49 protein-coding genes, 4 tRNA genes and 2 pseudogenes (1 of these 55 running past the window's edge) are annotated in these 57,671 nt (G+C 46.3%); 34 read left to right on the forward strand and 21 right to left on the reverse strand.

From position 1 onward, the window contains the following. Both BHV73_RS14690 and BHV73_RS04210 read right to left on the reverse strand, forming a co-directional pair. Nucleotides 1-108: HNH endonuclease (locus BHV73_RS14690; protein WP_353681441.1), on the reverse strand; the 108-nt coding region annotated here is incomplete at its 3' end. A gap of 194 nt (nt 109-302) precedes the next feature. After that, a pseudogene (locus BHV73_RS04210) lies at nt 303-535 on the reverse strand (DUF4138 domain-containing protein); the annotation flags it as partial. Nucleotides 536-1,470: 935 nt separating this feature from the next. Here BHV73_RS04210 and BHV73_RS04215 point away from each other — a divergent pair. Next, complete coding sequence (locus tag BHV73_RS04215) at nt 1,471-1,695, forward strand: winged helix-turn-helix domain-containing protein (RefSeq protein WP_022217587.1); 225 nt, start codon at nt 1,471-1,473, stop codon at nt 1,693-1,695. 80 nt (nt 1,696-1,775) lie between these two features. On the opposite strand, the gene BHV73_RS04220 is transcribed toward BHV73_RS04215, so the two are convergent. From BHV73_RS04220 to BHV73_RS04230, 3 genes are read right to left on the reverse strand one after another with little or no spacing between them, the layout of a single operon-like run. Beyond that, nucleotides 1,776-2,627, reverse strand: coding sequence for a glycine betaine ABC transporter substrate-binding protein (locus tag BHV73_RS04220; protein ID WP_087426848.1), 852 nt, complete (start codon nt 2,625-2,627; stop codon nt 1,776-1,778). Between the two features lie 21 nt (nt 2,628-2,648). Further along, on the reverse strand, nt 2,649-3,476 hold the full coding sequence (locus BHV73_RS04225) for an ABC transporter permease (protein ID WP_196053361.1): 828 nt from the start codon (nt 3,474-3,476) through the stop codon (nt 2,649-2,651). Continuing rightward, nucleotides 3,473-4,699 carry a quaternary amine ABC transporter ATP-binding protein gene (locus BHV73_RS04230; protein ID WP_087412502.1) on the reverse strand — a complete coding sequence of 409 codons (1,227 nt, stop codon included), beginning with the start codon at nt 4,697-4,699 and terminating at the stop codon, nt 3,473-3,475. The genes BHV73_RS04225 and BHV73_RS04230 overlap by 4 nt, the downstream gene beginning before the upstream one ends. Nucleotides 4,700-5,264: 565 nt before the next feature. Between BHV73_RS04230 and BHV73_RS04235 the strand changes: the two genes are divergently transcribed. Further along, nucleotides 5,265-5,352 (forward strand) — tRNA-Ser (locus BHV73_RS04235). On the opposite strand, the gene BHV73_RS04240 is transcribed toward BHV73_RS04235, so the two are convergent. Together BHV73_RS04240 and BHV73_RS04245 are read right to left on the reverse strand one after the other, a co-directional pair. Beyond that, entirely contained in the window at nt 5,353-6,750 is a 1,398-nt protein-coding gene (locus BHV73_RS04240) for an HsdM family class I SAM-dependent methyltransferase (RefSeq protein WP_286736863.1), read from the reverse strand. 56 nt (nt 6,751-6,806) lie between these two features. After that, nucleotides 6,807-7,280 carry a hypothetical protein gene (locus BHV73_RS04245; protein WP_022219613.1) on the reverse strand — a complete coding sequence of 158 codons (474 nt, stop codon included), beginning with the start codon at nt 7,278-7,280 and terminating at the stop codon, nt 6,807-6,809. A gap of 72 nt (nt 7,281-7,352) precedes the next feature. On the opposite strand from BHV73_RS04245, the gene BHV73_RS04250 reads away from it, so the two are divergent. From BHV73_RS04250 to BHV73_RS04360, 23 genes are all read left to right on the forward strand, one after another. Further along, entirely contained in the window at nt 7,353-7,538 is a 186-nt protein-coding gene (locus BHV73_RS04250) for a hypothetical protein (protein ID WP_286736864.1), read from the forward strand. Between the two features lie 129 nt (nt 7,539-7,667). Beyond that, nucleotides 7,668-8,630, forward strand: coding sequence for a tyrosine-type recombinase/integrase (locus BHV73_RS04255; protein WP_286736867.1), 963 nt, complete (start codon nt 7,668-7,670; stop codon nt 8,628-8,630). 373 nt (nt 8,631-9,003) lie between these two features. After that, nucleotides 9,004-9,414 carry a hypothetical protein gene (locus BHV73_RS04260; RefSeq protein ID WP_022219615.1) on the forward strand — a complete coding sequence of 137 codons (411 nt, stop codon included), beginning with the start codon at nt 9,004-9,006 and terminating at the stop codon, nt 9,412-9,414. A 12-nt stretch (nt 9,415-9,426) separates the two neighbouring features. Further along, a complete protein-coding gene (locus BHV73_RS04265) occupies nt 9,427-10,011 on the forward strand; it encodes a DUF3575 domain-containing protein (protein ID WP_286736871.1) in 585 nt (194 codons plus the stop codon). A 30-nt stretch (nt 10,012-10,041) separates the two neighbouring features. After that, nucleotides 10,042-11,013: a DUF3868 domain-containing protein gene (locus BHV73_RS04270; protein ID WP_087426842.1), complete on the forward strand. Its 972-nt coding sequence runs from the start codon at nt 10,042-10,044 to the stop codon at nt 11,011-11,013. Nucleotides 11,014-11,062: 49 nt separating this feature from the next. After that, nucleotides 11,063-12,280 carry a fimbrial protein gene (locus tag BHV73_RS04275; protein ID WP_286736875.1) on the forward strand — a complete coding sequence of 406 codons (1,218 nt, stop codon included), beginning with the start codon at nt 11,063-11,065 and terminating at the stop codon, nt 12,278-12,280. A gap of 12 nt (nt 12,281-12,292) precedes the next feature. Beyond that, on the forward strand, nt 12,293-12,472 hold the full coding sequence (locus tag BHV73_RS04280; RefSeq protein WP_286736877.1) for a hypothetical protein: 180 nt from the start codon (nt 12,293-12,295) through the stop codon (nt 12,470-12,472). 40 nt (nt 12,473-12,512) lie between these two features. Then, nucleotides 12,513-14,015, forward strand: coding sequence for a DUF3575 domain-containing protein (locus BHV73_RS04285; protein WP_286736878.1), 1,503 nt, complete (start codon nt 12,513-12,515; stop codon nt 14,013-14,015). 22 nt (nt 14,016-14,037) lie between these two features. Beyond that, nucleotides 14,038-14,973 (forward strand): DUF5119 domain-containing protein, encoded by a 936-nt coding sequence (locus BHV73_RS04290; RefSeq protein ID WP_286736880.1) that lies wholly within the window; start codon nt 14,038-14,040, stop codon nt 14,971-14,973. A 24-nt stretch (nt 14,974-14,997) separates the two neighbouring features. After that, entirely contained in the window at nt 14,998-15,990 is a 993-nt protein-coding gene (locus BHV73_RS04295; RefSeq protein WP_283127690.1) for a fimbrillin family protein, read from the forward strand. 31 nt (nt 15,991-16,021) lie between these two features. Next, on the forward strand, nt 16,022-17,035 hold the full coding sequence (locus BHV73_RS04300) for a fimbrillin family protein (protein WP_087426837.1): 1,014 nt from the start codon (nt 16,022-16,024) through the stop codon (nt 17,033-17,035). A 22-nt stretch (nt 17,036-17,057) separates the two neighbouring features. Beyond that, nucleotides 17,058-18,071, forward strand: coding sequence for a fimbrillin family protein (locus BHV73_RS04305; protein WP_286736884.1), 1,014 nt, complete (start codon nt 17,058-17,060; stop codon nt 18,069-18,071). Between the two features lie 35 nt (nt 18,072-18,106). Continuing rightward, nucleotides 18,107-19,333 (forward strand): BF2992 family fimbrillin-A clan protein, encoded by a 1,227-nt coding sequence (locus BHV73_RS04310; RefSeq protein ID WP_286736886.1) that lies wholly within the window; start codon nt 18,107-18,109, stop codon nt 19,331-19,333. Between the two features lie 29 nt (nt 19,334-19,362). Then, nucleotides 19,363-21,786, forward strand: coding sequence for a DUF4906 domain-containing protein (locus BHV73_RS04315; RefSeq protein WP_286736888.1), 2,424 nt, complete (start codon nt 19,363-19,365; stop codon nt 21,784-21,786). A 785-nt stretch (nt 21,787-22,571) separates the two neighbouring features. Beyond that, nucleotides 22,572-23,111: a hypothetical protein gene (locus BHV73_RS04320; RefSeq protein WP_286736890.1), complete on the forward strand. Its 540-nt coding sequence runs from the start codon at nt 22,572-22,574 to the stop codon at nt 23,109-23,111. 21 nt (nt 23,112-23,132) lie between these two features. Continuing rightward, nucleotides 23,133-23,492, forward strand: coding sequence for a four helix bundle protein (locus BHV73_RS04325; protein ID WP_196053347.1), 360 nt, complete (start codon nt 23,133-23,135; stop codon nt 23,490-23,492). Then, entirely contained in the window at nt 23,467-24,693 is a 1,227-nt protein-coding gene (locus BHV73_RS04330; RefSeq protein WP_286736895.1) for an RNA-directed DNA polymerase, read from the forward strand. The genes BHV73_RS04325 and BHV73_RS04330 overlap by 26 nt, the downstream gene beginning before the upstream one ends. A gap of 268 nt (nt 24,694-24,961) precedes the next feature. After that, nucleotides 24,962-25,456 carry an HU family DNA-binding protein gene (locus BHV73_RS04335; RefSeq protein WP_022219633.1) on the forward strand — a complete coding sequence of 165 codons (495 nt, stop codon included), beginning with the start codon at nt 24,962-24,964 and terminating at the stop codon, nt 25,454-25,456. Nucleotides 25,457-25,549: 93 nt separating this feature from the next. Then, nucleotides 25,550-25,648: a smalltalk protein gene (locus tag BHV73_RS04340; protein WP_162614324.1), complete on the forward strand. Its 99-nt coding sequence runs from the start codon at nt 25,550-25,552 to the stop codon at nt 25,646-25,648. A 318-nt stretch (nt 25,649-25,966) separates the two neighbouring features. Next, on the forward strand, nt 25,967-28,546 hold the full coding sequence (locus BHV73_RS04345; protein WP_286736901.1) for a sensor histidine kinase: 2,580 nt from the start codon (nt 25,967-25,969) through the stop codon (nt 28,544-28,546). Between the two features lie 10 nt (nt 28,547-28,556). Continuing rightward, on the forward strand, nt 28,557-29,207 hold the full coding sequence (locus BHV73_RS04350; protein WP_286736904.1) for a DNA-binding transcriptional response regulator: 651 nt from the start codon (nt 28,557-28,559) through the stop codon (nt 29,205-29,207). 149 nt (nt 29,208-29,356) lie between these two features. After that, nucleotides 29,357-29,758 carry an HNH endonuclease domain-containing protein gene (locus BHV73_RS04355; RefSeq protein ID WP_286736905.1) on the forward strand — a complete coding sequence of 134 codons (402 nt, stop codon included), beginning with the start codon at nt 29,357-29,359 and terminating at the stop codon, nt 29,756-29,758. A 95-nt stretch (nt 29,759-29,853) separates the two neighbouring features. After that, complete coding sequence (locus BHV73_RS04360; protein ID WP_286736907.1) at nt 29,854-31,608, forward strand: Eco57I restriction-modification methylase domain-containing protein; 1,755 nt, start codon at nt 29,854-29,856, stop codon at nt 31,606-31,608. Between the two features lie 215 nt (nt 31,609-31,823). Here BHV73_RS04360 and BHV73_RS04365 read toward each other — a convergent pair whose 3' ends face one another. Next, nucleotides 31,824-32,735, reverse strand: a complete 912-nt coding sequence (locus BHV73_RS04365) for a DMT family transporter (protein ID WP_286736909.1) — start codon at nt 32,733-32,735, stop codon at nt 31,824-31,826. A gap of 112 nt (nt 32,736-32,847) precedes the next feature. After that, nucleotides 32,848-33,552, reverse strand: coding sequence for a NigD1/NigD2 family lipoprotein (locus BHV73_RS04370; protein ID WP_286736910.1), 705 nt, complete (start codon nt 33,550-33,552; stop codon nt 32,848-32,850). A 175-nt stretch (nt 33,553-33,727) separates the two neighbouring features. Between BHV73_RS04370 and BHV73_RS04375 the strand changes: the two genes are divergently transcribed. Together BHV73_RS04375 and BHV73_RS04380 are read left to right on the forward strand one after the other, a co-directional pair. Continuing rightward, nucleotides 33,728-34,276, forward strand: a complete 549-nt coding sequence (locus BHV73_RS04375) for an RNA polymerase sigma factor (RefSeq protein WP_009120788.1) — start codon at nt 33,728-33,730, stop codon at nt 34,274-34,276. Next, nucleotides 34,277-35,602, forward strand: a complete 1,326-nt coding sequence (locus BHV73_RS04380; RefSeq protein ID WP_286736912.1) for a porin family protein — start codon at nt 34,277-34,279, stop codon at nt 35,600-35,602. Nucleotides 35,603-35,730: 128 nt separating this feature from the next. On the opposite strand, the gene pflA is transcribed toward BHV73_RS04380, so the two are convergent. Both pflA and pflB read right to left on the reverse strand, forming a co-directional pair. Continuing rightward, on the reverse strand, nt 35,731-36,456 hold the full coding sequence (pflA, locus tag BHV73_RS04385) for a pyruvate formate-lyase-activating protein (RefSeq protein ID WP_286736915.1): 726 nt from the start codon (nt 36,454-36,456) through the stop codon (nt 35,731-35,733). 128 nt (nt 36,457-36,584) lie between these two features. Further along, nucleotides 36,585-38,813, reverse strand: coding sequence for a formate C-acetyltransferase (gene pflB / locus BHV73_RS04390; RefSeq protein ID WP_286736917.1), 2,229 nt, complete (start codon nt 38,811-38,813; stop codon nt 36,585-36,587). 469 nt (nt 38,814-39,282) lie between these two features. Here pflB and BHV73_RS04395 point away from each other — a divergent pair. Next, nucleotides 39,283-39,367: transfer RNA gene (locus tag BHV73_RS04395), tRNA-Ser, on the forward strand. A 133-nt stretch (nt 39,368-39,500) separates the two neighbouring features. Here BHV73_RS04395 and BHV73_RS04400 read toward each other — a convergent pair. Further along, on the reverse strand, nt 39,501-41,141 hold the full coding sequence (locus BHV73_RS04400) for a B12-binding domain-containing radical SAM protein (protein WP_286736919.1): 1,641 nt from the start codon (nt 41,139-41,141) through the stop codon (nt 39,501-39,503). A 106-nt stretch (nt 41,142-41,247) separates the two neighbouring features. On the opposite strand from BHV73_RS04400, the gene BHV73_RS04405 reads away from it, so the two are divergent. Next, on the forward strand, nt 41,248-42,966 hold the full coding sequence (locus tag BHV73_RS04405) for a helix-turn-helix domain-containing protein (RefSeq protein ID WP_286736922.1): 1,719 nt from the start codon (nt 41,248-41,250) through the stop codon (nt 42,964-42,966). 120 nt (nt 42,967-43,086) lie between these two features. Further along, nucleotides 43,087-43,423, forward strand: a pseudogene (locus BHV73_RS04410) (ATP-binding protein); the annotation flags it as partial. 267 nt (nt 43,424-43,690) lie between these two features. Here the strand turns inward: BHV73_RS04410 and BHV73_RS04415 are convergent. From BHV73_RS04415 to rho, 5 genes are all read right to left on the reverse strand, one after another. Further along, nucleotides 43,691-43,764: transfer RNA gene (locus BHV73_RS04415), tRNA-His, on the reverse strand. Between the two features lie 90 nt (nt 43,765-43,854). After that, nucleotides 43,855-44,997: a CapA family protein gene (locus tag BHV73_RS04420; protein WP_286736984.1), complete on the reverse strand. Its 1,143-nt coding sequence runs from the start codon at nt 44,995-44,997 to the stop codon at nt 43,855-43,857. An 8-nt stretch (nt 44,998-45,005) separates the two neighbouring features. Continuing rightward, the gene (gene folD / locus BHV73_RS04425) at nt 45,006-45,887 is read right to left on the reverse strand and encodes a bifunctional methylenetetrahydrofolate dehydrogenase/methenyltetrahydrofolate cyclohydrolase FolD (protein WP_009121550.1); all 882 of its coding nucleotides are present in this window, start codon (nt 45,885-45,887) and stop codon (nt 45,006-45,008) included. Between the two features lie 136 nt (nt 45,888-46,023). Next, entirely contained in the window at nt 46,024-47,346 is a 1,323-nt protein-coding gene (gene ffh / locus BHV73_RS04430) for a signal recognition particle protein (protein WP_009121551.1), read from the reverse strand. 306 nt (nt 47,347-47,652) lie between these two features. Further along, nucleotides 47,653-49,638, reverse strand: a complete 1,986-nt coding sequence (gene rho, locus BHV73_RS04435) for a transcription termination factor Rho (protein ID WP_118467233.1) — start codon at nt 49,636-49,638, stop codon at nt 47,653-47,655. Between the two features lie 236 nt (nt 49,639-49,874). Between rho and BHV73_RS04440 the strand changes: the two genes are divergently transcribed. After that, nucleotides 49,875-50,708 carry a 4Fe-4S binding protein gene (locus BHV73_RS04440; protein ID WP_118047666.1) on the forward strand — a complete coding sequence of 278 codons (834 nt, stop codon included), beginning with the start codon at nt 49,875-49,877 and terminating at the stop codon, nt 50,706-50,708. Between the two features lie 38 nt (nt 50,709-50,746). Here BHV73_RS04440 and tilS read toward each other — a convergent pair whose 3' ends face one another. Further along, nucleotides 50,747-52,018: a tRNA lysidine(34) synthetase TilS gene (gene tilS, locus BHV73_RS04445; protein WP_286736931.1), complete on the reverse strand. Its 1,272-nt coding sequence runs from the start codon at nt 52,016-52,018 to the stop codon at nt 50,747-50,749. A 156-nt stretch (nt 52,019-52,174) separates the two neighbouring features. On the opposite strand from tilS, the gene feoB reads away from it, so the two are divergent. The 3 genes from feoB to BHV73_RS04460 all read left to right on the forward strand — a co-directional run bounded on the left by feoB (nt 52,175) and on the right by BHV73_RS04460 (nt 54,981). After that, nucleotides 52,175-54,646 (forward strand): ferrous iron transport protein B, encoded by a 2,472-nt coding sequence (gene feoB / locus BHV73_RS04450; RefSeq protein WP_039950594.1) that lies wholly within the window; start codon nt 52,175-52,177, stop codon nt 54,644-54,646. Beyond that, a complete protein-coding gene (locus BHV73_RS04455; RefSeq protein ID WP_009121556.1) occupies nt 54,643-54,858 on the forward strand; it encodes a hypothetical protein in 216 nt (71 codons plus the stop codon). Before feoB ends, BHV73_RS04455 begins: the two co-directional genes overlap by 4 nt. Before the next feature lie 51 nt (nt 54,859-54,909). Then, a tRNA-Cys gene (locus BHV73_RS04460) sits at nt 54,910-54,981 on the forward strand. Nucleotides 54,982-55,084: 103 nt separating this feature from the next. On the opposite strand, the gene BHV73_RS04465 is transcribed toward BHV73_RS04460, so the two are convergent. The 3 genes in view from BHV73_RS04465 to BHV73_RS04475 are tightly spaced (at most 44 nt apart) and all read right to left on the reverse strand, a layout consistent with a single transcriptional unit that may run on beyond the window. After that, entirely contained in the window at nt 55,085-56,269 is a 1,185-nt protein-coding gene (locus tag BHV73_RS04465; RefSeq protein WP_118467451.1) for a porin, read from the reverse strand. A gap of 15 nt (nt 56,270-56,284) precedes the next feature. Continuing rightward, nucleotides 56,285-57,346, reverse strand: a complete 1,062-nt coding sequence (ansB, locus tag BHV73_RS04470; RefSeq protein WP_009121558.1) for an L-asparaginase 2 — start codon at nt 57,344-57,346, stop codon at nt 56,285-56,287. Nucleotides 57,347-57,390: 44 nt separating this feature from the next. Beyond that, nucleotides 57,391-57,671 carry the 3' end of an anaerobic C4-dicarboxylate transporter family protein gene (locus BHV73_RS04475; protein ID WP_009121559.1) on the reverse strand. 1,030 nt of this gene lie beyond the right edge of the window, so only the last 281 of its 1,311 coding nucleotides appear in the window; its start codon lies beyond the right edge, outside the window; the stop codon is at nt 57,391-57,393.

Genomic DNA, 57,671 nt, shown 5'->3' on the forward strand with positions numbered 1-57,671 from the left:
AACATTATAAATATGATAATATCCACCTATGGCTTCTGGTATCACATGTTCATCTGATAATTCTTGATTATCTTGATGACAAATTATACAATATCCTTTTTTACACATATCTTTTTCAATTTAATAATTTATATATAATAAATATTATAAGAAGAACAAAAAAACAAATATAATAAATATTATTTTTTCTCCTTTTCATTATTGTCATTATTAAATGAGAACGAAACATGCTGCATCTGCTGAAGCTGTCGATGAGATTGGTGCCAATCGTCCGCTGGTTGATGCCGATGTGTAGTAGAGCCGGAACGTTTCTTTGTCTGCGTATGCACATAAAGCATTCTATTATAGGTTTTAATCCCCTTTATTAAGAAAAATATGCCGAAACACTTGCTGTCCAAGTAGCGCACTTTATGGTCATTGCTCTTGTAGATGACCTGCATTATCAGTTCCACCAGTAGCGTTTTTTATACCCTAATTCCTAGAAATAGTTGTTAATGCGGATATACGAACTGTTACTTGTGGCTTCTTCTAAAAAGTAATGAAAAAGCGGTTTTCAGAAGTGATTATAGAATAAAGTAAAAACATAAGATGAGACTATGATTTGGAACTATGAGCAAAAAAATGTACCTTTGTAATGTAATGATAAAGCTTAGACAAGCGAAAGTCTATGAGTGACACAAAAAGACAGTTTTCAGTTACTAAATCGTTACATTTGAAAAATTGAACTGAATTAAAATGTTGATTCATAAGGATTTTGGAGAGAAAGGTTCATAATCCTGTCTCTCCGCCGGAAAGGGGTATAAATCAAGTGTTCACGAGATTTATGCCCCTTTTGTTGTATCCTCAAAAGTCTATTGCGTGTTTATCATGGAATATAGTCATGCGTCCTGTCAACGGTAGGACATTCCCCGCTAATATCTTCTGAAAAAAGATGATGTACCCCCTTGCTGTTTGTCCTAACTATGTCACATTTATATTGTACCATTCCAACTCACAATTCCCGTAAATATCGGATATACATGGAAATACTACGATGTATTTGTAATAATAATGTCCTAAATATCTGTTTTTATCGTTACTCATAAAGATAAACAGTTGATTGTGCTTGTATTTTTAAAATTATTTGTATGTTTGTATAGTCGCAATCGAGTGGCAGTGTTTTTTGCATTTTAGGAAAAAAGCGTTTAGCCGAACTTCTGTATAAAGGGATATCAAGACTTTGTGCTCTATAAGAAGCTAATGCCCTTACGCTTTTTATGTTAATTGGTTTGCACATAAGGGCACAAGCCATAAATGTTTTGCAATATGATAAACACGTGTGTCGCTGTTCCTGTTTTCTTCCCGGAAAGTCTTTTCGGGATTTGAACCTCTCTGATACGGTATTCTCTTTACAATAGAGTGGCAGTTACCTGTTATGAATATACTTAAACTAACCATTATTACTACTAACCGTTTTTATTAATAACCTTTATGGACAAGAAAATTGTAGGTGTCAATGCCGGAAAAGTTTGGCAGGCACTAAATGAAGTAACTGAGATTTCAATCGTTGAGCTTGCCGAGAAGCTGAATTTAAGCGTGGAGAGCACAGCATTGGCAGCAGGTTGGCTGGCAAGAGAAGACCAGATCAGCATAGAGCGAAAGAATGGAACTATCGAGTTGCAGCGAAAGAACGCTTATACGTTTAATTTCGGCTAAGAGCAGCTCCGACCATAGCATAATGTTCCCTATACTTCCGGTGATGAAAATTCGTCGGACGTATAGGGAATTTGTATCTTTTATTGTGCCGGAATCCAACTGTCTACCAATGCTTGATGTTCTTTCATCCACTGACGGGCGGCATAGGTTTCCGTTTTCCGTGTTTCTTCCACAGCGGTCATCAGCGAACTGATTTGTTCGTCATTCAGCCGGATATTTCGTAAAAGTTCGGTAACAAACGGCTCCTTCTCACTAAAGCCTTTCCAAGTTACAGTGTGGATGGATTCCGCTTTGCCATATATCTGTTTGGGGTCGTCCAGTACTTTCAGTTTATAACGTCCGAACATCCAGTGCGGAGTCCAGCCGGTTACTACCACCCATTCTTTCTTCTGAATAGCCTTTCCCAGCGATGTGGTCATGGCGGGAGCGCTTGCGGTCATCAGTTTGTAGTCCAGCCCGTAGCCGTCCAGTGCCTTTTCGGTTGTTTTCATAATTCCGGCTCCTGCGTCGATGCCGATAATTTTTCCGGAGAATTTATCCTTATACCCGTTCAATTCTTCGATAGATTGGATAGTGACGTATTCCGGGACTACCAGTCCGATGCGTGCATTGTCGTATACATCGCTGATGATTTCCAGTTTGTCGCCGTATTGCTCCATATAATCATGCATGGTTACCGGCATCCATACGTCCATAAATACGTCCGCTTTTTTACGCGATAATGAAGCGAAGATAGGGGCTAAATCTGCGTTCAGCATTCGTACGTCGTAGCCGTGTTCTTCCAGTATCACTTTGGCCAGATGAGACATTGCGATACCTTCCGACCAGTTGGCGTAGGCTATGCTGATTTTCTTATCGTTGTTGAGGTTGCCGCAGGCTGTTGCCAGCAAAGCTGCCAGTAACAGTACGGCTGTTGTTTTCAGTCTGTTCATATTCCTTATTCCTTTCCTGTTCTATTGTTTTTTCTTTTTGCCTTGCGCCATACCCTGCGTGATGCGGTCCAGTACGATAGCCAGTATGACAACGGCTATACCGCCTTCAAAGCCAAGTCCTATTTTCATCTGGGTGATTCCTTTCAGGACGACTTCTCCCAGGCCGCCGGCCGAAATCATTGCGGCAATCACTACCATGGACAGAGACATCATGATTGTTTGGTTTATTCCCGTCATTATGGTTGGCAATGCCAGCGGTAGCTGTACTTTATAGAGTAACTGCCAAGGGGTGGCACCGAAAGAGCGGGACGCTTCCACTACATTTTTCGGAACCTGACGGATACCGAGCCCGGTCAGTCGTACTACCGGTGGCATGGCAAAAATGACGGTTGCAAATGCTCCCGGTACAGTGCCCAGTCCGAAGAACAGTACTGCCGGAATCAGATACACAAAGGCTGGCATGGTTTGCATGAAGTCCAATATCGGACGCATGATTTTATTGCATCGGTTGCTGTTGGCAGTCCAGATACCCAGCGGCACTCCCAGCAGCAGTGCGAGACAGGTGGACGATAGTACGAGCGCTAAAGTCTGCATGGTCTCTTCCCAGAAGCCCATTCCGTAAATCAGCAGCAGTCCCAGCACGGTAAATACTGCCGTACCCTTACCCGATTTCATCCAGGCAAGAATTGCCAGTACGGCAATGGTGATATAAAAGGGAATCCCGTACAGCACATGCTGAAAGCTGTCTATAAAGCCGCCGATACCGATGCTCAGAGTGTCAAAGAATGTAGCGAAGTTATTTGTAAGCCAGTTGATGGCCGTTTCTATATATTGTCCTATATTTATCATAATTCTATTGCGTTTTGAATGATTTCATTGATTTCTTCCTTGTTCTTTCCGGTTACTTCGATGATAAGTGATGATAGTGGAACCACTCCCTGGAATTCCCGGTTCTCGTTCACTACCCAGATAGGTGAGTTGGTGCGCGTCATCAGCGGCAGGATATCCTCAAGTATGGCATCGCTCAGTACGGAGTGCACTTCATGGCGCACAACGGTGTCTATCGAGCGGATTTGCTCCTTTCGCAGTTTTATCAGGTCGTTCAGTCTGACCTCGCCAATCAGGATATTGCCGGCATCTACCACAGGCAGTACGGTCAGATTGCGTTCACGCATTTTACGAATCAACACTTCCGGCCCTTCTTTCTTCAGTCGCGCTACGAGCGGTTTGTCTACCATGATAGAGCTTGCGGTGATAATCTTGGAACGGTCTACATTTTCTACGAAACGCTCCACATAAGCATTGGCGGGTTCGGTCAATATCTCTTCCGAAGTGCCTGTCTGTACGATTTCGCCGTCTTTCATAATGGCGATGCGGTCACCCAGCTTGATGGCCTCATTCAGGTCGTGGGTGATAAAGACAATTGTCTTTTTCATTTTCGACTGTAAAGTCAGCAGTTCATCCTGCATCTGTACGCGTATCAGCGGGTCGAGGGCGGAAAAAGCTTCGTCCATCAGCAATACTTCCGGGTTATTGGCAAGGGCGCGTGCCAGTCCCACACGTTGCTGCATACCGCCGGAAAGTTGTCCTACCATTTGGTTTTCATAGCCTTTCAGCCCTACCTGTTGCATACATTCCATAGCTTTCTTCTCACGTTCTCCCTTTTTCACTCCTTGCAGTTCCAGCCCGAAAGCGATGTTGTGCAGTACGGAGCGGTGGGGCAGCAATCCGAAATGTTGGAATACCATAGCGAGCTCTTTTCTGCGTATTTGCAGTAACTCCTGTTTGGAAGCCTTTGAGATGTCTGTTTCGTTGATTATGATTTCTCCTGAGGTAGGGCGTATCAGGCGGTTTATACAGCGTAGTAAAGTTGATTTCCCGCTGCCGGACAGTCCCATGATTACGAATATTTCACCTTCGTTGATAGAGAGATTGGCATCCTTTACGGCGACGGTACATCCGGTTGCCTTTAATATTTCCTCTTTGGTTTTGCCCTCTTTCAGCATTTTCTCCGCTTTATGTTTTTCTTTTCCGAAAATTAGGTATAGGTTTCTGATTTCTATTTTACTCATAATAATATTGTTTATTTTAACTAATGGTTCAGGTTTACGTTTCATTTTCAGACCGGGGCGGTTTATTTAACTCGGTTTGCCCTGGGCAGGACAAGCAAATATGGAATTAAGAATGAGGGATATTTGTCGTTTTCTGTTATATAAACGGGCTGTCGGTGCGCTTTGTTCAGGGGCGGTTAAAAAAATCCCGTCCTGCTTTCACAAGTAAGACGGGAAAACGACAAAATTTATAATAGCCTTTTAAGAGGGCTATACAAGTATCTAAAAAAAGATAAATGCATAATAAGAAAGGGAACTAAAAAAGCCCCCGACTTGTTAATATTGACACCACTCATGTACTAACAATAAATGCGATAAACGCACCGTCGAGGGCTTAATGCCTTCCCGTTGCGTATATCGCATTTATCGTACATAAGTGGTACTGCAAAAGTAATAATTAAATTTGATTATCGAAGTTTTTTTCGCTTTTTACTTGAGTTTGGTCGAATATAATATATTTCGGCTGATTATTTATGCCAAACATTTGGTAAATTCGAAAACTTCCTCTACTTTTGCGCCCCGAAAAGGAGAGGTGCTCGAGTGGTTGAAGAGGCACGCCTGGAAAGCGTGTATACCCCAAAAGGGTATCCGGGGTTCGAATCCCCGTCTCTCCGCTATTTCTGTCTATTATAATCCCACTTTCCGGATTGTACCCCCCTCATTTGAGCATCTATATATCCGCTTTCTGCCCTGCCTATATCGTATGTTTCATAAACTACATCATTTAACGACTCCACGGCTTCAAACCATTCATCACTCATATATCGGGTCTGTTCAAGTAGCTTTACGATGCTTACTATCTTATTAAAAGTACGGCTGTTAATAATGAACGGCAACTTTTTAAGATATTTGGCATCGGTATGCATGGTGAGTTTTGAATTGTTGTAGCAGAATTTCAATAGGAAATAGTTGCATAGTCTGGAATGTAAAATGCCCAGAATGTACCGGCACATGTTTTCGTCGCGGTCTGTAATTACAGTGACGGTTTCAGAGGCCTCTAAATTTCCTGCAAAGCTGGCGATGATACCCGCCTCGGCGCTGTAAATATTCTGAATAAACACCCGGTCACCTTTCTGGGGGACGGGGGCATTCTTTAGGGAGAACTTCCGGATGTCCTTTCCTGTGACGGCGGATGGAGATTTGGATTTGCCCCTGCCCACATAGCCTGTACAGATATCGCCTAACTTCTTATACGAGGATTCTAACCGCTTATATATGCGGAAATCCGTTTCATTCTCAAATAATAGAATCTCGTTGTCGTAAAAGCTCTGCGGAACTTCCAGACGCTTGATGAATTCATTGTTGCCGTATCCGTAGATGCGGATATTGTGGTTGGGGATGTGGCTGTTTTTTAGGGTGATGATTATTTGTTCCCCCCTTACGCTTTTAAAATACACGCCGATGTCGATAATCGACAATATGGTCTTTTCACTCAATATCAGCTTCCTCAGCTTGCTGTATGAGGCAACATGCAGGAAATTTTTGGGGATGATATATGAAATCACGCCGTTCGGACAGGCCAGTTCAAAAGCCCTGTATATGGCGGCAATAAATAAGTTACTGCCCGATTCTTTTACGCTTTTCAGGAACGGTCGGTCGGGAGTGTCTATGGTGATGTCCTTGTTGATAGGCACATAAGGCGGATTTCCTATCACATAATCTACGGGAGATTTTAAATGCAGCTCTCGTAGGATATCCTTGCCGTTGTTCGCTAAAGTATCCAGCACGGTGATGTTCTTTATGCCGCTTTTCCTTTGGCAGAGAGCTATCGCGTTTGCGTCGATGTCGGAACCATACACATTTTCATGGCCTGAGCTCCGTGCCGATACGATAAAGTTTCCCGTTCCGCAACAAGGGTCCAGTATATAGGCGCCGCAAGGAATCTCCAGGAATTTGATGATTCTTGAAGACAGTTCCATGTCGGTGTAATAAATACCCTTCCCTTTCTTATATGATGCGTCGAGGGAGTTTTCGTATTCTTTGCTTTCTGTTGAATAGGTGTCTGTTGCCATACCACTGCTATGATGTGGCAAAGATAGGCATTTTATCATGAAATCCGGCGGTATGCCTATATTCCCCTTTCTTTTTTTCTTTCCAGTTTCTCCTTCTTTCGCCACAGTTGGAAATGTTTCATCAGGGTATCTTCGTTGACTAACTCGTCCATGTCATAATCGGTGATGAAGCGGATGAGGGAATGTTTGTACATGATGCCGTGTTCAAATTTCTCGTTGAGCATATATTCTATCATTTCCCGTCTCATCTGGCGGTTTATCTTCACGGAAAGCAGGCGGATGCTTTCGCCGCTCAGGTAGTTGTAGGTACGCGGATCTTTGCCGATGTCGGGTACGGGTAGGGCAAAAGTGAGGTTTCCGATGTCGCGCCAAGAAATATTTTGAGGTCGGGGAGCGGTAAGTTCGAGTAAAATGTGATAAAGATTGGTTCGGTGGCTTAACTTTATGGCGCCTTCACGAATACAGTTGGCGTAGCGGGCGTACATGTAGTGTGCCAGATACGGTTCTACATTCACACAGATGGTCATCATTGGTTTTCAATGTTTTAATTTTTTAATAGTGATTTTTATGTTTGCGCTCCTGTGAAAGGAGTCCGAAACCGTATGCGGTTGAAGTTCATTCTGAACGGTTCCGGTAAAACATTGAATGGTAGCCGGTTAATGGCTTTCGATGATAGGTCGGTGTCCGATGGTTCGTTCCTCACCGAAGAACAGGGGGCTTTCCACCGAGGAACCGCCCGTTCCTCACCGAGGAAAAAAGAACCTTTAATACTTCGGGTGCAAAAGTAGGACAAATTAATAGTTTATATCATAATTATAAAGATATGTAATTAGCTATATATGTAATGAAACATTGTCTAAGATTTGTTGTTGACTGAGGGTCAATAAACTAATTATAATGTAAAAATAAACAGAACTATGGACAAAGGTGAATTTTATGATTTTATGTTATCCGTGATAACGGATATGGAACGGCAGGGACGTTACAGTACTGCCCATGTGTATTATTGTGCATTGCAGTCGGCGATGGGATATGGCGGATACTCTTTGCGCATTGAAGAATTGAACCCTGTTTGGTTGGGACACTATCAGGAGCACTTGCTGAGGCAGGCATTGATGTGGAACACGATTTCCACGTATATGCGTATGCTTCGGGCGGTATACAACCGGGCGGTGGATATGGGGCTGGCCCCCTATATCCCCCGACAGTTTAAAAATGTGTTTACCGGGCGGCATACCAATCATCAGAGGGCTTTGAAGAAAGAGGAAATACGGTTGGCGCTGCTGGAAAGAGTTGATACAGAGAATGATAATCTTCCGTCCGAAAGCGAAACTGCTGCACCCTGTACTTTACGCGACCTCGACTGGGCACGTGCCTGCCTGGAGCTGATGCTGCGTTTTCATGGCATACCTTTCGTCGATTTGGCACACTTGCGTAAGGTAGATTTGCGGAACGGCTATCTCACGATTCGTCGTCATAAAACGGGGATGCCGCTTTCGATAGCAGTCGATGCGGCGGCCATGAAACTCTTACGGCGTTATGCCAGCGATGATCCGTCTTCGCCTTATTTATTGAATATCCTGAATGGCAGGCTTTCCGGTAAAGAGGCGTATAAAGATTATCAACAGGCGTTGCGCATGCTGAACTTACAGCTATACCGGCTCTCACGAGCCTGTCGGTTGGGAAAGAGATTATCTTCCTACACCGCGCGTCACAGCTGGGCTACTATCGCGAAATCTCGCGGAATATCTGTGGAAGTGATTTCAGAGGCATTGGGGCATGCCTCAATCTCTACTACGGAAGGTTACTTGAAGCAGTTCGATAATGACGAAATCGAAAAGGCTAACAGAGTAATAATAAATTATATATTTAAGAAATAGCAAACAAAGCAAACAAACAAATTACGACTGATAATCAATACTATATAGCTTAGTTACTTCATAAGTAATGGAATCATAGATGCCCGCAAAATTATACATAATACTTAAAAAACCAAAGAAAATCTTATATTTTTTCACTTTTTGCTATGTATTTTGAGTGATAAGCCAGAACTCAGCTTTTATCTTTCTTAACTATGGAGATTATGGCACATAGCATCCCCGCACTTTTCTTAGGCTGAAAAGTGAACGGAGACAGTGTAGATAACACCCTATTATGTACACATAAATAACTATGTCTTTTTGTGTTTAGACATGACAATATAAATATTGTTATGTATCTATCTGTTACTTATGAAGTAACGGTATATCTTTTATGATAAATGAAATAAAAATGTTGACAGACAAAACACAGAAAGCAATAGGTATACTCCATGAGATAGCGTACTACGATACTCGCTCTTACTCGGACAAGGGGGCTGAACATGCTTGTAATCCTTCGTGTACAGCTATTTTGGGACAGTTGCGGAATGCCGGTTTCATACGTCTGTTACCCGAAGAACAACCGGATGCGGTTCAATCATATAGATTATGCAAGGAATTATCGGAAATATCTCTGTTTCAACTACTGATAGCTATCGGTGAAGGAATTAACCCGGTTGTTCCCAGCGCCGATGAAGACCGTATCTATAAGCATTTTCATTACGGCATGGGAGCGTCAAAGCTGGGTGTTATTAACCAGATGCTGTGCACCATGCTGCGCGATGTGAACCTACTGGATTTATAAAGATTGGAGCAAATGAGTAAAAACCTATACATACTGATAATATCCGGAATGTTGAGCATCCTGTCCGCTTCCGGAGCATTTGCGCAACGTCTGGCAGTGAAAAGCAATCTCTTAGCCGATGCTCTGGCTTCCCCGAATATAGAAGCGGAACTTCTTGTTTCTACCCGGTGGACACTGGACTTTGCGGCACATTATCAGCCGTTTGCTCCCCGTGATAACCGTCGTTGGAAACACTGGATTTTGCAACCCGAAGCCCGTCGCTGGCTGTGTACTCCTTTTGCAGGTCATTTTCTGGGTGTCCATGCTTTGGGCGGACGTTTCAATGTAGGCGGAGTGCATCTGCCTTTCCATATTCTGAAAGGAGCGCGCGAGGCGCGTTACGAAGGTTGGTTTTTGGGCGCAGGCATTTCGTATGGATATCATTGGGTGCTTTCTCCGCATTGGGGCATGGAAGCCGCTTTGGGAGTAGGGGCAGCCTTTCTCCGCAGCGACCGCTATCGTTGCGGCCATTGCGGCAGCAAGCAGCGGGATGTGAAAAACAAGGGATATTACGGCCCTACAAAGGCTGCCGTATCCATCGTATATATGATTAAGTAAAAACGTAAGTCACAATTAATAATTGAATAGATGAATCGAAAAACATTTTGCAGCGTATTGCTGCTGTTGTTGCCCTTGCTCACCTTATGCGGTCAAGAGGCTTATATGGGGCAGATACAGATAACCCGTCGGAGTTTCTCCCTTTCGGGCAATCAGTTGCATATACAGATGGATGTCAACTATGAAGGTTTGCAAATGCCTTCGGATGAATCGCTTACGCTGACACCTTTTTTGCTGGCGGGAGAGCAGTCGTTCGATTTGCCGTCTATTCTTATTAACGGTGCGGAAAAACAGAAAGTGTACGAGCGTACCCGTGTATTGGGTGGAGCGTCCGAAACGCGCAACGGTAAGAATCCCGTTCCCTCGGTGGTACTGAAAAACGACCGTAAGGCATCCCGCCGTTTCACATATAAAGTGGCTATTCCGTTCAGGGAGTGGATGGTGCAGGCAGACCTCATGCTGCACACCGAAGAATGCGGATGCAACGGTAAGGAAGCGGGAGTGTACGACGATAGGATTGCTTCGGGCATCCTGCTGCCCGAGGTGGAAGTTCCGGGTTTGGAGAAAAACGTGGATGTGCGCTGCCTGTCATGGGTCAATTTTATACCCGCTTCCCTTGAAAGCGCCGAGTTCCGCCTGCCGGCCAACGGTGACGGATGTATCACGCCGGAATGCCTGTTCGCCCTTGCCAACAGCTATACCCCAGGTTCCGCCGAGTTCAACGATATTTACGACCTTGCCGCCCGCCTGTTTCCCGATTGTCCGGAAACCAACATCAACGCCGCTGCCGTGGCTTTGAGCAAGCGCGATACGCGTAAGGCGCGCAGGTATCTTTCACGTTTTTCCACCCGTCCGTCCGCTTTCAACAATATGGGCGTGCTCTGTATGCTCGAAGGCAACCGCGAGAAAGCGGAACTTTATCTGGAAATGGCCGTAGCGGCAGGGGTAGAGCGCGCAAGCGAAGTTCTGGAAGAACTGAGGAGCAGGAGAAACCTGTATTGAACCGAAAAGGCAAGATGAACATACATCCGTTACTTTAATATATAAATATATGTCAGGAATCATGGTTTTGAAGTATAAGAAAACTTTAAGGATTGTAGGTATATGTATTATCTGCTGGCTGTATGCCTTGGCATTCGCCGTATTGGCTTCCTCGTGCGGCGGCGAGGCCGAAAGCATAGGCGGGAATACGGCAAAGACAGCTTTGCTCCGCTTGAGCATATCCGGTACGAACGCCGCAAAGACTCGCGCCACTGCCGCCGCCCTGCCCGAAAATGAGGCTACCGTTCATCGGCTGACGATAGGACTGTTTTATGCCGACGGGTCGGTGAACACCATTGCAGAGCCCGCTATCGAAGCCGACGGCACTACCGGGACGCTTGCGGTAGAGGGTATCTTGTGCTCACCCGGCACTTGCGACGTGATTGTGGTGGCAAACGCCCCCGAAGGAACGTTTGCCGGCGTACAGACCAAAAACGAATTTGTAGGGAAAAATGTCAGTCTGGTGCAGACTGTGCGCAACGGACAGCAGGCATCCGACCTCTTGCCCATGTCCGGCATCAGCGAGCGTCCGGTGGTGCTGGAAACCGGGAAGTCGGTTTCCGTGTCCGTCAATCTGTCCCGTCTGGTGGCGCGTATCTCCATTGCGAGCATCCGCAGCGCATTCAGCCTGAACTATGCCGATGCCACATTTACATTAGACCGCATTTTTCTGTGCAATGCGCTGGAAGCTTCCCGCGTTTCGCCCGGCGACATAACCCAAACCATGCCTGCCAAGCCTACGTGGCTGCATGGCGGTACGACGAGCGAGCAGCCCGACGGCTCTTTCCTGTGGACTGAGGGGGCGGGCTTTCTGCTGAATGATGTTACCCCTTCCGAAGGGATTCCGATAACCTCGGATGAATATACCGTACCCTATTGGTTCTATGCCTTTGCCAACAACGATGCCGCCAATCGTACCAAACTGGTGCTTTCCGGCTATTTCGACCCGGACGGCAGTACGGGGCCTAAAGCTCCGGTATATGTGTATTATCCTATCGTGGTGAACCGCTCGCAGACAGGTACGGTTATCACCCCTTCGGGCTCGGCCGTGCAAAACGGGGTGGGCGACGGCACTATCGTACGCAACCGCGACTATCGCATCAAAGCGGTTATCAAGGGCGACGGAGAACCCACGCCCGGTACGGAAGTAGTGCCTTCCAGTCTTGAACTGACGGTGAGCGTGGACGACTGGACGCTGAAAATTGTGCAGGAAGTGGAACTGAACTAAAACAGGAAGAATATGGGAACACTGAAAAAAACAGTTGTACTCTGCGTATTGGCAGGACTGCTTGGAGGATGTATTTCCGACAGTCCGGACGATTGTCCGCCCAAGCCCGATAAAGGGGGCAACAACGTGGATATAACGGTAGATATGGATACGAATGTGGATATGGGCGAGCAGGAAACGGAAATGCCGTAACCGGAACAGACCGTAATGAATACTTGAAAAACAAGACTATATGAAGATAAAAACGATACTGCTGCTGCTTTTTACATGTATCCTTCCGGATTGCTTGTACGCAGAGGTGATTTTGCCCCCCGACACGTTGGGCCCCGATAAACTCTATCGGGACTCGACGTACAGGCGCGTTATCAAAGAAGGGACGGCCGGCCTGAACTGCTATTTCTCTTATCCGCAAGGGGGATGGCAGATACGGAAAGACTACGGCGGCAATGCAGGAGAACTGGAGAAGCTGGATAAATTCATGCGCTCCTCGTTTGCCGATACGCTGATTTACGTCCGGCGGATTACCCTGACCGGCTATTGCTCCATAGAAGGCAGTTATGCTGCCAACGAGAAGCTGGCGCACGACCGTGCCAACGGGTTCAGAAACTATCTGAACAGCGTGTACGGGCTGGCGAGACGCTATCCGGTGGAAGTGCATTATGTAGGTGAGGACTGGGAGAGGCTGCGCGAACTGGTGGAGGCTTCCACATTGCCCGGACGTACGGAAGTGCTGGCTGTCATCGATAATACGGACATCTTCAAAGGACGCGAAAAGAAGCTGATGGACTTGCAGGGCGGAGTGCCTTACAACCTTATGCTGGCGGAGCTTTTTCCATTGCTCCGGCGGGTTGAAATCAGGGTGGAATACGACCTGCACCGCATCATCGAGGAACGTTACCGGCGGAAGTTGACGGATGCGGAATTTCAGGAAATACTTGCAGGCGAACGGGCTGCCGCCGAGGCCGACGAACTTCGTCTGGTGGAACTCAGGAGACTGGAAGCGGAAAAACGACAGCGGGCCGAGCAAATACGTATGGAAGAAGAACGTGCCGGACAGGCACGCCGGGAAGAGGAACAACTCCGCCGGGAAGAAGCGGAACGGCTGAAAGAGCAACGTTTCCGTGAGAAATGGCTGGCCGAACGGCAGGCACAGCGCACTGCACGCAAACAGCGCAATATGCTGTTGCCGTTGGTTTCCGTAAAAACGAACTTATATACCTGGGCGGGTATGACGCCCGATTTCGATTATACCGCATTTACTCCCAATCTGTCGGCGGAGTTCTTCTTCGCGCGCCGCTGGTCGGCAGTGGCTTCCGCCGCTTATGCGGATTGGGACTACGATGGCGGTAAATGCCATTGGGGAATATCGGGATACAGCCTCGAGCCCCGTTTCTGGTTGAACGGTGACGGCCGTTATCGCTGGTGCTACGTGGGCGTTTACGGACAAATGGGCGATTTTGATAACCGTAGCGCCGACAGCAGCCGTATAGCCGGAAGCACTGCCAACTGTACGGGCACTTATTGGGAAGGCGGGTTGTCCGTCGGATGCTACATCCTGCTCGATGCGCATTGGGGCTTCGAAGCCGGTTTGCGCGGCGGATACCGCACTTCGGACGTCAATGCCTATGACGTGGAAATGCCTTACTATTATTTCAACCGTAACTTCCGTGAGAATCATTTCGGAGTGACGGGAGTGGATATAAGTATCAGTTACCGGTTCGGCAGCCGGAAGTAAAAACGGGGAAAGGAGTTCGGACATGAAGATAAAAACGCTTGGTTGGCTGATTATTCCGGCCATTGCTTTTCCGTCATGTACGGAGAGGGCATTGGACTATCGCAGCGATGAAGGAACGGTGACGATTGCGCCCGAGTGGAGCGATTTTGCCTGTCCGTCTTCTGCCTGCTACCGTTTTTATACGACGGATGGCAAAGCCGTTGCCGGAGACGGTGCGGATGTCGCCGCTTCTGCCGGACAATTTTCGATAACGCTTCCCGTGGGCGGTTACCGCCTGCTTGCCTACAATACGGATGCGCGCGGAGTTGCTTTTACAGGGCTGGAGAACAGGCATTCCGCCGAAATCCGCCTGACTTCGGATGCGCAGCCCGGCAATGTATATAGCTGGAATGTGGATGATGTGAACGTTCCCTTGCGGGGTACGGTGCAATATGCGCCTGTTCCGCGCCGCCTGGTGAAGCAAATGGTGTTTCACTTCCAGGTGACGGGTATGGAAGAGGCAAAAGTGCTGAACGGCAAAATGAACGGGGTGTATCCCGCCCTTTTCCTGCTTTCCGGCGAACCGTCGGCGGAAAGCGTGGCGGCCGCTCCCGACACACGGACGGAATTTACCGTCACGCTGACAAGGGCGAAAGCGCAAGCCGGAAATACCGACCCGGCTTATAGGGCTTCGGCGGACATACGTTTGCTGGGATTGCTCTGTCCGGACGGCGGAACATCTTATGACTGCCGTCTGCAGTTGCAGGTGCGCAATTCCGTCGGCGAGGCATATAGCGCTTCGGTGGATATGAACGAAACGCTGACGGACATCATCAATCTGTATGCAGGCGAACTGCCGGCAGATGAAACGATAGAAGTAAACATCGGCGTCGACTTGATGAATACGGTTCTTACCGCTGTGGTAAAGGGATGGACGGAAGGAAGCGGTGAGGGCTGGGTAGGAGCCCGGAAGCGATGAACGGTGCATTAAAAAGGATGGCCTATGAACGGAGTATATAAAAATATTGCAGGAATGGCGGTGTGTCTGCTGCTGTGCGCTTGCGCGGAGCGGGAGTCATTGTTGCCGGACGGCCTTATCAGGCTGGGAACCCGTGCGGACAAATCTACGGATGTCCGTACCCGCGCTTCGGTGAACGACCTTGCCGGACTGGTTGCCGTGGGCGACCGTGTGGGCGTATACGGCGTGGTGACCGACCGTGCGGACGCTTCGTATGCCGCCTTGACCGCCGAATGGGATACCGCTCCCCTGATGAACAACGTGCGTACCACGAAAATAGACGCAACATCGGGCATGCTTTTCTGGGACGGCGATTATAGCTATCCGCCGGAAGAGAATAAGCGGGTGAAGTTCTGTGTATATCATCCCTATGCGCCTGTGGGTACGGGCGGAGATAATTATGTGGAAGCTGTGGCCGGACATTCTCCCGTTCTGCACTTCAAGCTGACGGGAGCGGAAGATGTGATGTGGGCGCATCCGGTCACAGGTTCACGCAGGCAGGTTCCTTCCGCATTGATTTTTGAGCATAAACTGACGCAACTCCGTTTCCGGCTGATTGATGACGAGGGAGAGTTTGCGGGGGTAAAAGTTACCGGGCTGCTCTTGACCGGAGTAAGTACGGCCGCCACCCTCGATTTGGAAACGGGGGAACCGGGCGGTTGGTCTGCCGCATCGGATGCGGTGCGGTTTCCTTTGAAAGCTTCCGTTGCCATAACCGGAACAACGGACGCGCCGCAAATTCTGGCGGGCGAGGTGATGCTGCAACCGGAGCAGTCCGTGTTCCGCCTTACGCTGAAAACAGACGGCAGGGGCGACTGCTCCGGCATAGAGATACGTCCGTCGGGCGGCGAAACGGTTTTTAGGGCGGGACGCTCCTATATGGTGACACTGAAATTCCGCGACCATACGGCGGTTGCCCTTTCGGCAAAGGTTACGCCGTGGGTGATGGACGGCTACGGTGAGGGAATGGTAGAGTAAATTATCAGTATTCATTTAACATAAAACAGTTATGAAAAAAAGTATCTTTTCGCTTCTTGCCGTAGTAACTATGGCAGGTTGTACACAGGGTGATGTAGTTGAATTGGTTCCGAACGAGAATGTGGAAATCAAGCTGACATCTTCCGCCATCGCGGCGGAGACAATGACACGTGCGCCGTACGAGGGTACGATAGGCGTAAACGGCTCGCTGACAGCCAGAGTGCTGGTGTCCGAAACGAGCGGCAGCTATACGACGACCTATGCCAATGACAAAATGACTTTTACGGACAACGGCACTACGGCGGTGGGTTTCGATACGCCTAAATATTATCCGGCAGACAACCGCGCTTTGTATATCTGCGGCTTGTATCCGTTTGAGGATTGGGGCACTCCGGCCAATGACGAATGCAAGTTTACATTCAATGGCAGCCAGGATGTGATGGCGGCCGGCCAGAAATCTTCCACAAAGAATACGTCGAAAGACGGCACTTATCCCCAGCTAACATTCAACCACCTGCTTACACAGTTGGTAATCAAAGCGGTGGCCGAGGATGATGCGGCCATTACGGCATGGGGAAATCTGACAGACCTCACCCTGACAAAAGTAGGCGCGGACAATCCGGCAAGTGCGGTAACGGTGACTTTATCGACCGGAGTTGCCGATGAAGGTACGGCATTTGCCACACTGTTGCCTGCGGGTATGTCTTTCTGGGTGAAAGGAGCTGCTCCGGAAACCGCTTTCACGTCGCAAACCAAAGCGCTGACTACCGACGGTGAAGAAGTTGCCTACTCGATGGTGGCTCCTCTGAAAAACGCAACCGGCACGGCAGACTATACGCTGGCCGTAAAAACCGCCAATTCGGGCTCTACGCCTGTAACCGTGCCTGTCAATTTAAGAACGACCGGCAGTAATGCCGACTATACCGCATCGACGCAGGGTAAGAAGTTCGTGGTGCTCCTTACGTTCAAAGCTACCGAAATCAAAGCGTCGGCTACCGTGGAAGACTGGAAAGAGGACGGCGGAAGCAGCGAGGATATACAATAATCAACCGATATACAGTATGCTTATGAAACGGAATAAATGGATTTTATATATCAACGGCGTTTTACTGTCGGTGTTTGCGGCCTGTTCCGCAGATTCGCCCATGGAAATGGTACAAGACGACGGACGGGTGGAAATACGCATTAACAGCAATATAGCGTCTTCGGTAGAAGCGGCTACGAGGGCGGTACTGGACGGAATGATTAATTCCGGTTTCGGTACGGATTTGGATGTGGCGTTTGCACGTGCCGATGCCGACAATAGCGGTACGTATACCGCATATGGAACCGATGCGCCGGCGGGAAGCATAGCGGCTTCTTCAAAGGAGCTCTCTTTCGCCCCTGCCCAATATTATCGGGCAAACGGAAACAAAACCAAGCTGATAGGCTGGTATCCGCGACGTACAGGAGTATCCTTTACACAGGCGACAGGCGTGGTGGATTTCGGCACGATTGACGGTAAGACGGATATTATGGCCACCCCGTTGAAGGAGGGAAAGAAAGACGCGCCGATACAGTCGTTGGCTTTCAGCCACCTGCTTACCCAAATCAGTGTAAAGGTGTATGCTCCCGATGCGGCCACACAGGCTTTGTGGGGCAAGGTGAAATCAATCAAGGTTACCGGGAAAAAGCAAGGGTGCACGTTCAAGGTACCGGCCGTAACATCGGCGGACGGAACAACCATAACCGACCTTTCCTTTACGGGTACGGACAATTTGGATCTAGTTTCCGCAGACCCGGTTACGCCTTCAAGTACGATTGCCTATCCGCTGGAAATGGGCGTAGGCGCTACTGCCGACGACGCTGTTATGGCGGGATATGCCATGTTTGCCCCGCAGACGGCCGATGCCATCGAATTGCAGGTCGATTTGGTTGCCGGCGGTTTGCAGAAACCTAAGATTTCCGTTCCTGCCGACGGCGGTTTCAAGGCGGGCACTTCGTATGCCATTACTTTGAAGTTTACGTCTGCCGGGATAAATCCCACGGTGTCCGTTACCGACTGGGTAAGCGGAGACGCGATTGAGGATGTGGAAATATAATAAGATAACCCATCGGATTTATGAACTATAAAGGGATGATAAAATACTTGCCGGCAGTATTGTTGCTCTGCGCGTGTACGGAGAACGAACTGCTGTTGAGGGAACGGGAACAGCAGTTTGCCGTACGGTTTTCCGCATCGGGCGTCTGTACCGAGGTGGCTACAAGGACGGCTTCACTGCTGGCGGACGGCACAATGCTGCGTATTCTCGCTTTCCGGCGCGTAGGTGAGTCTCCCGATTTGTCAACGGATAAATACATGGGAGAGGGCACGTACAAAGCCATAAACGGCGACGGTACTTTAGCGGCTGTCAGCTCTTTGTTGCTGCGTACGGGCACGTACGATTTCTACGCCCTGACCCCGGATTTGGCGGTGGCCGATGCCGGCCGCAGCGGAGCCGGCGTGACGTGCGCCGTTTCTGTGGGGCACGGCGTGGACTATGCCACTTCGCTGACGCCGGGACAAACGGTGAGCGAGGCAAGTCCGGCCGTTGCACTCCACGACTTGAACAGGCATTGCACGAAGCTCATATTCGCATTGCAGCCGAAAGCGGGCAATATCACTTCGGTAAGTGTCGAGTCTGCCGGACTGACCAATATGACGCAGGCGCCTGTAACGGCGTCCCTGCACTCCGCGTTACCCGTTGCGGGAGTTGCGCAGACCGATGTCCTTACGATAGCGGGGGATAAATTTTCCACGCCGGACGCGGACAAAAAAACGTCGGCTTCCGCGGTGACATTACCGCGTGAGGCGGGCGAATTCCGGTTCAAGATGAAAGCGGCGTTCAATGGGAAAGCGGCCGCGGAGTTTGTTGCGGATATGCCGGAAACGCTTGCTTTTGCAGCGGGCACGCAATACACATTCACCCTGAAAATGAAAGGCGGTTCCGTCCGGTTGATTCTGGAGGTGCTTCCCTGGGGCGAGAGCGTAATGTCCGGACAGGACAACATAGGCGCGTTTACTCCGGTGACTATTCATATAGGCACGTGGGAGCATGTGGAGATACCGGGTGAAACGGGTGGCGGCAATACCGTCGTCGGTACAGGCCAATGGGTTCCTAATCCGGAACTGGACGCCGAAATAGGCGCGTTCGGGCTGACATCGGTAGGCGGTGAGGACTTGCCCTGGGCTTCGGAACAAGGGGTTCCGGGCGAAACCGGAGGCGGTAATACGGAAGTCGGTTCCGGCGATGTCTGGGGAACGGAAGACGTACCTGCCGATACCGGAGACGGCAAGACAAACCCGAATCCGGATGTAGTATAAGAAACAAGAAATATGAAAAAGAAATAAGTATGAAAGTAACAAAATTTTTCGGACTCTGGATGTTATCCGCGCTTTGCCTCTTTTCCTGTACGGACGAGGAGCAGACGCAGGGAAATATCGCTCCTGATGTTGCGACGACACCTGTGAGGCTTTCGCTCGGTATGGCGCCTATGCGGGAAACCGGAAGTGTGACGCGTGCCCGTGGCGACCATTCCTTGGACTTGGTGCTGGGTGAGGAGGCCGGGAAGCCGGCAGATGATGCCGTAACCCGTGCCGGTACGCTGACCGACGCTCAGGAGAATGCGGTAAACGATATTTGTGTGTTCCAGTTCGGCAATGCCGACGGCAAGCTGAAATACAGCGAATATGCTTCGCTGACGGACGGCGGGCTGACGGCGGATATTTCACTGGCCGCGGGGATGGGCACGTGTACGGTGTATGTGCTGGCAAACGTGGGCGACCTGACGCAAAAGGTGGCGTATGGGAGCGCTTTGGCCGACTTCAAGAAGTTTGCGGCGGAAGTGTCCTCGGGCAAGGGAACGGGACAAAACCTGCCGATGTGCGGTTGCAAGACCGACTTTAACTCGGAAACGGACAATGCATCCCTTACCGTCTCGCTGACCCGTGCGGTAGCCAAAGTCAGTCTGAACCTGACAACTCCGAATGCCGGTGACGCTTTTACGGTGGCTTCCGTGAAGTTGATGAACGTGGCGAAGAAACTTTATTATGTAGAGTCGGCGGCAACCGCTCCGGCTGCGGAGGAGCTTACAGCCTATACGAGCGACAATTCCAAGACTGTCGCCTGGTATATTCCTGAAAACAAGGCGGGAAGCAATTCGCTGACGGACTGGAAAGACCGCTATGAGGGAAATGTGCCTGCTACGGCCACCTATATTCTGATAGAAGGAAGCTATAAGCCGCAAGGCGGTAGCGCCCGTGATGTGTCGTACGCCATCTATCTGGGCGCAGGCGACAATGCAGCCGATTTTAATGTGGCGCGCAACACGAAATACACGGTGAACGCCGCTATTAAAGGTACGAACATGAACGACGGCCGTGTGCTGGTGGGCAGGGATTTGAGCGCAGCCGGAACCCGGACTGCCAATTGCTATGTGGTCAGGACTTCCGATGCCAATAAATGGTATCGCTTTAAGGCTACCGTGCGTGGCAACGGTGCGGAAACTCCGGCGCAGATTTCCTATACGGGTGCGGTGATACCGGCCAACGACAAGATTCAGCCTACCAATGCCGCCCTCGTGTGGGAAACCCGCGAAGGGGGGACGGTTTCCACCCTGGACTATGTGGGGTATTCCAGAAACGGCTATGTCGTGTTCAAAGTGGGCGGAGCCACCGAAGGAAATGCGGTGGTTGCCGCCAAAAACGGAGTTACCACTCTTTGGAGCTGGCATATATGGACTACGGCGGCATTCGACGGAAACGGCATTAAGGTGCAGACATACGAAACACGTCCGCGCGACGAACTTGCCGCCTATGCCGATATCGCCAAGCGGAAGTTTGAGATGATGGACCGAAATCTGGGTTCTGCCGGCGGAAAGGCTACGAAAGTGGCGGAAGAGGCTGTGAAAACGTATGGCGTATATTTCCAGTTCGGCCGTAAAGACCCGTTTCCTGCGGCAGGGGTAATGACAAGAACGAATGATGCGGACATTGTGCCTGTGTACGATGGAAGCGGAAACAGGATTCTGAAGAATTCCAACCAGATAACGAACAGTGTGCTCACGAAGGCTTTTGACCTGAATGCCGTGAAAGTTCAGCTTGCTTATGCGGTGGAGAATCCGCTGATGTTCATTCTGCGTAATGATGAGGATAAAGCCGTCACCTATGGCGGTGACGGTACGAATCCCTCTTATAACTGGATTTTTGCGGCGCATCCGGCAAAGGGCGGCGCGGAAGGTTCCGTGCCGTGGAAAGCATCCAATAAGCTGTGGGGAAGCGGTTTGCAAGATGAGAAAGCCGGCCTGATGCTGGGAACGGTTGCGGATGTGAAGAAAACCATCTACGACCCGTGTCCCTATGGCTATCATATGCCGCCGCAGGATGCATGGACTAACTTTACGACCGTTACAACGGCTTATAATACGAGTAACGTGACCGAATACAATGTGGTTGAGGCGGATAAGTATAATCAGACTACCGATGGTATCGGCTTTACGGATGAAAAATTCGAGGTGTGGGGACGTAGATTCTTCACTACCGGGGAAGCGGAAACAGCGGATGCGGGCAATGTGGCGTTCTACCCGGCGGCCGGCTATCGCGACGGGTTTGACGGCCATGTCAACAGCGTTGGGTGGGGGTGCTACGCTTGGTCGGCCTCTCCGTACTCTGCCACGTCGCAGAACGGGGGCTTCCTGAGCACGGGCTCAGGCTGGGTGGACCCGGTGAGCAACACCGGCCGTTCGAATGCGTTCCCTGTGCGTTGCGTCCGAGATTGATAGCGGTACGAAGTGACGCTATTCGATTTGTTTTTTGATTTATTCTTGGGGGCATTTAAAGCCCCCAAGACCTAAAACCGCCGTAAGGCGGTCGAAAAAAAAAGTTCTTTGAAAGAAAACAAGTTCCGGTTATATATCGAGAGTATTGCAAGTCCCGGTGCTTGCGGTAGGGTGATATGTAAATTCAGCAATCCACTGGCGGAGTAATTTGCGTATAAGGACTACGTGTTGTGCGGTTACGGCCGCCTACACCCCGAGCTACGTTTCCGTTAGTTATCCACACCAGTCTGTATGGGGACCGGGCGGCGTATTCCGTTTGACAGGGATATATCCGCTTCTTTCCGGTACATTCATTTCAGTGATTGCTTTTTCCGGCGGCCGGCTATCGCAACGGGTTTGACGGCCATGTCAACAACGTTGGGTGGGGGTGCTACGCTTGGTCGGCCTCTCCGTACTCTGCCACGTCGCAGAACGGGGGCTTCCTGAACACGAACTCAGGCTGGGTGAACCCGGTGAACAACACCAACCGTTCGAATGCGTTCCCTGTGCGTTGCGTCCGAGAACTTACAGGCCTGAACTTTGTTTGTATGAGACACCGAAGATTTTTTAAGGGGGATGACCTTCTTCTTGCCCCCGGCGCAATCTTCGGTTTTTGTAGCCGGATGAGGATGTGAATCACCGTCCGTGCCTATTTGTTTGTTTGAAAGTTTTCCCCTTCCAGGCGTGGAAGGGGGAACTTATTTTTATCGTAACGTATCATCAGTTATTTACCATAAAAAAACAGTATGACCGTAAAGGAAATTATTCAGATAGAGAACGGCAACCGGAATACCATCATCCTGTTGCGTGAGGGAATATTCTGGCGTGCCTATGAGAAGTCGGCGTATGCCTTCTCCATGCAGGTGCATCCCTATAAGCCTACCCGCAAATGGGTGATAGCCGTAAAACAGGATGTCGTTTCGTTGGGCTTTCCTGTATCGGCAGCCGAAAATGTACTGAACGGTTGCAAGGTGCTGATGCGGCAGGAAGCCCGTTTGGTACTGGCCGCCTCGCCCATAGATCCCGACGGGTTTGAGGTTTGGAAACAGACTGTACCCAGGTCGTTGCCGCCTGCTGTTGCCGCTCCTGAGCCTGCCGCCGCTTCGCCGGTTATGGAGCCGGCCGCTTCATCTGCCGCTTCATCCGTTGTTTCACCCGCCGTTTCTGCCGTCGGACAGTGTTGCGACGGGCTTGCGGACTGCATCCGCCGTTTTAACATCGAAAGCAAAACTCCCGTGGACTGCATGTTGTTCCTTATGGAACTGAAGCGTAAACTGGCGGAATAATCATAGAATATCACAGAAGGAATGGCTACTTATAATCAACTTCCCGTATATAAGGCTACTTACGACCTGCTGCTGTATGTCTATCAGACCGGAAAAGACGTGCAACGTGACTATCGCTATACGCTGGGCGAAACGTTGAAGAGAGATTTGATAACGATATTGACTCTTATCTACCGCGCCAATGCCAACCGGCAGAAGGTGGAAATCATTGTCGAGGCAAGGGAGAAACTGGTTGCCGTGAAATTGCAACTGCGCCTGCTGCACGACCTGAAACAACTGTCGCTGAAAAACTACGCCAACGCTTCGCTAATGACCGAATCCATATCCAAACAATTGTCTGCATGGCAAAAGAGTTATGAAGGAAGAACCCCTGTTACTTGATGTGTTCCGTGCCTACTACGATGCCCGGAAGCACAAAAGAAATACGCGCAGCCAGCTTGAGTTTGAGTTTGAGTTCAATCTGGAGGAGAATCTCGTAAAACTGTACGAAGAACTGCGTGACCGTACCTATAAAGTGGGCAGGAGCGTTTGTTTCATTACCGGAAATTCGGTGAAAAGAGAGGTGTTTGCCGCCCACTTCCGCGACCGTGTGGTGCATCATCTGCTCTACAACTACACCGCCCCGATTTTTGAACGCACCTTCATCGCGGACAGCTACTCGTGCCGCAAAGGTATGGGAACGCTCTACGGCGTGCAGCGTTTTGAACATCATCTGCGTGCCTGCTCGGACAACTGGAAACGTAGCTGCTATGTGCTGAAACTGGATATAAGGGGGTACTTCATGCACATCGTCAGGCAGAAACTTTACGACCAGGTGATGGGAACCTTATGGCGCTATGCCGGACGGAAAAACAGCATGGGGCGGTACTGGGCGGATGCGCTGGATTACAGTCTGCTGGAGTATCTGATGCAGGAGATTATCTTCAACGACCCCACCTTTGACTGCGAAATGCGGGGAACAAGCAAGGACTGGGAGGGATTGCCTTACGACAAGAGCCTGTTTCATGTGCCCGAAGGACGCGGCCTGCCTATCGGCAACCTTACCTCGCAGCTTTTCAGCAATGTCTACCTGAACGTGCTCGACCAGTTTGTGAAGCGCACTTTGGGCGAGAGGTATTACGGGCGCTATGTGGATGATTTCTTTATCGTGGGCACTGACAGGAAGCGTCTGTCGCAACTCATCCCGCAATTGCGCGGCTTTCTGGAAAAGGAACTGGAGCTGACGCTGCATCCCGACAAGGTGTTTCTGCAACAGGTATATAAAGGAAGTGCCTTTCTCGGCATTTTCGTGAAGCCCCACCGCCGCTATCTGCCGCGAAAGATAAAATCGCGCATCAGCGAGCGCATGGCGAAGATGAACCGCCATTTGTCGGACAGGAAAGTAGACAGGAACAGGCTGCTGTATATCTCCTGCGTAGCGAACTCTTATATGGGCTATATGCGGCACATGGCCTGCCACCGTTTCAAACACCTGCTTGTGGAGCGTAACGCCTCTTTCTGCAAAATGGGTGACTTTCGAGGGGAAAAGCTGGTGTTTGTGCCGTTTATTGCGGGAAGGGGCGTTATGAACCAGGGGAAGTGATATTTCGACCGGGTTTGTCCGGCTGTATCTTCTCTTTTTAGGGCTTACTTACCGATTATTTTCTCTTTTTTCCTTATGAATCGCGTTCGGATCGGAGTGTTAGTTGGGGCGAGAGAGGATAGAGGGCATATAGCGTCTGTGTTTTATTGATGTTTGGGGTTGGAAAAATGTTCTTTTGGTTGTCGGCGGGATTGCCGCATCTTTGTAACGTTAACGTTGACAAAGAGATAATTAAGACAAAGTATTCATTTAAAAACAAAAGAACATTATGACAATTTTGTATCGTAAGCATTATCGCCTGACTGACTTGTCGGACAAAAATTCTGCAAAGAAAGCATTTCCTACCATTACGTACGAGTATGGACAAGCCGCTACACTGACGGAAGTGGCTAAAGAAATAAGCGGCAATTCCGGTGTAAGCGAGGGTGAGACAATCAGTGTACTGAAAGACTTCCGCACATTACTGAGAAAACTATTGCTTTCCGGCCGCTCGGTCAATATAGACGGACTGGGATTTTTTTACCTCTCTGCCAAAAGCAAAGGTACGGAAAAAGCGGAAGATTTTACAGCCAATGACATCACAGGTCTGCGCATCTGCTTCCGTGCCAACAGCGATATCCGTTTAGTAGCCACAGGAGCTACACGTTCCGACGGTTTGAGCTTCAAGGATGTAGACCGTATTCAAAACGGCTCTGCCGATGGCGGTAACGGTGGTAATGGCGGCTCTTCGGATGGCGGCGAGGAGGAGAATCCTCTTGGATAAGCTTGTGTCGGTAACTGTCTTCTGTAACTGCCCTCTGTTACTATCCGATAACATGAACCGTAATCAGGTAAAGGCGGAAAGGAGGTGTGGAAAATGGCAAAGAAAAACCTCTGGAGCAAGATATTAAAGGCATTGATAGCTGCGGCTACGGCCGTACTGGGTGTATTGGGCGGCACGAATGTGCTGAAATAATTCCTTAGGGAATAATAGAAGAGAAGCTACCTCGGAATGGGGCAGCTTCTGTTTTTATATTATTGTTCATCTTAATATTAAGTAGTTAAGTATAATAAATGTATTTTGACACCCTCAAGAAGTCATCTGAAAGTATGAGGAATATAGTGATTTATGAATTGTTCGATATTGAAGGAATTCAGTCAAAACTAAGGTACAAATTCAAAATTTACGTTTTTTATGAACTTTTCTGAGGGAAAATAAGTAATTTTGTGTGTACTATGGGGTGATAGTATTATTACATCTAAGGTGTGTTGGAAATTTAACTAACAAAATGCAATGAAAATACCATTTAAAGTTTCGTCAAGAACTGCCAGACTTATTGGACGAGAGAATGTAGCTACTGCTAAGGGAGCTATCATAGAACTCGTTAAGAATGGTTATGATGCAGATAGTCGGTATAGCATTGTTTATATTGACAATGAACTGTCATTCTTTAAAGACAAACTTTCTGTGGAAGAATATGATAAGTTGTGTACCAAAGGAATTGACAACAATCTATTACAGTCGATATATCACTTGATGGATGATGAATATGTGCTTAATGATGGGGTTGACTCTTCGCTCATTCAAACGCTGTCCGACCAACTGAAACAGTTTGCCAGTTTGTATGTTATTGATTGTGGAGAGGGCATGACACATGAAATCATTAAGGATTATTGGATGATCATCGGTACGGATAATAAGTCAACTAATTTTTATACAAAGAAAGGTAGGATAAAGGCTGGTGCCAAGGGTATAGGTCGCTTTGCAATGGATAAGTTGGGTGCAAATTGCGAGATGACTACTATTTATGACAAGGATGTGCATCATGATTATGATGAGAATGGTAAAGAATCTCCTTTTTGCGGATATCAATGGATTGTTGCATGGGATGACTTTGAGGGAACAAACAAGACCTTGGATTCGGTGAATGCAGACCTTGAAGGCTTGAAAGATGTTTCTTTCATTGATTGTGTGAGGAGGATGAATTTACCGGAAAGTATCAATGCCGTGTTGAGAGAGGATACTTTCGAGCATGGTACGATTCTCAAGATTACAAATCTAAGAGATGTATGGGATGATGAATCCGTCAAACTGCTATTTGAGGATTTAGGTGTTCTTGTACCGCCATCTGAGAATAAGGACTATTCCATCATATTGAGATCATCTTCTTTACCTGCTGAGTATGGTGAAGTGGAAAGCTCTGTTTGTGATGATTTTGACTTCAAAATAGAGGCTCATGCTGATTCAAAGCAGACTGTGCATATCAAAATTATACGAAAAGAAAACTTGGTGGAGGCATTGCCACCTTCATTTTTTGCTCGTCCCAATCAGCAGAAAGCAAACTATACGAAAGCAGACTTTGAAAGAGGGTATTGGGAAACGATAAGGACATTTGCTCAACTGTTACCAGGTTTTAATGTTACTGATTATGCACAGGTGTTCAGCCGTATCGGCTCTTTTGATTTTGTGTTCTATTTTATGAAACGTTCTGCTACGAAAAAGGATGAAGCACGTTTCTTCTATCGGCCTTGTGCATATAATTTGCGTGCTGACTGGTTGCAGAAGTTTGGTGGAATAAAACTTTTTAGAGATGGCTTCCGTGTGCGCCCTTATGGAGAACGTAACGATTCTGCTTTTGACTGGTTAGGATTAGGTGCCCGCAAACAAAAGAGTCCGGCTGGTATTGCCAAGCCAGAAGGTGGCTATAAGGTAGAGGTTGAGAATGTGGCCGGTTCTATTTGTATATCACGACTGACGAATGTGGAATTTGAGGATAAGTCGAGCCGGGAAGGTTTGCAAGAAAATAGTGCATTTCAAGTTTTCAAGAGGCTGATTCAAGGTATTATTGCTATATTTGAAGAGGACAGAGCTTTGATAGCCCGCGAACTGGCTGCTGACGATGAATACCGAAACGGTGAAGCCCGAGATATGCGTCAAGCAGAAGAACTTGCAAAAAAGATTCTTGCCAAGCAACGTGAGAGAAAGGAGAATAACCAGAAAGAGTCTGGGCGGCAAGAAAAAGGTGAGCGGTATTCAATGGAGTTGCTGGCTGCATTGAATGAAAAGAAAACTTTGGAAATCGAACAGCTCAGGGAAGAACAAAAAGTTTTGAGAGCATTGGCGAGCAGTGGGTTGATGTTAGCATCGTTCAGCCATGATTTGAGCAAGATTCATGATTCGTTGAATGATAGGTATGACAAAATACAACAAAATTTGTTGCCATTTGCCTCAGAAGAAATGTATGTTGACAGGGAAGACCGCAAGAATCCCTACCGGCTGATGGATAAGGCTCGTAATACGGACCAAAAGATGCAAAACTGGTTGAGGTTCTCGACAGGTATCATTAAAAAAGATAAACGCAGACAAAAGCTCGTTGATATTAAAACATACACCGAGAGCTTGTTGCAGACGTGGACCGGTATATTTGAACAAAGAGCTATAACTGTAGAATACACGATTGCTCCGAAACTTAAAATGAGAGCCTTTGAAATAGATTTTGACAGTATCTTTTATAATCTATTCTCCAACTCGATAGAAGCATTCAACATGATGAGAGTAAACAGACCGAGAAAGATTGAAATTTTATGGATGTCTACCGATAAGGAAATCATCTGTGAATATAAGGATAACGGTACGGGATTAAGCTCGGATATCGTTACACCGGAAGATATCTTTAAGCCTTTGTTTACAACAAAACGTAATAATACCACAGGTGAAGAGATAGGGACAGGTTTGGGGATGTGGATAGTAAAACTGATAGCAGAGGATAATGATGCAAGAATAAACTTGCTGAATTTGAACTTTGGTTTTGGTATCAGATTCGTATATCCTCAAAAGTATGTACAGTCAGTAAATGAATTAATAAATGAATAACTTTAGGAATATGAAATACAAGATATTGTTTATAGATGAGGAAAAAGATCAGCATGATAATTTTCTCGATTATATGGATAAGATAGAAGATAAGGTGGAGGTGAAATGTCTGTATCCGGAGGAGAACATAGAGGCGATGATTCAGGTATTTGAAGATGAACATCCGGATGCGATTGTTACTGATCATCAATTGAACGAAATAAAGACGGAGATACAGTACAACGTATCGTATAATGGAGCAGAGCTTGTCAATGCTTATAGGGATATACGTCCGAACTTCCCTTGCTTTGTCATTACATCATATGATAACGATGCCATTTCTACATCGAAAGATGTGAATTTGGTCTATGTTAAGATCCTTATGAATGGAGGAGAGGAAGGAGCCAAAGCAAAGTTTCATGACAAGATGGTAGAACAAATTGACAAATACAAGAAATCGATTGATGAAGCTCAAAGCGAACTGACCAGTTTGGTTCAAAAGAAACAGGACAAAGGATTGACTTTGCATGAAGAAGACAGACTGGTGGAACTTGATTCGTTTTTGGAGAAATCATTGGATTCATATGCCACATTACCTGCCGACATAAAGAGATCAAAAAGTCTTGAACAGCTTTCTGAAGTGATTGATAAAGTGGATGAAATACTGGCAAAATTGGATTAACCATGAAACAGTATCTTTTTAGAGAACAGCACCCACAAAGAACTTACAAAGGCCATTATAGCGACTATCATAGGTACAAGGAATATTTGGCATCTGACTTTAATCACCATTGTGGCTATACTCATTGTACGGACCGGTGGTTTGGAGGAATGAGAACGTTTCAAATTGACCATTTTAAACCTCATTCTAAATATCCCAACTTGAAAACGGAGTATAGTAATTTGGTGTATTGTTGTTCCTATGTGAACAGGTTGAAATCGGATGATGACAATGCAAAACACCTTGATCCTTGTGACGAAGACTACAATATACATTTCGAACGAAATTATGACGGAAGAATATCCGGCAAAACAGACTGTGGTAAGTTTATGGCTCGGAAACTTTCGTTGAATCTTTGCCGTTATGCTATTGTCTGGAATATTGAACGTTTGGAGAAACGTATAAAGCTTTTGCGAGAAAGAGAACAAGAATATCCCGAGCTGAAGGGAGTGGGCGATGCCATGTGTCGTCTTTATTTCGATTATACCCAACATCTATTTAGTCTTCAGTGAAGCAGGAGATTTTTACATATTTAAAACGAAAAAGTCTCACAGATATACGAATGGTCAACAGATTATTCGTGTCTGCGTATTTGAGACACCATGGCTTGAAACCTCAAGTAAATCGTTTGCTTGTAGAGGCATGTATTGCTGAGGAATCACAAGATAATGACTTGTTGAAAGAACTAATCTGTCAGTTGGACAAGAGTGAATGTGGATATTCACTGGAAGACCTAACCAAACTTTTTGAGTTTGTCATCTCTCCGGAAGATAGAAAAGTGACAGGGGCCGTTTATACGCCCGATTATATTCGTAAGCGAATCGTTACGGAAGTTCTTACAAACTATGACAATAATCTGGAAAATATACACATTGCTGATATAGCCTGTGGCTGTGGAGGTTTTTTTCTTACGGCAGCTATGTTTCTCCATTCTCAAACAGCCAGGTCTTTTGAGTCCATTATTCGGGAAAATATTTACGGCGTAGATATTCAAGATTACTCCATTGAACGTGCAAAACTTTTGTTGTCTTTACTGGCATTGACAGCAGGCGAGGACGTAGAATTGCAGTTCAATCTTTGGAAAGGAGATACATTATGTTTTGATTTTTTGCAGATGGGAAGGGTGGATGTAATAGTAGGTAATCCTCCCTATGTATGCGTACGTAATATGAGCAATGAAAGTCGTGAGTTGCTGAAAAAATGGAGAGTGTGTGCTTCCGGTAATTCAGATTTATATATTCCTTTCTTCCAAATAGCCATTGAAATTGTCAGGGAGGGTGGTCGTGTAGGTTATATAACCATGAACAGTTTTCTTACCAGTCTGAATGGTCGTGCTTTACGTGAGTATTTCAGTGAAAAATCATATAGTATCAGTATTGTGGATTTTCGTGGCACACAGATGTTTCGTGGCAGGTGTACATATACTTGTTTATTCTTTTTGAGAAAAGTCAGGTCAGATGAAATATCATACTGTATTAACGAAAATAAAGAATTAGCACCTCTGTTCAATTTTCAGTCATTTCAATACTCTCAGTTGGACAATAAAGGCGGTTGGAAATTGAATGACTTTAAACGTGCACAGACTCAGGAGACAGTGGGAACGCCATTAGGTAAATTCTGCCAATCAAGACATGGTATTGCAACGTTGAGCAACAAAACCTATGTATTCACCCCTATAGCTGAGACGAAAACTTTTTTTTCTTTTGTAAAGAACAAGCGGAATATTAAAGTAGAAAGGGCTATATGCAGAAAAATTGTCAATTCTAACAAGTTAAATTCTGATGTCAGTATTGCGGATGTAATGGAATATGTGATATTCCCGTACAGACGGAACGGACAAGGTGTTATGGAACTAATCCCGGAGGCGGAAATGAAATCAGACTATCCATATGCATATAATTATCTACGGAGTTGTTATGAAATTCTGGCACAGAGAGATAAGGGGCGTACAGAAAAGTACCCTGCCTGGTATGCTTACGGGCGAACTCAATCTCTGCAGATGCCGCGTTATAAGCTGTTCTTCCCTAAGATAGCGAATAAGGCTTTACGTTGTGAACTTGTAGATGATAAAGACCTGCTGTTGTATAACGGAATGGCTTTCGTCAGCAATGATAAGACGGTCGTGATGGTTTTAAAAGCGATTTTAGAGTCAAATATTTTCTGGAAATATGTGGTGTTAAACAGCAAACCTTATGCTTCTGGTTACTATTCTTTGAATGGAATGAATATTAAGTATTTTGGCATACCTGAATTTAAGGAAGGCGAAAAACGACATCTGTTAGAGTTGGCGGATAGTGAAGAAATCAATAACTGGCTTGAAGGGTTTTATAAAGGGAGTTATACCCCGCAAAAAAATGATTGAGTATCTCTTTGACGTCATCGAAAGTGAAATGGATGAAGTAATTCCTCAGGAAATGATAGGTGGAAGGGTATATCAAAACTAAAATTCGCTTACAATTTGTTTCTCTTTGGGCACGGATTATACGAATTTATTTTATTTTTTTGGAAACATAACCCTTCTTTTCCATTTCCGTGAAATCCGTGCCTAAAAAATCATTAAGTGTTTTTTGACTCTGTTTATTTTCTTGTACTGATGTTTTTTATAATCTCCGCTCCTTTAAAGTAGATAATCAGTGAGCTGACAATAATCAACATACCCGCTACGGTACTGAATGTGGGGTATTCTCCCGCAAGCATAATCCAACTTAATACAGCTCCGAGAATCGGGTTGATGAGGCGGCACATATTGATGTCGCTGACTTTTGCTCCTTTGCTTTGTAACGCCATAAACCAGAAACTGAATGCAAAGACAGAAATGAATACAAGGATACCCAGACTGATATAGAACCCGGCAGGCTTGCCGATAAAAGAATGATAACCTTCCGTACTCAGTCCGATGATGTAGATAAGGGCGCCACCGAAGAACATCTGTACGGCATTCAGGAAGATAGGGTTGATTTTGCCTTTCTCCTCGGATACGGAGATGGCGGAGTAGCCTTGAAAAATGATACTGAGCAATAATAGTATGATGCCTGTAATGCCTTTCCAATCCAGCGGTTCGCCGTCGCTGCCCATTCCTACAATCAGCAAAAGTCCCGCAAGGCTGACGATGAGGCTGACTATCTTGTAACCGTTCAACTTGTCGTTACTTGCCAGCAAGTGGGCAAGCAATACATTGATAAGCGGTGTCATACCCATGATGATGGATGAGATAGCCCCGCTGACAAAGTCCACCCCGAAATAGAAGGCCGTATAGCCCATGAACATATTGATGAATATCAAGTTGAGGAACAGTTTGCGGTACTGCTTGATTTCCTGCCACATACCTTTGTGCCAGGTATAAGCAAAAAGCAGAATGCCGACACTCGTAAAACGAATACCGGCGAAATTCATCGGAGTAAAATCATAACTGAGCCCTTGCTTGATAAACGGGTTTACGATGGCCCATAGCACAGATGCCAATATAGCGTACAGCAGTCCTTTTTTCATGGTTGTAGAAAATAGTTTTGTAAAATCGGCTGCAAAGATACGCCTTTCTTTTGACAAATGCCTCACTCCGCTTTTATAAAAAGAACTTGAAAAAAGTGTTCCACAGAATAGATTAGTTTTCGTCTTTCTTAAAGTCGACAGTCATATAACGTTCGCCGTCGTACAAACTTTTTACGCGGATATTAAGTCCGGTTTTTCCGGATATCCGGTCGGCTATCTTATCCAGTTTGAAAGAAACAAGTCCTTGTCCCGGCATGAGGGGTTCGTCATCATAGGCGTTTTGGCGGAATTCCAGCGTGATATAACCTTCTTTATCGTTTTTGCCGTCGGACGTTTCGTTGACTATCAGGTTCAGCATATGTTTTTTGTCGTTACTGTTGCTGTGATATAGCTGGTACTGAATATTCAGATAATTGCCCGTAATCCACATATTGGTTATGTTGATGCGGTCGTCACCGATACTGTCGGCTTTTTCGGCGGGCATGAAGTAGATGTCTTTGGTGAGAATATTCTCTACATGATTGATTTTGGCATTGTAATCGTAGCCATCCACCTTTTCGTCCAGCAAGTTGAAATATACAAAAGCGCGTTGTCCTTCCACCAGCGTATAGTTATTGACTTGGGCGGTATCGCCGGGAAACATTCTGGTTCCTTCATCGAGCGCGAAGTAATAGTCTTTTCCATCGATGATACGTACAGTGCCGATAGTGAGGGATGAACGCTCATCATCGTTCCAATCGTCCAGACAGGATTGCAATACGGGCATGGCAATGAGCAGTAGCAGAAATACGGCTAATGTCGTTCTTAACTTTTTCATAAGTAGAGGTTTTGTTATTGGTTCTGTTTTAGATTTCGTATTCAGAAAATGCCGGGATTGTGCAAATACTGCTTATAAGATTGTTAAAGAAGATGAAGAATGAATTTCTTATCTGCCGGATGCAGTATTTTTGCGCCTGTTGCATTTATAAGGTAAACACGTGTTAAAAGAGAGAATGGAAGAACAGGTATTGGCAGAACGCTGCAGGCAAGGCGACAACCTTGCCCGCAAAGAACTGTATGAACAGTATGCAGGGCGGATGCTCGGCGTATGTTTGCGTTATGCCGGTGACCGGGAAACCGCACAGGACTTGATGCATGACGGTTTCTTGAAGCTGTTCGATTCTTTCGATAAGTTCACTTGGCGGGGAGAGGGTTCTTTGCGGGCTTGGATGGAGCGTGTAATGGTGAATACGGTGTTACAGTATTTGCGGAAGAATGATGTGATGAACCAGTCTGCTGCCTTGGATGATGTGCCGGAAACGTATGAAGAACCGGATGCCTCGGCTGTGGATACAATTCCTCAAAAAGTATTGATGCAGTTTATCAGCGAACTTCCTGCCGGTTATCGTACCGTATTCAACCTGTTTATTTTTGAAGATAAATCTCACAAGGAGATCGCCCGACTGCTGGGCATCAATGAAAAATCCTCGGCTTCGCAGTTGGTACGCGCCAAAGCAGCTTTGGCGGTTAAGGTGAAGGAGTGGATGAAAAAGAACGCATAAATGAAGAAACGTATGGAAGATGAATTGTGGATGCGAAAGATAAAGGAACGGTTGGAGGATTATTCCGAACCGTTACCCGTTTCCGGTTGGGAACGGCTTGAAAAGGATTTGTCCGCTCCGAAGCCGCCGGTAGCCGGAAAACGGAGGATTATTCCTTTCCGCCGCTGGGCTGTAGCTGCGGCTGCGTCATTGCTTATCGCGGTGTCGTCAGTCAGTGTGTGGTTGCTTCAGAGTCCTGTGGGAGAGGAAATGAGGGGTACGGCTGTGCCGGCATTGGCAATTGCTCCGGACAGACTGCCGGAGCAACAGACACCTTCGATACGGACAGAAATAACGGAACCTGACTATCGCGCGCAGAAACAGGTCTCGTCAGCGGGTATAAATAGGCGTTCTTTGTTGGCGCAACAACTGGATACAGCAGGTGATGCGGAGCAGACAACGAAGATGCAGCCTTTGGATACGGAACCGGAAATTCAAGAGAGTGTACAGGAACAAACGGTTCCGGTAACGAAAAAAGAAGATGAGGTTGTTACAACCGGAAATAATAGTACGGAGAAACAGCAGGCTGAACGTCGTCGTCCGTCCGGTAGGGATAAACTGCAACTGCCGGTTGGAAATACGAAAAAAGAAAAGTCACGCGGCTGGTCGGTCGGGCTGGCTGTGGGAAATACGGGCGGGCTGATTGCCGGAAACAGTATCGGTGAAAGCGGTTTTGTACAAAGCGATCCGGGTTTCGGCTATTCCGGCGGGAAGGTCGATTTGGCTACGGTGGCTAACGGTATAATGGATGTTCCGGAAGGACAGGAACTTGTTTTCAAGAATGGTATGCCGTATCTGATGAAAAACTCGGAAGAGATAGTGGATATAGACCATAAGCAGCCCTTGTCTTTCGGTTTCTCAGTGCGTAAAGGACTTGCGAAAGGATTCTCCGTAGAGACTGGTTTGACATATACGTATCTTGCTTCGGATGTGAAGTTTGCCGGAAGCTCGAAGAAGGTCAGCCAGAAATTGCATTATTTAGGTATTCCTTTGCGTGCCAACTGGAATTTTGTAGATAAGAAGTCCTTTATCATGTATGTTTCCGCCGGAGGCGCCATGGAGAAATGTATTTATGGTAAAATAGGCAGTCGGAGCGAAACCGTGAAACCGTTGCAATTCTCTGTGATGGGAGCTGTGGGTGCACAGTATAATATAAGTAAAAGGGTCGGTATTTATGTAGAACCGGGAGTATCTTACTTCTTCGATGACGGCTCCGATATTCAGACGATAAGGAAGGAAAATCCCTGTAACTTTACGTTACAAGGGGGAATACGGTTGACTTACTGATTAAATTGAGAATTGAGAATTAAAAATTGAGAAATAGGCTGCGCTATAATAGTAAATAGCAAAATCGGGGTTTATACCGATAAAGAATTTATAGCGCAGCCTATTTCTCAATTTTTAATTCTCAATTCTCAATTTACCACTACTGTGGGGAAATATTCTTTGAAGAGCTTTTCGGCTCGTTCCAGTTGTGCGGGGGTATTTTCTACTACCTCTTTTAATTGATAATCCCAGCCCATGGCCTCGTATTTATGTATTCCTAAGCGGTGATAGGGAAGTATTTCCACTCGTTGTATGCTTTGGTATTTGCCAAGCTGCTTGCCCATATTACGTATATCTTCCTCAAAATCACTATATCCCGGCACTAAGACATAGCGCAGCCAGAATGGATGTCCTTGTTGTTCCAGCCAGGCGGCAGTGCGCAAGGTTTGTTCGTTGCTGCGCCCGGTTAAAGCACGGTGACGTTCGGGGTTGAACTCTTTGATGTCAAGCAATACCAAATCTGTCAGACTTAACAATTCCTCTACTTTGTCATTCCAGATACCACCGTTGGTGTCAAGGCAGATATGGATGCCGTTGGCTTTCAAATCTCTGAATAAAGGTATCAATGCCTCGGCCTGCAATGTGGGTTCGCCACCGGAGAAAGTGATTCCCCCTTTCTTTCCAAAGAATGCTTTTTGGCTGATTGCCATTTGTAGAATTTCATTGGCGGGGGTGGGAGTACCGCCTTTTACGTCTATGGTGTCGGGATTGGCGCAATACAGGCAACGGAAAGGACAGCCTTGAAGGAAAACGACGAGCCGTAATCCCGGACCGTCAAAGGTACCCATTGATTCGTATGAATGAACATTAATCATAATCGTATATATTATAAGTAAGAATGTATTAAGAAAAAAGCACGGATTACATGGAGTACCCGGATTATTTACTTAATCCGTGAAATCCGCGTAATCCGTGCCTGAAGATTATACTCTTAAAGTATTACTTACATTCTTTCGTGGAAACTGCGGCTGATGACTTCCAACTGATGCTCGCGGCTCAACTTCACGAAGTTTACGGCATAACCGGAAACGCGGATGGTGAGTTGCGGATATTTTTCCGGATGTTCCATGGCATCTTCCAGCATTTCACGGTTCAATACGTTCACATTGAGGTGGTGCGCGCCTTTGGTGAAGTAACCGTCCATCATGGTAACCAGGTTGTCGACACGCTCTTCGTCAGTAGGACCTAATGACTTCGGAACGATAGAGAATGTGTTACTGATACCGTCTTGCGAGTCACGATAACGCAGTTTGGCTACCGAACTCAAAGAAGCGATAGCACCGTTCTTGTCACGTCCGTGCATCGGGTTGGCTCCCGGAGCAAAAGCGACACCTTTGGTGCGTCCGTCAGGAGTAGCGCCGGTCTTCTTGCCATACATCACATTGGAAGTGATAGTCAGCAATGACAGGGTAGGACGGGCATTCTTGTATACGGGCAGCTTCTTCAGCTCTTCGCTGAAATAGTAAACCAAGTCTACGCCGAGATGGTCTACACGGTCGTCATTGTTACCGAAGCAGGGGAAAGAACCTTCGATGTCGAAGCCTTCCGTCAAACCGATGTCGTTACGGCGTGCCGTTACTTTGGCGTATTTGATGGCGGAAAGTGAGTCGATAGCGATGGAAAGTCCGGCTACACCATAGGCAAGATTGATGCGCGGGTCGGTATCGACGAATGCCATTTGGGCTTTTTCGTAGTAATACTTGTCGTGCATGTAGTGTATGATGTTCATTGCTTCGTTGTAAACGCGGGCAATCTCCGTCAACACTTTCTTGTAGTTGGCCATTACTTCTTCAAAGTTCAGCGTGTCGTGGGTCAGTACGGGGATACCTTTTACCATTACGGTTCCGGTATTCTCGCAACGTCCGCCGTTGATGGCGAGCAACAATGCTTTGGCGAGGTTGGCACGTGCGCCGAAGAACTGGATTTGCTTACCGATGGCTTGGTAAGATACACAACAAGCGATACCGTAGTCGTCGCAGTTACGTACTTCGCGCATCAGATTATCGTTTTCGTATTGGATAGAGCTGGTATCCACAGATACTTTGGCGCAGAATTCCTTGAAACCTTCCGGTAATTCGGGACTCCACAGAACGGTCATGTTGGGTTCGGGAGACGGGCCGAGGTTGTACAGCGTTTGCAGGAAGCGGAAAGAAGTCTTTGTTACTTTCACGCGACCGTCATTGAAGCGTCCGCCGATAGCTTCGGTAACCCAAGTCGGGTCTCCGGCGAAGATGTCGTTGTAAGACTGCATACGCAAGTGGCGTACCATACGCAGTTTGATGATGAACTGGTCAATCAGCTCCTGAGCAAAAGTTTCGTCAATCTTACCGTGAGCCAAATCGTATTCGATGAAAATGTCGAGGAATGAAGATACATTACCTAATGACATGGCTGCTCCGTCTTGTTCTTTTACGGCAGCGAGGTACGCCATATATACCCATTGTACAGCTTCCTGAGCAGATGTGGCAGGGTGGCTGAGGTCGAGACCATAGTATTCACCCATGATTTTGATGTCCTTCAAAGCCTTGATTTGTTCTGATACTTCTTCGCGCAGGCGGATACGTGCCTCAGTCATGGGGCCGGTCAGGTTGCGTAAATCTTCCTGTTTGGCCTCGATGAGGCGGTCGATACCGTACAATGCCAAACGACGGTAGTCACCGATGATACGTCCGCGTGCATAGTTGTCGGGAAGTCCGGTAAGGAAACCCAGAGAGCGGAACGAACGGATTTCTTCGGTATATACGTCGAATACACCGTCATTGTGAGTCTTACGATAATGTGTAAAGATGTCTTTTACTTTATCATCTACTTCTACGCCATTCTCGCGGCATGCTTTTGCCACGACATTGATGCCGCCAAAAGGTTTGATGGCGCGTCTCAACAGCTCATCTGTCTGCAAACCTACGATAAGTTCGTTTTCCTTATCGATATAGCCTGCCTTGTGTGAAGTGATAGTAGATACTGTAGTATGATCTAATGAGCGAACACCGTTATTGGCTCTTTCTTCTTCCAATGCTTCCAAACAGAGGTTCCAAATACGTTTGGTACGTTCCGTAGGTCCTTGCAGGAAAGATGCATCTCCGGTGTAGGGTGCGATGTTTTTACTAACGAAATCACTAACATTGATTTCTTTGCTCCAAAGCCCGTCAATAAAGGTTTTGTTTAATTCCATAATATTCTTTTTTTGAAAGTGATTAGATATGTTATCCTTTAGAGCGCGCAAAATTACGGAAATATTTCCGTAATTGCATAATAAAATGCATAGTTTTTATGCTGAAGAACATAAAATAATCATTAATAGGTAGAGAATGTCGCTGTGTATGCATTTATTTGTTGCTTGCTGTTAATTGGGGCTGAACTGTTTACAGGCTATTGTTTTCTTGTGGAAAAACTATTCTTACCACGCCTGTTATCCTTTCATACTACTGCCGTTATCTTTTCTTACAACAGCTGTGGTATGAAAAGATAACGGATGTGGTAAGAATAAAATAGATTGTTGTATCGGTTATTAGTTTGTACTGTACCATCGTAGCAATTTAAGGGAGAGAGTGATATTTATGCCGAGTTTGTTTGTTGTTTAAAAAAGAAGTATTATCTTTGCAGCGCTTTAAGAGAAAAGCACTTCTTGAAAAGGAAGTTTTGGAGAGGTGGCAGAGTGGTCGATTGCGGCGGTCTTGAAAACCGTTGTGCTGCGAGGCACCCGGGGTTCGAATCCCTGTCTCTCCAAAGAAAAGTCCTGTAAATTAATAGTTTACGGGACTTTTTATTTTTGGGTAAATGGCAAAAAACGTAAAGAGGTACACCTATTTTGCCGAATGATGCATTGTTTGTCGGTGCCGATGGCAATATCGGCAGATTGCTAACCGCTTGTTCTTGCTTTGAATACAGGAGTGGTTTTCTGTACTTCAGATTCAAATCCAAACCAATAACCGCATTTTGTATTTTCGTCTTGTGGAAGAAAGCAAAGCCTGAGGCTGTCTTTATAATCTCCATATATCACTTCCCACCTCTCCGGTGGAACTTGATGTTTGGTCTTTACCTTTTCTGCAGGAGCTTTCTTTAATGACATGCCGGCTTCTATCCAGGCAATGCTAGCCTGCATTTGATATTCAGGATAAGCCAACTTACAATATTCATAAAGTATAAGCCCGCGTTTTTCCAAGCTCATGGGTTGGTCTATAAGATTTATCTGTATCAGATGTTCAAGGAACCTCTGCAAGAAAGTTCTGTCATTTAAGATTAACTCCCGGGTTAGTGCCTGCCAGGCGGGAGTGTTGTAAAAACCGTCTAACAGGCGGGATAGCTGGCGGGCTGTCTGCAGTTCGCCTACGCTGATTTCGTTTGTTTCTAAAACTTCGTAGGGTGGGAAAGGGGAATAGCGTATTCCGAGTTCTTCTGCCCGGCGGTGCATTTCCGTACCGGGAAGCAGTTTGAGTGACTCTAATTGTATCTCTCCCGCATTGTACCGGGCCAGGGTATATACATCTTCGAATATCTCATTGAGATGATAGAGGGGAAGTCCGGCTATAAGATCGGCATGCGTTTCCATATTCGGAAGCGAGCAGAGAAATTTCAGCCCTGCCAAAGCATCGGATAATTTACCCATGCGGCGGCTTTGTTCAAGTACTGGTTCACGCAAGCTTTGAATCCCGGCTTCAAGGTGGAGCAGTCCTTGCGGTAACAGTTTTAACTCTTCTTTTAATTCCTCGGAGAGAAGCGCCGGATGTATCTCTAAATGAAAACGTATGTCGGGATATTCTAAAAACAGTTGGAGCAGTTCTTTTGCACGACGTGCATTGTAATTGAATGTACGGTCGAGTACGCGTACATTTTTAATACCATGCTCATGGATGATTCGGAGCCGTTGGCGGATGCTGTCAATAGAGAGAGTACGAATCGGTTTCTCGCCGCCGCTGACGCAAAAGGCGCATGTGTTGAAACATCCGCGCGTAGTTTCAAGTTGTACAAACGGCTTGCTCCAATTGAAGAAACAGCTTTTTTCGGGTGGAATAAGTCCGGAGAAGTTTAAGACACGGGCTATTCCATTGTCTTTATATTGTTTATCGGCATCCAGATAACACAGACCGGGAATATCCTTCCACTGTTCCGGATGATTCCAGCAGGCCAACCACTGCGGAAACGCCTCTTCGCCTTCTCCTCTGAATACACAGTTTACAAAAGGGTTCTTACGCAGAAAGAATTCATTGTCTCCAAGAAACTCCGGACCGCCTAATATAAGGCAGGTTTCGGGTAGTAAAGCTTTCAGCCTTGATACGATATGCAGTAATTGTTCGTGGTTGAAAAGCCAGGTGGTTGCGGCAAGAATGTCGGGCTTGTGCCGATAAGCTTCGTCCACAACGGTCCCTGTGTTTTCATTAATTGTGGCGGAAACGATTGCCCATTCAATCGAGGAATCATCCGCTATTTGTGCATGCAGTGCGGGAAGCGCCAATGAGGAATGGGCGTAAGAACTATTTAAGTCTATCCAGAGAATTTTCATATTTGATTTAGTTTCATCCTTGCAAAGATAGGTGATTTTACTGTTAGGATAAATAAAAAAGTATATATTTGCGGACTATTAATGAATCCGGATAGGCTCAGAAACTATGAAAAATTTCCTTTATATCTGCTTTTTATTCTTGGTGGACAATGTTTTCCTGATGGCTCAGGAGAAAGAAAATAATGAGCAATCTTCACCTTATACAGAGCAGTATATCACGGATATATATATGACTGAACCCGACCGTGCATTGCAATTGCTGGATGAAGCCGAAGAAAAGCGGGCAATGCTGCCTGCCCGGATAAACGACCTGCGGAGCATGGTCTACCGTAATAAGTACCAGTGCAAATTGGCTTTTCGTTATGCAAGACGGGCTTATGTACAGGATTCCGTGGCGAATAATACCCCCGAACATCTACTAAAGATGACGATTGAGTTGGCGGACTTGGCAAGTCTGTTGAGCGAATATGAAGTAAGTAATCGGTATGTCGTTGAGGGCATTCGGTTGGCCAGGAATATGAATGATGAACAGGCGGAAGCTAAATTGCTATTCTGTATGGGAGAGAACAAACGCCGTTTGTCTTTTAAGAAAGAGGCGTATGAAACATTCGATGAGGCTATCCGGCTCTTGAGCAATGCTGACGATGCATACGGTTTGCGCATGCTTTCTTACTTTTGCGGGGTTAAAATGAGCTTTCTGATAGATGATGATTTGATAGATGATGCCTTGGCGGTAGGCTTGTATCGTCAGGAGTTACTGGATAAAATGGAAAGGACGGAAGGCATGCAGGAAGCTTATCTGGATTTGCAGAAATCATATTTATATTCAAAGTTGGCTTATCTGTATTATCGTTCGGGCGATAAGAAAAAGGCGGAGAAGTGCTTTGCAAAATATAAATCCACACAAGCCGCTTCAACTCCTGAAGGTAAATATAATGCTACTCCCTATCTGCTTGTCACAGGACAGTATCGGGAGATACTGGATAATTGCCGTGACTTGAAAGAGCTTTTCAGGGAACAGGATACCGTCAATTATCAGTACCGTGGTATTTTGTCCAAAGAAATAATGGCTTATACCGGTTTGGGAGAGTACAAGCAGGCCGCTGAGTTAAGCGCCCTTTTTATTGCTGTGACTGACAGTATACATCAGCGTGAAAAGACGAATGCCGCATTGGAGCTTGACGCCTTATACGATGTCGATGAGAAAGAAGCGCATATTGTGGAGCAGGCTTCCCAATTAAGAATAAGGACTGTCTCTTTGATTTTTATCTGTATCTTGGTGCTGCTGGCTTTGTTTTTCCTATGGAAAGTGTGGTTGCAGAATCGGAATATCAAGGATAAGAACAGGGCATTGATGAAGTATATCAATGAGGAACTTTCCGCGCAGAAGAAGAAACAGCAGTCATCGGGAGATACCGAGCCGCTTCTTCCGCATCATGAACTGGATACGGAATCTTCCGATGCCGGCCAGGAGTATGAAATCAATAAACTGGTCTTTCAGAAATTGGATTCTCTGATAAGGAAAGATGAGCTTTATCTTTCCGCCGATTTGTCAAGAGAAGATTTGGTGAGAATGGCGCACATGAATAATACCCGTTTTGCCAAAATGATAAAAGAAAATACGGGAACCAATCTGAATGGCTATATCAATGAGCTGCGTTTAAATCATGCCATACAGTTGTTGAAAGAGCATCCCGAGTATACTTTACGCGCCATAGCAGAGGCTTCCGGCATTAACAGCATGCCGACTTTTCACAATCTGTTTAAGAGTAAAACGGGTATGACGCCTTCTGAATTTAAAAAGGTTCAAATGGAGATGGAATAATAAACCGTTGTTATACAGTGTTATAGGACTTTTCTTTATAAACTTTAGGACAATTTTTTATAGTAGGGGTTATTGAAGTAGGATACTTCATAGGGAAATGCTTTCCTTTGCGGTGCAAAACAAGTATTGGATAATCTTTTGTCTAATGCCATGAAATGTACAAGCAAAGGATATAATAGATATATCTTATGAGATAAATAAACAGGAGTTGAAATTGAGTGTAACTGACACAGGGTGTGGAATACCTAAAGATAAACTTTCTACGATCTTTGACCGATTTGAAAAGCTCGACTCTTTTGCACAGGGGACTGGTTTGGGGTTATCGATATGCAAGTCTATTGTAGAGAGTATGGGTGGAATCATAGGCGTTGATTCTGAAATCGGTGTAGGAAGCAAGTCTTGGGTACATCTGCCCTGTTGTCCGCAACTTATTGAGGGATGCCGAAAGGTGTCCTAAGTTCTGTTTATTCTGGGGTCCCGTAAGTCGTTGAGATTTGCGGGACTTTTTTTATTATTTATAGTATGGAAGCAGAATAGCGAGAGGGATAAAAAATCATTGTGGTATTTGAGTAAATCCGTCCCGCAGGATGAAAAAAAACGTCTTGCGGGACGGATTAATTCATCTCGTGAGATGGGTTGGTTTGTCTTATGAGACGGATTAATTTGTTCCGTGAGAGAAAAAAGAAAATCCTTAATAATCTATGGATTATTAAGGATTTCTTTGGGTGACTGAAGGGACTCGAACCCTCGACATTCAGAACCACAATCTGACGCTCTAACCAACTGAACTACAGTCACCATGTTGTTGCATTTCTTAAATGCGGTGCAAAGATAGGGATAATCTTTGATATTACAAATATTTCGATGAATATTTTCAATAAAAAACAGCTATTTGTTATTCTCATAAATTCCTATATTGTGCCGGGACAGGAGCTTTCGGGAGTTTTTCATAAAGATATTCAAGCGGTTACGGGCTGATTTCGGTAAGCTGTCCACCGGTGTATGGGAGGGATATAAAATGTAATTTTTTTCTCCGGTGAGAGCAGGGCGGCCGGTCCACACTAAGGTGTATCCACACCGGACGACACGGGCGAACGGAAAAGAAAGGGCAAAAGGTTCGAGCGACGGTGGATAGCTTAAATTGTTTTGCAATGGGTGGATGGGCGCGGGGAGAGGATATTTCTCAAGTTGCAGCGTAAAAATGAGGCCGCCGTCTGTATTGGCAGCGCTCATGTTGGAAATGAAGTTTCCTAAGGAATAGACGATGACATGTTGTTGATTGCCGTTCGTGCGTAATTCCATAGGCTGGATTACGTGCGGATGCGAACCGATGATATGGGTTACTCCCTGTTCCAGTAACCAGCCGGCAAGTTCGCGTTGCTCGCGGTTGGGGAGTGATTGATATTCTTCTCCCCAATGCATACAGGCTATAATGGCGTCCGGGCGTACGGCCCGGGCGCTATGGATGTCCTTTAGAATTGTTTCTTTGTCGATGTAATTGACGATGTTGGGTGCGGATGGCTTGATTCCATTGGTGCCGTAAGTATAGTTGAGTATGGCTATACAGAAACCTTTTTTCCGGATGAAAAGAGGATAGCGTTGTTTACGTTCGGCGGCGTTCCGGTAAGTGCCTGCATAGGGTATGGAAAGGGAGTCGATTTGTGTGATGGTTCGTTCCAGTCCTGTCTTGCCGCGATCCAGACAATGATTGTTTGCTGTGAGAAGAACATCAAATCCGGCATCCTTGATAGCTTGCAGATATTCGTCGGGCGCACTGAAAGCGGGATAGCCTCGATAGGGTTTTCCACCGAGAGTTACTTCGAGATTGCCTATCGCAATATCGGCACGAGAGATTTCTTCCTTTACGAGAGAGAAATAAGAGGAGTAATCATATGTTCCGTCGGAAGTACGGGCGGCATCTATTTGCGCCCGGTGTTGCATTAAGTCTCCTACAAATAATAGCGTAATCCTTTCCTGTGAGGAAAGGGCTACGCTATATAGTAGAAAGATAAGGGTGATGAGCGTTTTCATCATCCTTATTATTGATAAATAGCTTTCTTGCCTGCCAGAAGTGTATTCTTCATTAAAGAGACAATGGTCATCGGGCCTACGCCGCCGGGTACGGGGGTGATGAATGAGCATTTTGGAGCGACTTCATCGAACTTGACGTCACCGGTCAGCTTGAAGCCGGATTTCTTGGTTGCGTCCGGTACGCGGGTGGTACCTACGTCGATAACGACTGCGCCTTCCTTTACCATTTCCGCTTTTACGAAGTTGGGTTGTCCCAAAGCTGCGATAATGATATCGGCTTCCTGGCACTCTTTTACCAGGTCTTTACTGCGGCTGTGGCAAACGGTCACCGTGGCGTCTCCCGGATAAGCTTTTTGCATCATAAGGGCAGCCATGGGCTTGCCTACGATGTTGCTGCGTCCCAGTACAACGCATTTCTTTCCGGAGGTTTCTATTTCGTATCTTTTCAGTAATTCGAGAATACCATTGGGAGTTGCGGAAACGTAGCAAGGCAGTCCTATGGACATGCGCCCTACATTGATGGGATGAAAGCCGTCCACATCTTTGCGGTAGTCGATGGTTTCAATCACTTTTTGTTCCGAGATATGTTTGGGCAAAGGCAGCTGGACGATAAAACCGTCTACATCCGCATCCTCATTCAGTTCGCGCACTTTCGCCAGTAACTCTTCTTCCGTTACGTCCGCCTCATAACGAATTAGCGAGGATTTGAATCCGCATACTTCACAAGCTTTTACTTTGGCTGCTACATAGGTTTCGCTGCCACCGTCGTGTCCCACAAGGATAGCTGCCAAGTGAGGGCGCTTTCCGCCGCGTGCCACTATATCAGCTACTTCTGCTGCAATTTCCTGCTTAACCTGTTCGGAAATTGCTTTTCCGTCAATTAGTGTCATATTCAATATATCGTATTAGTTATTATTTGCATGGCATTATTCGCAAAAGTAGAGCAAATAACCGAATAAAGCAAAAATCCCGCTGATTTCATTTAATATATGAAATCAGCGGGAGGTATATGCGGGGAGTTTCTTCTTATCTTTTCAGCTTCGGCATCATCTTACCCATTTTGCTGCCGGTCACCATTTTCATCATTTTACGGGTCTGGTCGAACTGTTTCAGCAGACGGTTTACTTCTTGAATGTTCGTTCCGCTACCTTTGGCGATGCGTTGGCGACGCGAACCGTTCAGAATGGCAGGATTACTGCGTTCTTCCGGGGTCATGGAGTAGATAATTGCTTCTATACTCTTGAAAGCATTGTCATCAATGTCGATATCCTTGATGGCCTTGCCGACTCCCGGTATCATGGAAGCAAGCTCTTTCAAGTTACCCATTTTCTTGATTTGCGCAATCTGACTCAGGAAGTCGTTGAAGTCGAACTGATTCTTCGCGATTTTCTTTTGCAGACGTTTGGCTTCTTCTTCGTCATATTGCTCTTGCGCACGCTCTACCAGTGACACGATGTCACCCATACCGAGAATACGGTCGGCCATACGGGCAGGGTGGAACTGATCGATAGCGTCCAGCTTTTCACCGGTTCCGACAAACTTGATAGGCTTGTTTACTACGGAACGGATGGAAAGGGCGGCACCGCCGCGGGTATCACCGTCCAGCTTGGTCAATACCACGCCGTTGAAGTCCAAACGTTCGTTGAATTCTTTGGCTGTGTTTACGGCATCCTGTCCGGTCATGGAGTCTACCACAAACAAGATTTCGTTCGGGTTAATGGCGGCTTTGATTGCAGCGATCTCGTTCATCATTTCCTCGTCTACGGCCAGACGACCGGCTGTATCGACGATTACGAGGTCATACCCTTTTGCTTTGGCTTCCTGTATGGCGTTCTGGGCTATGGCTACCGGGTCTTTGCTGTCCGGTTCGGAGTACATGGGCACTTCGATTTGTTCTGCCAGTACGCGCAACTGTTCGATAGCGGCGGGACGGTAAACGTCACAGGCTACCAATAAAGGTTTCCGGTTCTTTTTGGTTTTCAGCATGCGTGCCAACTTTCCGGAGAAAGTTGTCTTACCGGAACCTTGCAGACCGGACATCAAAATAACAGCCGGCTTGGAATCGATATTGATTTCCGCAGTTTCGCCACCCATGAGTTGCGTCAACTCATCGTGTACGATTTTTACCATTAACTGGCTGGGCTTTACGGCTGTCAGCACGTTTTGTCCTAAAGCTTTCTCCTTAACGGTATCGGTAAAACTCTTGGCAACTTTATAGTTTACGTCGGCATCCAGAAGTGCTTTACGCACGTCTTTCAGCGTTTCTGCCACATTTATCTCGGTGATTTTACCTTCACCCTTCAAAATTTTAAACGACCTCTCAAGTCTCTCGCTTAAATTATCGAACATATTATCTAATTACAATTACTAAATTACAATTTACTCTTATTGAGGCGCAAAAGTACAAAAAATACCTGTAACTGCCTTCTTTTAAGGGCAGAATATTATTACGGCTTGGCGGTAGATTGTTCTGAAGCGTAAAATATATCCGTTTCAAACAATAGGAAGATTAAAATCATGTTGATTCTTTATACTTTTACTTTTTTATTCTTCTCATTATAATAGCATTAAAAAAGAGCGGAATAGATTGTACTATTCCGCTCTTTTTTAGAGTTTGCTTTTATGTCTTATAGGTTTTCTCTTTCGTGTAAGAGTTTAACCGTTCATACTCATCAGGAATTCGTCGTTGTCTTTGGTCTTTTCCAAACGGTCTTTTACGAAGTCCATTGCCTCTATCGGATTCATGTCGGCAAGATACTTGCGAAGAATCCACATGCGATCCAGCGTTTGCTTATCTTGCAGCAAGTCGTCGCGGCGAGTGCTGGAAGCGACAATATTGACAGCCGGGAAGATACGCTTGTTGGACAGGTTGCGGTCGAGTTGCAACTCCATATTACCCGTACCCTTGAACTCTTCAAAGATAACCTCATCCATTTTAGAGCCGGTATCAATCAGCGCCGTCGCAAGGATGGTCAGCGAACCACCGCCTTCAATGTTACGGGCGGCACCGAAGAAACGTTTCGGTTTATGCAGTGCATTGGCGTCCACACCACCGGACAGCACTTTGCCCGAAGCCGGGGAGACAGTGTTGTAGGCACGTGCCAAACGTGTTATAGAGTCAAGGAAGATAACGACATCATGTCCGCATTCTACCATTCTTTTGGCTTTCTCCAATACGATACCTGCGATTTTTACGTGGCGCTCTGCGGGTTCGTCGAAAGTAGAAGCGATAACTTCTGCGTTTACGGTACGGGCCATGTCGGTAACCTCTTCCGGGCGTTCGTCAATCAACAGCATAATCATGTACACTTCCGGATGATTGGCTGCAATAGCGTTGGCGATATCTTTCATTAAGATAGTCTTACCTGTTTTGGGCTGCGCTACGATTAATGCGCGCTGACCTTTACCGATAGGAGCGAAGAGGTCTACTACGCGTGCCGACATGGAGTCGGAATATCCGCCTTTGCAAAGCTTGAATTTTTCGTCCGGGAAAAGCGGGGTAAGATGTTCGAACGGCACACGGTCGCGTACAAAAGCCGGGTCGCGTCCGTTAATCTTGGATACTTTTACCAGCGGGAAGTATTTCTCGCCTTCCTTAGGCGGACGGATAACACCTTCCACTACATCACCGGTCTTCAAGCCGAACAGCTTGATTTGTGACTGTGAAACGTAAATATCGTCAGGGGAAGAAAGGTAATTATAATCGGATGAACGCAGAAAACCATAGCCGTCCTGCATGATTTCCAATACACCGGTCCCTGTGAGTATATCGTCGAATTCGTATGCCTTTTCACGCTCTGCTGCCGGCTTACGCTCGGGGGCGACATTGTTCTCGGTATTGTTCTGTTGTTGTACAGGACGTTGCTGCTGTTGTGCAGGACGCTGGTTGTTATTATTGTTACGATTGTTGTTGTATGGTGTATTATTGTCGCGGAGACGAAGACGGGGGCGTTGTTGCGGTTGCTCTGCTGCAGGAACGGGAGTTTCCGCTTTGGTGGCTTCAAATTTGCCGATGAGCTCCGACGGTAATTCTATTTTTTCGGTTGGCAAATCCTCGATGGGAATGAAGTCGTCTTCCACTTCCGGTAAGATAGGGCTTTCATCCGGTGTAGGTTGGGGAGCTGCGACGGCTTTCTTGGGTTCTGCTTTTTTCGGTTCTGCAGTTTCTGCTTTTGTTTCTGCCGGAGCTACTTTTTTAGGTGCTTCCGCTACGGGAGCAGCCTCTTGTTTTACTTTGCGAGGGCGTCCCGGTTTGCGTTTGGGAGCTTCAGCCTCTGCTGCGGGAGCTGTGGCAACAGCCGGTTCTTTAGCTGCCTCTGCCGCTTGTACGGGAATTTGTACGGCAGGTGTCTCTTCGGCTTTGCCTTTTGTAAGATCACCGTTTTTATTGGCTGTGAACACCTTGTCGGCTCCTTCTTTCTTGACCGTTACGCGAGAACGTTTTTGCTTGTCCCCTTTACGTTCTTCTTTTAATTTGTCGGCTGCTACTTTCTTGGTTGCTCCTGCAATAGCTTGTTCGTCAAGTATCTTGTAAACGAGTTCTTCTTTTTTGAGAGAGTCTGTTTTTTTGATACCCAACTCTTGGGCAATAGCTTGCAATTCCGACAAATTCTTGTCGTTTAATTGAATAATATTATACATACAGTATATGTGTGAATGGTTTTTACTTATTTGGTAAGTCTACCTTGTAAATTATGATTTAATAGGGATATTTATTATTGAACCGGAAATCTGACTAACAATCCTCACCTCAGTAAGGAGTTACAGAATGTTTCAACGGTGCAAAGGTAATAATTATTTTTGGTTTCATAAATAAATCGTCTTTTTTTTAATTTTAAAAGTTTATCTTTGCTTCATTATTATCAAGAAATAGATTTATGAATATATACGCAGTCCATTTGATTACTTTCTCACCTACCCATACCTCTAAACAAGTAGGCGAGGCAATTGTTCGCGGTACAAGCATTTCCGAAATCACAAAAACTGACTTGACGTTGCGTCCGGTGGGTAAGCTTGAAATTCCCGAAAACACCTTGACAGTGATTACAGTTCCTGTATATGGCGGAAAAGTGGCGCCTTTGGCATTGGAGCGGATGAAAGACATTCATACTTCCGGCGCTCCGGCGGTGCTGGTGGTCGTATATGGTAATCGTGCCTATGAAAAAGCATTGGCAGAACTGGACGCATTTGCATCGGAAAGGGGATTTAAAGTGATTGCCGGCGCTACGTTTGTAGGCGAACATTCGTATAGTACGGAGCAAAATCCCATAGCTGTGGGGCGGCCGGACGCGGATGATTTGCGGTTTGCGGAAACTTTCGGCGCAAAAATAAGGACTAAAATAGAAGCGGCTGCCGATATGGATAAGTTATACGCTGTCGATGTGAGCCGTATTCAACGTCCCCGTCAGGCGTTTTTCCCGTTATTCCGTTTTTTGCGGAAAGTGGTGAAGCTGCGTAAAAGCGGTGTGCCTATGCCCCGTATTCCGGCAGTCGATGCGGAGCTTTGCAATCACTGCGGGTATTGTGCGGCACATTGTCCGGCAGGTGCTATTGCGAAAGGTGATGAGTGCAATACTGATGCGGAAAAGTGTATTCGTTGCTGCGCTTGTGTAAAGGGCTGTCCGCAAAAAGCCCGTACTTTCGATACGCCGTTTGCAGCTTTGCTTGCCGACTGTTTTAAAAGACAGAAAGAAGACAGGATTATCTTGTAGCTTCAGGCGGATTGTATTTGTTTTCTCAAGCGTGCGGATTAAGCAGTCACTTTTATGATTAACGCTTTCCGGGTGTTTTCGTCTATCCGGAATCTGTTGTCTGTCCTTTCGCCTACCAGCCAGATAATGTCGTTGCCGCAACATAATACCCATTGCTGCTCTTTGCGGAGGAGGGAGAATTTGCGGTCGGTCATGTAGTCGCTTATTTTTTTTCTGCCTTTCATACCGAACGGGATAAAATAGTCTCCTTTCTGCCAAAGCCGCAGAGATAGGGGAAGCATGAGTTTATCCGCATCGAAGCAGGCGACTGTTTTGTCTCGGGGAATGATGAAGTCCGGGGTAAGAATACGCTCTTCCATGGTTAAAGTGGGTTGTGTGGCTTGCTGACAGGTTTCAATCAGCAGATATTCACGGTCTTTCACTACACGCCAATGCCCTGAGGTGAAAACTTTTCCCGGTTGTCCTTCCAACGCCCGGCATATATCTTCAACTTGAGTTGCGTTGAAGCCGAGCGGATATAAGATTTCAAACAATAATGTTTTTGGGGCGGGTTCATGCATCAGGGTACCGATGTGTATTCCCTTTGCTGTCCGTACCCGTTGTATTCCTTCTTCTATTCCTTTTTTATATATGGCGGACGCTTCGTTCAGATGTTCGGCGGTGTTGAGAATACTTTCTTTGACGGACGGATTGATTTCCTGCATCATCGGCAGCAGGTTTAGGCGTATTTTATTGCGGGTATATTCGTCTTGCAGATTGGTGCTGTCCGTTACGTAATCTTGTCCTATACGGTTCAGGTAGTTGATGATTTCGTTACGGTTCAGGCAGAGTAAGGGGCGTACGATGTGTCCGTTCTTGGGGCGTATTCCCCGTAGTCCGTTGATACCTGTGCCACGGATTAAATTCAGCAGAAGGGTTTCCACACTGTCGTCCTGATGGTGAGCTACGGCGATAACGTTGGCATTACTTTTTGTCCGTATTTTCTCGAACCATTCGTAACGCAGCTCCCTTGCCGCCATTTCGATGGAGATGTGTCGTTCTTCGGCGGTACGTAAAGTATCGAAGTGGACGGTGTGTAGCGGAACTTGTCGCTTTGTGCATAATTGGCGGACAAATGTTTCATCTCTGTCAGATTCTTCACCGCGAAGGTGGAAATTGCAATGTGCGGCTTCGCATTCATAACCCAACGTTTGCAGTAAGCACAATAGAGCAACGGAGTCTGCACCGCCGCTTAGGGCGACGAGTATTTTGTCCGCAGGCATGAAAAGCTTTTTCTGGCTGATATATCGTGCTACTCTTTCCTTTTCCATAGGGGCAAATATACATGTTTCTTCTTGAATTTTATTATTTCTGTGCAGAAACGTTGTTTTCCTTTATGTCTCTTATTTAAAAACATTCTAAATTATTTGTGCTGTATGAACTTATCTTTTATCTTTGCGGCAAAAATAAAGAAAGGCAGAAAGACTATGCGTTTATCCGAATTAAAAACCGGTGAAAAAGGTGTAATCGTTAAAGTGCTGGGACACGGCGGTTTCCGTAAGCGAATTGTAGAAATGGGTTTTATCAAGGGAAAAACCGTAGAGGTGTTGCTGAATGCTCCTCTGAAAGATCCTATTAAGTATAAGGTAATGGGATACGAAATTTCCTTGCGACGCCAGGAAGCCGAGATGATTGAAATCGTCGGTGAAAAGGAAATGTGCCGGGAAGCCGTGCAACTCGATTATCACAAAGGGCTGAGCGAAGATATGCGTTTGGGAGAAGAAGAACTGAAACGCATTGCTTTGGGAAAGCGTCGTACCATCAATGTGGCTTTGGTAGGAAATCCCAACTGCGGTAAAACATCTCTTTTCAATATAGCCTCGGGCTCGCATGAGCACGTGGGAAATTATAGCGGTGTCACCGTAGATGCCAAAGAAGGTTATTTCGACTTTCAGGGCTATCACTTCCGCATCGTGGACTTGCCGGGCACTTATTCGCTTTCTGCTTATTCTCCCGAAGAAATTTATGTCCGCCACCACATTATCAACGAAACTCCGGACATCATTATCAATGTAGTGGACTCTTCCAATTTGGAGCGTAACCTGTATCTCACTACCCAGCTGATTGACATGAATGTACGTATGGTTATTGCGCTCAATATGTACGATGAGCTGGAAGCGAGCGGAAATACGTTGGATTATGTAAAACTCGGCCAGCTGTTCGGCGTGCCGATGCTGCCTACTATCAGCCGTACCGGAAAAGGGATTGAACAACTGTTCCATGTTATCATCGATATTTATGAAGGCGGTGACTTCCTGGATAAGAAAGGCAAGGTGCGTGCCGAAATTTTGAATGACCTGCGTAACTGGCATAAGGAATATGTACCCGACCATGACTTTGGTACTCATAAAGAGGAAAAGGAGCATCCGGTGGGCTTTTATCGCCACATCCACATTAATCACGGACCGGAACTGGAGCGGAGTATTGAGGAGGTGAAACGGGTTATCAGTGTCAACGAGAACATACGCTATAAATACTCTACCCGTTTTCTGGCTATCAAACTGCTGGAAAATGATGATGACTTAGAGGGTACGGTAGAGGAGTTTCCTAATGGAAAAGAGATTCTTGAAGTCCGCAATCGTGAGGAGCAACGCCTGCGCAATGCGATAAACGAGGATAGCGAGCAAGCCATTACGGATGCCAAATATGGTTTTATCTCCGGTGCGCTGCGTGAAACTTATGTGGACAATCATGAGGATACGGCACGTACGACACGCGTGATAGACTCCATCGTGACACATCGTGTATGGGGATACCCTATCTTTTTCCTGTTCTTGTATCTGATGTTTGAAGGAACATTCATACTGGGAGATTATCCCATGCAAGGTATTGAATGGCTGGTTGGGGCATTGGGAGATTTGGTGCGTGATAATATGTCTGAAGGTCCGTTGAAAGATTTGTTGGTCGATGGTATTATCGGCGGTGTAGGCGGGGTGATTGTCTTCTTGCCTAATATCTTGATTTTATATTTCTTTATATCGTTAATGGAGGATTCCGGATATATGGCGCGTGCGGCTTTCATTATGGATAAGATAATGCATAAAATGGGGCTGCATGGCAAATCTTTTATTCCTCTGATTATGGGATTCGGTTGTAATGTGCCGGCTATTATGGCCTCGCGTACCATCGAAAACCGAAAGAGCCGGTTGGTAACCATGCTCATTAATCCGCTGATGTCGTGCAGCGCACGCCTGCCTATTTATTTACTGTTGGTAGGGGCGTTTTTTCCGAACAATGCCAGTTTGGTGTTGTTAGCAATCTATGCCATCGGAATTTTGCTGGCGGTAGTTATGGCACGGCTTTTCTGCCGTTTTCTGGTGAAAGGAGACGATACGCCGTTTGTAATGGAACTTCCCCCTTACCGTATACCGACATCCAAGTCCATTTTCCGTCATACATGGGAAAAAGGCGCGCAGTATCTGCGCAAAATGGGCGGTATTATTATGGTGGCTTCAGTTGTGATATGGGCATTGGGGTATTATCCGAATCATGATGCGTATCAGGATGTGGCGGAACAGCAGGAAAATTCTTATATCGGCAGGATAGGTAAGGCTGTGGAGCCTGTGATAGAGCCGTTGGGCTTTGACTGGAAGTTAGGTATCGGTATTCTTTCCGGAGTAGGAGCCAAGGAATTGGTGGTGAGTACGCTGGGAGTGCTATATGCGGATGATGCCGAAGCTGATGCCGTAAGCTTGGGCGAACGTATTCCGATTACGCCGTTGGTAGCCTTTGGCTATATGGTGTTTGTGTTGATATATTTTCCATGTATTGCTACGTTGGCGGCCATTAAGGGAGAGTCGGGCAGTTGGAAGTGGGCTTTGTTTACGGCTGTGTACACTACTGCACTCGCATGGGTAGTGTCCTTTGCCATTTATCAGATAGGAGGATTATTTGGATGAATAATTGGCAGAATTGGGCGGTAGCTCTCATCTTGTTGTTGTGCATTGTCCGTATAGGGCAGAGTGTTTATCTTTTTTTTCGTAAAGTGAAGGAAAAACGTAATCCTTGTGAGAATTGTGCAACTGGCTGTGAATTAAAGCGGTTGTACGAGAAGAAACGTTCCGAGTGCAGTGATGAGAGAAAAGAAATAAAGAAAAATTGTTGCGGATAGTTGGTAGTTCCAAAAAATGTACTACCTTTGCATCCGCAAACGAGAAAGATTGGTTCCTTGGATGAGTGGCTTAGTCAGCGGTCTGCAAAACCGTGTACGGCGGTTCGAATCCGCCAGGAACCTCAAAGAAAACTCCGAAATATCCGAATGTGATATTTCGGAGTTTTTCTTCTAATATAAAATAGCCGGCATAAAGTTATGCCGGCTATTTTATATTAGAAGATATTTAGAACATCGGTAACTGATAGATGAATCCTACCGATACCCTGTTGGTGGAATAATTCTCTTGTCCAAGCGCTTTGGCGCGAGCTGTGAAATCATAGGAGCGTCCTACGTAAGTAAGGAAGAAGTGTAAGTTTGTATCCATGGGATAGAACTCCACACCGGCAAAGTAGCCCCATGCAGTACGGTATTTGCCTTTCTCTAAATCTCCTTGTTGCTTGGTAAGAGATGCTGTTTCGTACATTCCTTTTACAAAAGCATTCCATTTGGGCAGGAAGCGATAGTTCAACTTGGTTACCATTGAAAAATACCCGGCATCGGAAGCGTTGTGACCTTCCATGCTGCCTGTAATTCCCGTCATGATTCCTTTACGGTCAATACTTTCTCTTGAATACATGAAGTCGAGAAACATATTGAACTTATTCAAGTTTAATTCATTACCGAATGCGTAATAATACATATTCCTGTCTTTAGCCTCATTCATAACGGAAGCAGACCAGCGTGTTTTGAATACGTCATTGAAATTACCGTTCCAGTTCAGGGTATACACAAGCGGAAGTTTGCCCGATTCTATTGTAGGGAGCTCTCCATCTCCGGTTTCAACTCCGTATGTTTTGCTGAAAGAACCATTACGGCTATCCAGGATTTGCAGGTTCAACTGCTGGTTGGAGTTGATGTCATATCCGATATTCAAACCGGTCATGAAGTTGCTCATGTTCTCAATCATATCGCTATACTCGTATATTTCGATAGGATTCAGGTCGAACTCGATACCGCCGTATGCGGCACATTGTTTACCGGCAAAGATAGAAAAACCTTTTCCGAGTTTCACGCCGATTCCGGCAATGTCGATGGAGGTAGGAAGATTGTCGATGTTTCCACTGCTGTCATTCGAACGATTCAGACGCTGTCTGTACCGATATGAAAGCCAGTTGTTGATGTTTCCTTTGGCTTCAATGCGAAGTTGCCTCATTTTGAAAGCTCCTTCTTCAAAGCCGTCGCGGAAGTTTGCATCGAAACTGCCTTGCATATTGAGGAATAAGTTGAACTTATCCTGTTTTTTCTTTACGTTGGTAAGTTCTTCAAACAGGGTTTTATTCTCAAGGAACTTCTCACTCTTCTCCGTGTTCTGAGCGTACATGCCTTGTGCGCAACCCGCTATCAGGAGTATAAATGTTAGTTTCTTTATCATGTCCATCTGTTTTTAGTATTCGTTGAAGTATTCTTGAATCTGTTTCCAGTCGTTGGTCTTGGTCAATGCAAGCATTAGCAGAACACGTGATTTCTGAGGATTTAACTCCTGTGATGCGACAAACTGATACTGCGCATCGTTTACTTCCGCATCGAGAGAAGTGGGACCTGTCGGTACTCTTGATGAACGGACAACAAGAATACCCTTCTTGCGTGCATCCATTAATACGGGGAATATATTCTTATGGATGTTTCCATTGCCTACTCCTGCATGAATGATACCCTTATAGCCGTTGCTCAGCATCGGAGTAACCATATCGGCTTCGATATTCGAATAGCTATAAACGATTCCTACTTTGGGAAGTGAGTTCAAATCGGTAACATCAAATACGGAGTGGGTGGTATGCTTCTTTACGGACGACATATTATAGGTAACCTTACCGTTCAAAACATAACCGAGTGCACCTGCGTTGGGAGCTTGGAATGTTTGTACGTCAACGGTATTCATCTTCAATACGCTTGCGGCGCCAAGTACGCTTCCGTTCATTGCCACTAAAACGCCTTTACCTTTGGATTCTTTAGCTCCGGCCACAACGACGGCATTGTATAAATTGAGAGGTCCGTCGGCGCTGATGGCGGTGGATGGGCGCATTGCTCCGACTAAAACGACCGGTTTGTCGCTCTTGACCGTCAGATTGAGGAAATATGCCGTTTCTTCCATTGTATCGGTTCCGTGAGTAATGACGATACCGTCAATATCGGAGCGTTTCAAAAGCTGGTTAATCTTCTTTGCAAGAATCAGCCAAACATCATCGTTCATATCCTGTGAGCCTATCTTGACGATTTGCTCACCTGTTACGTTAGCTATATTCTTCAGTTCGGGTACGGCATCAAGCAAAGTGCCGATAGCCACCTGTCCGGCAGTATAGTTGGTGGCGGTTGCAGACGCTCCGGTTCCGGCGATGGTTCCACCGGTGGCAAGGATATGAATATTAGGCTTTTGTTGAGCGAAAGCCATTGCTGCAGAAAACAGTAGCATAACGGCTACCATACTAAGTCTTGCTAATTTTTTCATAACTTACATTGTTTAAATTAAAAAATAGGTTGAAGTATAATATCTCAGAATATTTGTATGAATAACAATCCCAGCGCTATGGCAACTACCGTAGAGACAATACCGGGCATCATAAAGGAGTGATTAAGTATATACTTGCCGATGCGGGTTGTTCCTGTGCGGTCAAAGTTGATAGCCGCGACTACGGTAGGATAGTTCGGTATGAAGAAATATCCGTTTACGGCAGGGAACATGGCTATCAGCATATACGGCGATATGCCCAAAGCGATGCCCAGCGGTACTAAAGCGCGTACCGTGGCTGCCTGGCTGTACAACAAGATGGACA

The sequence above is a fragment of the Bacteroides sp. 44_46 genome, assembly GCF_001915465.1.
Taxonomy (GTDB): domain Bacteria; phylum Bacteroidota; class Bacteroidia; order Bacteroidales; family Bacteroidaceae; genus Bacteroides; species Bacteroides clarus.

Bases quoted from the DNA above. Each gene is read 5' to 3' on its own strand.
- BHV73_RS04215 (WP_022217587.1), top strand. From the start codon at position 1,471: ATGGACAAGAAAATTGTAGGTGTCAATGCCGGAAAAGTTTGGCAGGCA.
- BHV73_RS04220 (WP_087426848.1), bottom strand. From the start codon at position 2,627: ATGAACAGACTGAAAACAACAGCCGTACTGTTACTGGCAGCTTTGCTG.
- BHV73_RS04225 (WP_196053361.1), bottom strand. From the start codon at position 3,476: ATGATAAATATAGGACAATATATAGAAACGGCCATCAACTGGCTTACA.
- BHV73_RS04230 (WP_087412502.1), bottom strand. From the start codon at position 4,699: ATGAGTAAAATAGAAATCAGAAACCTATACCTAATTTTCGGAAAAGAA.
- BHV73_RS04240 (WP_286736863.1), bottom strand. From the start codon at position 6,750: ATGGCAACAGACACCTATTCAACAGAAAGCAAAGAATACGAAAACTCC.
- BHV73_RS04245 (WP_022219613.1), bottom strand. From the start codon at position 7,280: ATGATGACCATCTGTGTGAATGTAGAACCGTATCTGGCACACTACATG.
- BHV73_RS04250 (WP_286736864.1), top strand. From the start codon at position 7,353: ATGCGGTTGAAGTTCATTCTGAACGGTTCCGGTAAAACATTGAATGGT.
- BHV73_RS04255 (WP_286736867.1), top strand. From the start codon at position 7,668: ATGGACAAAGGTGAATTTTATGATTTTATGTTATCCGTGATAACGGAT.
- BHV73_RS04260 (WP_022219615.1), top strand. From the start codon at position 9,004: ATGATAAATGAAATAAAAATGTTGACAGACAAAACACAGAAAGCAATA.
- BHV73_RS04265 (WP_286736871.1), top strand. From the start codon at position 9,427: ATGAGTAAAAACCTATACATACTGATAATATCCGGAATGTTGAGCATC.
- BHV73_RS04270 (WP_087426842.1), top strand. From the start codon at position 10,042: ATGAATCGAAAAACATTTTGCAGCGTATTGCTGCTGTTGTTGCCCTTG.
- BHV73_RS04275 (WP_286736875.1), top strand. From the start codon at position 11,063: ATGTCAGGAATCATGGTTTTGAAGTATAAGAAAACTTTAAGGATTGTA.
- BHV73_RS04280 (WP_286736877.1), top strand. From the start codon at position 12,293: ATGGGAACACTGAAAAAAACAGTTGTACTCTGCGTATTGGCAGGACTG.
- BHV73_RS04285 (WP_286736878.1), top strand. From the start codon at position 12,513: ATGAAGATAAAAACGATACTGCTGCTGCTTTTTACATGTATCCTTCCG.
- BHV73_RS04290 (WP_286736880.1), top strand. From the start codon at position 14,038: ATGAAGATAAAAACGCTTGGTTGGCTGATTATTCCGGCCATTGCTTTT.
- BHV73_RS04295 (WP_283127690.1), top strand. From the start codon at position 14,998: ATGAACGGAGTATATAAAAATATTGCAGGAATGGCGGTGTGTCTGCTG.
- BHV73_RS04300 (WP_087426837.1), top strand. From the start codon at position 16,022: ATGAAAAAAAGTATCTTTTCGCTTCTTGCCGTAGTAACTATGGCAGGT.
- BHV73_RS04305 (WP_286736884.1), top strand. From the start codon at position 17,058: ATGAAACGGAATAAATGGATTTTATATATCAACGGCGTTTTACTGTCG.
- BHV73_RS04310 (WP_286736886.1), top strand. From the start codon at position 18,107: ATGATAAAATACTTGCCGGCAGTATTGTTGCTCTGCGCGTGTACGGAG.
- BHV73_RS04315 (WP_286736888.1), top strand. From the start codon at position 19,363: ATGAAAGTAACAAAATTTTTCGGACTCTGGATGTTATCCGCGCTTTGC.
- BHV73_RS04320 (WP_286736890.1), top strand. From the start codon at position 22,572: ATGACCGTAAAGGAAATTATTCAGATAGAGAACGGCAACCGGAATACC.
- BHV73_RS04325 (WP_196053347.1), top strand. From the start codon at position 23,133: ATGGCTACTTATAATCAACTTCCCGTATATAAGGCTACTTACGACCTG.
- BHV73_RS04330 (WP_286736895.1), top strand. From the start codon at position 23,467: ATGAAGGAAGAACCCCTGTTACTTGATGTGTTCCGTGCCTACTACGAT.
- BHV73_RS04335 (WP_022219633.1), top strand. From the start codon at position 24,962: ATGACAATTTTGTATCGTAAGCATTATCGCCTGACTGACTTGTCGGAC.
- BHV73_RS04340 (WP_162614324.1), top strand. From the start codon at position 25,550: ATGGCAAAGAAAAACCTCTGGAGCAAGATATTAAAGGCATTGATAGCT.
- BHV73_RS04345 (WP_286736901.1), top strand. From the start codon at position 25,967: ATGAAAATACCATTTAAAGTTTCGTCAAGAACTGCCAGACTTATTGGA.
- BHV73_RS04350 (WP_286736904.1), top strand. From the start codon at position 28,557: ATGAAATACAAGATATTGTTTATAGATGAGGAAAAAGATCAGCATGAT.
- BHV73_RS04355 (WP_286736905.1), top strand. From the start codon at position 29,357: ATGAGAACGTTTCAAATTGACCATTTTAAACCTCATTCTAAATATCCC.
- BHV73_RS04365 (WP_286736909.1), bottom strand. From the start codon at position 32,735: ATGAAAAAAGGACTGCTGTACGCTATATTGGCATCTGTGCTATGGGCC.
- BHV73_RS04370 (WP_286736910.1), bottom strand. From the start codon at position 33,552: ATGAAAAAGTTAAGAACGACATTAGCCGTATTTCTGCTACTGCTCATT.
- BHV73_RS04375 (WP_009120788.1), top strand. From the start codon at position 33,728: ATGGAAGAACAGGTATTGGCAGAACGCTGCAGGCAAGGCGACAACCTT.
- BHV73_RS04380 (WP_286736912.1), top strand. From the start codon at position 34,277: ATGAAGAAACGTATGGAAGATGAATTGTGGATGCGAAAGATAAAGGAA.
- pflA (WP_286736915.1), bottom strand. From the start codon at position 36,456: ATGATTAATGTTCATTCATACGAATCAATGGGTACCTTTGACGGTCCG.
- pflB (WP_286736917.1), bottom strand. From the start codon at position 38,813: ATGGAATTAAACAAAACCTTTATTGACGGGCTTTGGAGCAAAGAAATC.
- BHV73_RS04400 (WP_286736919.1), bottom strand. From the start codon at position 41,141: ATGAAAATTCTCTGGATAGACTTAAATAGTTCTTACGCCCATTCCTCA.
- BHV73_RS04405 (WP_286736922.1), top strand. From the start codon at position 41,248: ATGAAAAATTTCCTTTATATCTGCTTTTTATTCTTGGTGGACAATGTT.
- BHV73_RS04420 (WP_286736984.1), bottom strand. From the start codon at position 44,997: ATGAAAACGCTCATCACCCTTATCTTTCTACTATATAGCGTAGCCCTT.
- folD (WP_009121550.1), bottom strand. From the start codon at position 45,887: ATGACACTAATTGACGGAAAAGCAATTTCCGAACAGGTTAAGCAGGAA.
- ffh (WP_009121551.1), bottom strand. From the start codon at position 47,346: ATGTTCGATAATTTAAGCGAGAGACTTGAGAGGTCGTTTAAAATTTTG.
- rho (WP_118467233.1), bottom strand. From the start codon at position 49,638: ATGTATAATATTATTCAATTAAACGACAAGAATTTGTCGGAATTGCAA.
- BHV73_RS04440 (WP_118047666.1), top strand. From the start codon at position 49,875: ATGAATATATACGCAGTCCATTTGATTACTTTCTCACCTACCCATACC.
- tilS (WP_286736931.1), bottom strand. From the start codon at position 52,018: ATGGAAAAGGAAAGAGTAGCACGATATATCAGCCAGAAAAAGCTTTTC.
- feoB (WP_039950594.1), top strand. From the start codon at position 52,175: ATGCGTTTATCCGAATTAAAAACCGGTGAAAAAGGTGTAATCGTTAAA.
- BHV73_RS04455 (WP_009121556.1), top strand. From the start codon at position 54,643: ATGAATAATTGGCAGAATTGGGCGGTAGCTCTCATCTTGTTGTTGTGC.
- ansB (WP_009121558.1), bottom strand. From the start codon at position 57,346: ATGAAAAAATTAGCAAGACTTAGTATGGTAGCCGTTATGCTACTGTTT.